Here is a 57,671-nt window from a genome sequence, read left to right as displayed (position 1 = left end):
CGCGCCGGCCTGCGCAAGGGCGATGCGATCACCGGCCAGGTGAAGGCTCCTCGCGACGGTGAGGACCAGCAGGTCGAGCAGCCGCAGCATTACGGCGGCGGTCGCAACCGTCGCGGCAAGGGCGGTGGCGGCGGCAACCAGAGCAAGTACGCAGCCCTGGTCCAGGTCGATACCGTCAATGGCCTGCCGCAGGACAAGGCGCGCTCGCGGGTCGACTTCAGCAAGCTGACCCCGCTGTACCCGGACGAGCGACTTCGCCTGGAGACGGCCCCGACCGGCCTCTCGACCCGCGTGATCGATCTGGTCTCCCCGATCGGCAAGGGCCAGCGCGGCCTCATCGTCGCGCCCCCGAAGGCCGGCAAGACGATCATCATGCAGCAGATCGCCAACGCGATCACGGTGAACAACCCCGAGGTCCACCTCATGGTGGTGCTGGTCGACGAGCGCCCCGAGGAAGTCACCGACATGCAGCGCACGGTCAAGGGCGAGGTCATCGCCTCGACCTTCGACCGCCCTGCCTCGGACCATACGATCGTCGCCGAGCTCGCGATCGAGCGTGCCAAGCGTCTGGTGGAGATGGGTCGCGACGTGGTCGTGCTGCTGGACTCGATCACGCGTCTGTCCCGTGCGTACAACCTCGCCGCTCCGGCCTCCGGCCGCATTCTCTCCGGTGGCGTGGACGCGTCCGCGCTCTACCCGCCGAAGCGCTTCTTCGGTGCGGCGCGCAACATCGAGCACGGTGGTTCGCTGACCATCCTGGCCTCCGCCCTGGTGGAGACCGGATCCAAGATGGATGAGGTCATCTTCGAGGAGTTCAAGGGCACCGGCAACATGGAGCTGCGACTCTCGCGCAACCTCGCGGACAAGCGCATCTTCCCGGCCGTCGATGTCAACCCCTCCGGCACCCGCCGCGAAGAGGCGCTCATGGGCAAGGAGGAGCTGGCCATCATGTGGAAGCTCCGCCGCGTGCTCGGGTCCCTCGAGCAGCAGCAGGCGCTCGAGCTGCTGATGGAGCGGATCAAGAAGACCCAGTCGAACACCGAGTTCCTCATGACGGTCCAGAAGAACACGCCCAGCGTGAACGGTCGCAACGCCGACTGATCGCTCGCGTCCGGAACGGCATCCCGGTTCCGGACGAAAGGCGAGGGCACCCCCACCACGGTGGAGGTGCCCTCGTCCTCTGTTCGCGACCGGGGCAGGGTCAGCCCTTGATAGCCCCGGCGGCGATGTTCGCGATGAAGTGCCGGGAACCGATGATGAACACGCCGATCAGCGGGACCACGCTGATGAGGGCTCCGGCCATCACCATGCCGTAGTCGGTCAGGTACAGCGAGTTGAGGTTCTGCAGGGCGGTCTGCAGGGTCTGGCGCTCGGGATTGACCAGCACGATCAACGGCCACACGTAGTCGTTCCACGCGGTGATGAAGGTGAAGATGCCCAGGAACGCGAGGCCGCCGCGAAGCAGCGGCACCCCGACGCGCCAGTACGTCGTGAAGAACCCTGCGCCGTCGATGCGTGCGGACTCCACGAGCTCGTCGGGAATGGACCCCGCGGCGATCTGCCGCAGCAGGAAGATGCCGAAGGCGTTCGCGGCGCCCGGGACGATCAGAGCCTGCAGCGTACCCACCCAGCCCAGTTCGGACATCAGGATGAAGCTGGGTACCAGGGACAGACTGCCGGGCACGAGCATGGTGGCGATGAGCAGGATGAACAGCGGCTTCTTCCCCGGGAAGTCGAACTTCGCGAAGGCGAAGGCCGCCAGCGAGTCGAAGAACATCACCAGCACGGCGCATGCGGTGGAGACGATGATCGTGTTCATCAGGGCCTGCAGGAGGTCGACGCTCTGGACGACGCTGCGCACATTCTCCGCGAAACTGGTGCCGAAGGTGAGCTTCGGCGGATAGCCGAAGATCTCTCCGGTGGTCGAGGTGGACATGACGATCAGCCAGTAGAACGGGAAGATCGACAGGAGCACCCCGATGATCACGCACAGGTGCGTGATCACCGCTGCGAGTCTGCCGCGGGCGACGTAGTGCTTGTTCATGGGGCGTTCGTCCGTCGAGCTCTTCGGTGGGATCGGGGTGAGGGTGCTCATCGCCGTGCCTCCTTCTTCCGTGCGGAACGGCGCACCGTGTCGTCACCGCGCCCGGAGACCAGGCGCCAGTTGATGATCGAGAACACGGCCGCGATCAGGAACAGGGCCCAGGCGATCGCCGAACCGTAGCCGAAGTCGAACTGGGTGAAGGCCTGGTTGTACTGGTAGAGGACGATGGTCATACCGGCCTCACCGGCGCCACCGCTGTCGCCGAGCAGCACCTGGGGCTCGGTGAACAGGCTCAGGCCACCGATCGTCGAAGTGATCACCGTGAACAGGATGATCGGACGCATCATCGGCACGGTGATCCGGGAGAAGACCTGCCACAGGTTCGCCCCGTCCACCTTCGCGGCGTCGTACATGTCGATCGGGATCGACTGCAGGCCGGCGAGGTAGATGATGGCGTTGTAGCCCGTGAAGCGCCAGATCACCATGATCGAGATGGTGATCTTGATGCCCCAGCTGCTGGAGAGCCACGGAACCGTGTCGATGCCCAGCGCCGTCAGCGCGGAGTTGACCAGGCCGAAGGTGTCGGAGAAGACCGAGCCGAACACGATCGCCATCGCCACCATGGAGGTCACGTTGGGCAGGAAGAACGCGACACGGTAGAACTTCGTGAAGCGGATGTTCTGATGCAGCAGGAAGGCGATGACCATCGCCAGGGACAGCATCGGGATCGTGGAGAGGAACCAGATGATGAAGGTGTTGCCGACGGCGTTCCAGAAGCGGCCGTCGGTGACGAGGTACTGGTACTGCGCCAGTCCCACGAAGGACACGTCGCCCATTCCGTCCCAGTTCGTGAAGGACAGGACGATGGAGAACAGGATCGGGAAGAGCCCGAAGATCGCGAACAGGAGATAGAAGGGGGAGATTGCCGCGTACAGCGGCAAGATCTCCCGGAGCTTCTTCTTCCGCTTCGCGCGGGGGTCGCGTGCGGCGGGCGGTCCGGTGGAGGGGGCGGTCTCACGAGCGGGGGCTGCCGTGCTCATGTGGTGATCCCTCGCTTGGTGAGCACCTTCTCCGACTGGGCGACGGCGTCCTCCCAGGCGCGCTGCGGATCTTTGCCCGAGGTCTCGACGTTGGTGATCTCGAGGGTGAAGGTGCCGCTGATCATGGTCTCCCAGGTGCTGATGAACGAGGAGGGGACGGACTCCGCAGCGGTGGAGAAGAACTCCAGCGGGTTCTGGTCCCCGTAGAAGTCCCCGGAGTAGGACAGGCTCTCGAAGGAAGCGGGAGTGGAGGGGAACAGCTGGACGTCCTGGTACGCCGCCGCCTGATTCTGCGGAGAATTGATCCAGGTGATGAAGGCGAGCGCGGCCTCGGGATCCTTGCAGGTGTGGGGGAGCGCGGCGAAGGAGCCGCCGTTGTTGCCCGGGCGGACCGGTTGGGAGGCGAGGCGCCAGGTGCCGGCGGTGTCGGGAGCGGACTCCTCGAGGACCTGTGTCCACCAGGCCGCACCGATGTTGCCCGCGGTGCGACCACTGGCCCATGCCGCATTCTGATCGGTGCCGCGATCGCGCGGGATCTTGGCGCTCACCCCGGCCTCGATGGCGGCGACGGTGGTGTCCCAGGCCTGGCGGACGGCGCTGTCGGGCTGGAGGTACAGGGGTTTGTCGTCGGTATCGAAGTAGCGTTCCGGGCTCGAGTTCAAGAAGCCCTCGAAGATGTTCTGCGCATCGTTGACCAGGTAGGCGTCGGCGGCCTCCCGGAGCTCGGTGCCCAGCGCGATCCACTCCTCCCAGGTGGTGATCGCCGCGGAGACGTCCTCGGGAGTGCTCGGCAGGCCGGCCTCTTCGAAGATGTCCTGGCGGAAGAAGTATCCGGTCGGGCCGATGTCGAGCGGGAAGAAGCAGAACCGACCCGTGGGCGTCTTCCCGAGGTCCCACTTCCATTCGTAGAAGTCGTCCTTGACCGAGTCCGCGCCGAACTCGGACAGATCCAGGAACTGATCCTCATTGGTGAAGTACAGGGCGTTGTTCGAGTTGATGTAGGTGATGTCGGGGATGTAGGCGTCACCGGCAAGGCTGGTGCGCAGCTTGGTATCGAAGCTGGTGCCGATGACGTCAGCGCGCAGAGTCCGCTGGGTCCCGGGGATCTGCGCCGTGGCCTCCTCGAGCAGTTTCGGGCTGGCGGAGCGGTCCCAGTACCACATGACCAGCTCGTCGGGATCGTCGGAGATCGTCGGGTCGGAACCGCAGCCGGCAAGGGTCAGCGGGAGCAGGCCCGCGCCGAGCAGCAGGGAACGGCGGGACGGACTGGCGATCGTTCGGTGTGGACGGCGTGCGAGCGCAGCGCTCATACGCACCCTCCTCATTGAGTGGTGGTCGTGTACCGTGAACGTTCACGGGTGACGCAGATCATGTCATCGCGACCGCTGTGCGTCAACGATCACGCGGCATGGGTTCATCTGGACGCCCCGGGCGGTCGAAGGGTGTCCGGTGGGGCGGCTCGGCGGAATGGCCTTGTGGGACGGTCTCGGGCGGGATAGCGTGGAGCAATCGTGAACGTTCACGACCCGTACCGAACTCGATCCCGAAGGACGTCGCTGTCTCCATGAGCACCACCTCCACCCCGTTCCGCTGGGCCGTGCTCGGCCCCGGCTCCATCGCGCGCCGTTTCGCCTCCCAGCTGCCGTCCTCGCAGGAGGGCGTCCTGGTCGCCGTCGGCAGCACCTCGCCCGAACGCGCACAGGCCTTGGCCGAGGAGTTCCCCCTGCAGGGGGTGGCGCTCATCGGTGACTACGAGACGGTCCTCGCCTCGCCGGACGTCGACGCCGTTTACATCTCCACCGTGCACACCGGCCACGCGGCGCTGGCCGCAGCCGCACTCGAGGCCGGCAAGCACGTGCTCTGCGAGAAGCCGATGACCCCGAACTCGGGCACCACCATGGCGCTGACCGATCTCGCGGCGCGCAGCGGGAAGGTCCTCCTCGAGGCATACATGTATCGCTTCCACCCGCAGACGGTGCGGGTCCTCGAGCTCGTCGCCGAGAGTGCGATCGGCGAGGTCACCCATATCGACGCCTCCTTCGCCTTCGACACCGGCGGTCGCAGCGGGCGCCTCTTCGACCCCGCCACGGCGGGCGGCGGGATCCTCGACGTCGGCTGCTACCCGCTGTCCTTCGCCCGCTTCGTCGCCGGCGCCGCGCAGGGCAAGGCCTTTGCGGACCCGACCGCGCTGCACGGCAGCGGCACGATCGGGGAGACCGGGGTGGATGAGTGGGCCACCGCCGAGGTCACCCTCCCCGGCGGAATCACCGCGAGCCTGCGCACCGGTGTGCGTCTGGCAGATCCGCAGTCCGCGACCATCACCGGCTCCCGTGGCGTGATCCGCATGCAGGACCCCTGGGGCCTGGGCGAGAAGCAGGTCATCGAGCTCGACGTGGTCGGACAAGAGCCTCAGCGGCTCGAGATCCCTGCAGCGTCGCCCTACGCACTGGAGGCCGACGCCCTCGCCCGGGCGGCGCGCGACGGGGGAGTCGTCCCCGAGGTCACCCCGGAGAACTCCCTCGGCCAGGCGCGCGCGCTGGATCTCTGGCGCGAGGAGATCGGCCTGCGCTTCGCCTTCGAGGCAGATGACGCCGACATCCCCACCCTCACCGGTCGCCCGCTGGCACCCGGCAGCGTCCAGGTCGGCCCCGCGATGGCCTACGGGTCCCTCCCAGGACTCGACAAGAAGGTCTCCCGCCTGGTCATGGGCTGCGACAACCAGATGAACCTGGCGCATGCCTCGGCGATGTTCGATGCCTTCTACGAGATGGGCGGCACCACGTTCGACACCGCCTACATCTATGGCGGCGGATACGTCGAGAAGCTGTTCGGGAAGTGGGTCCAGAACCGTGGCGTGCGCGAGGACGTCGTGGTGATCACCAAGGGAGCCCACACCCCGCACTGCGACCCGGAGTCGATCACGCGCCAGCTCGGCGAGTCCCTCGAGCGTCAGGGCACCGACTACGCGGACCTCTACATGATGCACCGCGACAATCCGGAGATCCCGGTCGGGGAGTTCGTCGACGTGATGGACGAGCACCTGCGCGCCGGCCGCATCCGCGCCTATGGCGGCTCGAACTGGACACCAGCTCGGGTGGACGAGGCCAACGAATACGCCCGCGCGAACGGTCGTACCGGGTTCACCATTCTGTCGAACCACTTCGGACTCGCCGAGGCGCTCGACGTACCGTGGGCCGGCTGCGTCCACGCCACGGACTCCGACTCCAAGGCGTGGCTCGAGGAGCGCGGCATCGCCCTGCTCCCGTGGTCCTCGCAGGCCCGCGGCTTCTTCACCGGACGCGCCCACCCCGAGGACCGCTCCGACGCGGAACTGGTGCGCTGCTACTACAGCGACGAGAACTTCGAGCGCCTGGCCCGAGCGGAGACTCTCGGCCAGGAGCGGGGCGTCCCGGCGACCGCGATCGCCCTGGCCTTCGTGCTGCACCAGAAGTTCCCGACGTTCCCGCTGTTCGGCCCGCGCAGCATCGCCGAGATGCGCTCCTCGACGCTGGGCCTGGGTGTGGAGCTCTCCGAGAGCGATCTCGCCTGGCTCGATCTGCGGGCGCCGTCGAGGTGACCTCCTCGGGGCGCCGGCCCACGATCATCGACGTCGCGGAGCGTGCCGGGGTCTCCCGGCAGACGGTCTCGCGCGCGATGAACGACATGACCGGCATCAGCGCCGCCACCCGGGCACGGGTGCTCGGTGCTGCCTCGGAGCTCAACTACCGGCCCTCTCGTTTCGGGAGAGGGCTGGTCGAACAGGGACCCATCACGCTCGGGCTCGTCGTCATGGACCTGTCCAATGCGTACTTCGCGGAGCTCGGTGCGGCCGTGGTGCGGGCGTGCGCCCCGCACGGCTGGAACGTGGTCCTGGCCGAGGCCGAGCACGCGCCCCGTCCCGAGGGGGTCGCCGGTGAGCTCGCTCGTCGGGTCGATGCGATCGTCGGTTACGGCGTGCTCACCGGGGGGATCCGGGGCAACGCGGGCATGCCCGTGGTGCGACTGGACGGCTCTGCGGAGCAGGTCGACGAGACGGGGGTCGTGGAGCTCGCCCCGGCGCAGGCGATCACGGAGCTCGTGGCGCACCTCCGGGAATCGGGCGCGCGTCGACCGGTGGTGCTCGACCTGGCAGGAGGGCCCATCGGTGGTCGCGCCCTCGCTCTCGCGGACGCCCTGGGGACGCTCACCGTGGACGGCGAGGTGCCGATCTACGAGGTCGACGCCCGCACCGGGCATCGCGCCTCCCTCGAGACGGTCCTCGCTGCAGGGGCCGACACCCTCCTCGCCTTCAACGACGAGCTCGCGGTGCGTCTGCTGCGCACTCTGCGGTCGATGGGTGTCGAGGTGCCCGGTGACGTCCGGCTCGTCGGCATCGACGGCCTGGAGATCGCCTCGCTCGTGACTCCGGAGCTGACCACGCTGAGCATCGACATCCCTGCCGTCGCCCGGGAGACCGTGGACCTGGTGGCACAGATGCTCACGGGGGCGGCACCACTGAGTGGGGCTGGGGCGCATCGGTTGGTGCCCTACCGCCTGGAGGTCCGCGGGTCGACCTGAGCGGGCTGACGTCGCCCGCGATGTTGCGCACGCCGCATCCGGATCCCTCGCGGGAGGGTGACGTTCCATGGCACACTGTGACGTCGGTTCTGGTTCACGATGCCCGGCCGGGCACCGACCCAGCGACCCCGAGAAGGAGAGACATGAAGGCTCAGATTCACCCCGAGTACGTCGAGACCACGGTGAAGTGCACCTGTGGCAACTCGTTCACCACCCGCAGCACCAAGTCCGACGGTGCGATCAGCACCGAGGTCTGCTCCGCGTGCCACCCCTTCTACACCGGCAAGCAGAAGATCCTCGACACCGGCGGCCGCGTGGCCCGCTTCGAGGCCCGCTACGGCAAGAAGCCTGCTTGATCTACGATCGACGTGCTGCGAGGTACGAGCAGTAGGAGATCGAGCAGTTCAGCGCACACCTGAGCTCAGTCTCCGACGCCGGTGCGCGCCCCAGGGCGTGCACCGGCGTCGTCGTGCATAGGGGTGATCTGTGCGTCGTGCGCGCACCGGGACCGGTTCGACACCGAGGGGATGACCATGGCCGAGGACAGCGCGGGCGATCGCCACGATCGTCTGGACCCGTTGCGCCTCGAACATGCCCATCTCCAGGAGTCGATGGCCGATCCCGCACTGCACGACGATCCGGCGCGTGCCCGACGCATCGGCAGGCGCTACGCCGAGCTGGAGTCGGTGCTGCGCGCCGCCGCGCAGATCGAGACGACGGCCGCAGATCTCGACACCGCCCACGAGCTCGCCGAACTGGGGGAGGGCGACGCCGAGCTCGCCCAGGAGACAGAGCAGCTCGCCGCCCGCCTGATGGCCGAGCGCGAGCGCCTCGAGGACCTCCTCGCCCCGCGCGACCCCGACGATGCGCGCGACGTCATCCTGGAGATCAAGGCCGGCGCCGGCGGTGAGGAATCAGCGCTGTTCGCCGCGGACCTGCTGCGGATGTACCGCGTCTACGCCGAGAGCAAGGGATGGCGCGTCGAGGTGCTCACCGCTGCGGACTCCGATCTCGGGGGCTTCAAGGACGTCACCGCTGCGATCACCGCGCGCTCGGGCACCGCCGCTGCCGACGGCGTCTATGCCCACCTCAAGCACGAGGCCGGGGTGCACCGGGTGCAGCGGGTGCCCGTGACCGAATCGGCAGGTCGCATCCACACCTCCGCCGTCGGCGTGCTGGTGCTGCCCGAGGCCGATGAGGCCGACGAGGGTGAGCTCCTCGCCGAGGCGATGGCGCCGGCGAACCTGCGCATCGACGTGTTCCGCTCGAGCGGCCCCGGCGGGCAGAGCGTGAACACCACGGACTCCGCCGTACGCATCACGCATCTGCCGACAGGGCTCGTGGTCTCGTGCCAGGACCAGAAGAGCCAGCTCCAGAACCGTGAGCAGGCACGGCGGATCCTGCGCACGCGACTGCTGGACGCGCGTCGGGCCGAGCAGGAGCAGCAGTCCTCTGCGGCCCGTCGCTCCCAGGTGCGCACGGTCGACCGCAGCGAACGCATCCGCACCTACAACTTCCCCGAGTCCCGGGTCGCGGATCACCGCACCGGGTACAAGGCGGGAAACCTGTCCCAGGTCCTCTCCGGGGACCTCGACGACCTCATCGCCTCTTCCCGTGACGCCGAACGCGCCGCTCGCCTCGAGGACGCCCAGCATTCCGCTGTCCGGGACAACCGCGGATGAGTGCCTCCGACACCCGCCTCCTCCTGCGCACGGCGCTGGCCGAGACCACTGAGCGTCTGGGGCGGGCAGAGGTGCCCTCGCCCAGCGTGGATGCCCGTGCCCTGATCGCTGCGGCCGCCGGGACGCGCCAGCCCCTCGTGATGCTCGACGAGCTCCCTGCCGGCTTCGCCCGCGAACTCGAAGAGCTCACGCGGCGCCGTGAACGCCGTGAGCCCCTCCAGCTGATCCTCGGCCGCGCCCCCTTCCGGCGCCTCATGCTCACCGTGCGGCCCGGGGTCTTCATCCCGCGCCCGGAGACCGAGCTCGCCCTGGATCTGCTGCGCGAGCACGCCACCGGGGCCGTGGAGACCGTGGTGGACCTGTGCACCGGCAGCGGCGCCCTGGCGGCTTCCGTCCTCGACGAGTTCCCGCAGGCTCGGGTGCTGGCGGTCGAGATCGATACCGCTGCGGCGTCCCTGGCGCGGGAGAACCTCGAGAGGGCAGGTCCCGGCCGCGGCCGCGTGCTGCAGGCCGATCTGACCGCCCGGCTGCCGGGCGGCGTGCCCGCGCAGGAGGGTCCGCTGGCCGAACTGGAGGCCGCCGCTGGGGTCGACGCGATACTCTCCAATCCGCCGTACATCCCGCCTGAGGCCGTGCCGCGCGATGCCGAGGTGCTCGAGCATGATCCGCACTGCGCACTGTTCGGCGGTGGTGCGGACGGCCTGGAGGTGCCGCGCGCGGTGATCTCCTGGGCCTCCCACCTGCTGCGACCGGGGGGTCTGCTGGTCATGGAGCATGCTGACGTCCAGGGCCGATCCGCCCGAGAGGCCGCAGCACTGATCGGCGGCTTCGACCATCTGAGCACAGCCCCGGACCTGACCGGTCGTGACCGCTTCCTGGTCGCGCGCCGTGCGGACGGGGCTCCGAACCCTGGAAGTGAGAGACTGACCCGGTGAGCGTGCATGACACCCAGAACCCAGAATCCCGCGAGGCCGCCCTGGCGGCCGCGACCGACGCCGTCCGCGACGGAAAGCTGATCGTCCTGCCGACGGACACCGTCTACGGCATCGGGGCCGACGCCTTCACCCCGGATGCGGTCAGCGCACTGCTCGAGGCCAAGGGCCGGGGTCGCGACGTCCCACCGCCGGTCCTGGTCGGGGACCACGCCGTGCTGCTCGCCCTCGCTGTCGACCTCCCCGACTACGTCGAACAACTGGCCGAGGAGTTCTGGCCCGGCCCGCTCACTCTGATCCTGAAGGCCCAGACCTCCTTGACCTGGGACCTGGGGGAGACCGGCGGGACCGTCGCCCTGCGCATGCCGGATGACGAGATCGCTCTCGAACTGCTGCGCCGCACCGGCCCGCTCGCCGTCTCCAGCGCCAACCGCCATGGCAAGCCCGCAGCGCTCACCGTGCTCGATGCGGCGACGCAGCTCGGCGATGCCGTCGAGGAGTACCTCGATGGCGGCCCGGCCCGCATCGGCACCGGATCCACCATCCTGGACACCACCGTCGAGCCCGCCGAGATCGTCCGCGAGGGTGCGCTGAGCGCGGATCAGATCATCGCGGTCGTCGGCGACATCTTCACCGCCCCCGCGCCGGAGGACCCCGAGGAGGAGCCGGCGACGGCAACCGACTCGTCGGATCCCGACGCCGATTCCACGGACCACCCGGACGCCGCTTCCTCCGGTGCATCCGCCCCGGCCGAGGGGTCGCTCGACCTCCCCTCCGAGACGGACTCACCTGCTGTCGACCCCCAAGACTCCGTGGCTGCTGAGGAGCCCACCACCTCGGCGGCGCCCGGCATCTCCCCGGCGAACCCCGCCGCGGAGACGTCCGGCGTGCTGGACCTCCCCTCCGAGCCTGACCTCGTGGAGCTCTCGACGACCTCCGCGACTGATCCCACGAGTGCCGCCGAGCCGCCCACGTCTGCTGCTCCCGAGGGGCGCGACGGCCCCGGCTCGGGGAACACTGCCGGGTGAGGATCTATCTCTTCATCCTGCTGGTCTCCGCAGCAGTGACCTACCTGGTCACACCCGCTGTGAGACTGCTGGCCCGTCGCGCCGGAGCGATGACCGCCGTGCGTGATCGGGACGTGCACGATGCGGTGACGCCGCGCCTGGGTGGCCTGGCGATGCTCGCCGGTGTGGCGGTCGCGATGCTCATCGCGAGCAACGTCCCGTTCCTCGAGGGTCTGTTCCGCGACGGGCGCCAGCCCTGGGCGATCCTCGCGGCCGGCGGGCTCGTGTGCCTGCTCGGCGCCGCTGATGACAAATGGGATCTGGACTGGATGACCAAGCTCGCCGGGCAGATACTGGCCGCCATGCTGCTGGCCTGGCAGGGCGTGAGCCTCGTGACGCTGCCGATCGGCGGGGTGACCATCCTGTCCGAACGCTCGGCCCTGATCCTCACCGTTCTGGTCGTGGTGGTCTGCATGAACGCCGTGAATTTCGTCGACGGTCTCGACGGGCTCGCGGCCGGCGTGATGGCGATCGGCGGCTCCGCGTTCTTCGTCTACGCGTACACGCTCACGCGCAATGCCTCGAGCACCGACTATTCCTCGCTCGCCGCCCTGCTGACCGCGGTGATGATCGGCGCCTGTCTGGGCTTCCTGCCGCACAACATGACTCGGGCCCGCATCTTCATGGGCGATTCCGGATCCATGCTGCTGGGACTGCTGCTGGCCGCGAGCACGATAGCCGTGACCGGCCAGGTCGACCCCGCTCGACTCTCGGGAGCGGACTTCTTCGGCCAGTTCCTGCCGATCCTGCTGCCCATCGGGGTCATGGTGATCCCGTTCCTGGACTTCGCCCTCGCGGTGGTGCGCCGGATCGGTTCGGGGAAGTCCCCGTTCCATGCCGACAAGGCGCATCTCCACCACCGCCTGCTGCGCCTGGGCCACTCCAAGCGCACCGCCGTGCTGATCATGTACATGTGGACGGTCGTGATCTCGGTGGGTCTGCTGCTCCCGCTGGTGCTCTCCACCCAGGCCGTCGTGATCTTCTGGGTATGCGGCCTGCTGTTCGCCGTCCTGCTGACCTTCGACCCGCTGAGATGGCGCCCTGGCCGCCACCGGAAGGACTCCGATGTCCCCTCACCCTGACAACTCCGCCACGCCTGCGCAGAGCCGGCCGCAGCCCCGCCGACGCGCCGTGGGTGACCGCGCCATGCGACGGGCCACGATCATCGCCCTGGTCGTCGCTCTGGTGCTCGACGGGATCGTCCTGGCGGTCGCCGTGCTCAGCGCTGACGGTCCTGCCGTCAACGGCGCGCTGATCGGCGCAGGGCTCACCTTGGTCATCGTCCTGCCGACGGTGGCGATCGCCATGACCGGGAAGCGCTTGACCCCGGTGACGATGGCGGCGACGGTGCTCGGCACGTGGGCGATCAAAATGCTCGTTGTGATCCTCGTCCTGGTCCTCGTCCGGGACATGGACGCCGTCTCCACGCGATGGATCGGACTAGCACTGCTGGTCGGCGCGGTGTCGGCCATAGCGGTCGAGGCCGTTCTGCTTGCACGGTCCCGTCAGTCACTGGATGTGGAGCCGGTCGCAGGCGCCGTCGAGGATGAGAGCTCAGCGTGACTCTCTGTTATGATTTCGGAGGTGCTCGACCGCTGATCACGGTGCATTACCGCAGCGAGTTCGACCACTGATCGACCACCCGGAACGCTCACGCGGCGTCCATCGCCGTACGCACGGTGGCCGCACCCGGGTCGGTCACGATCGTTATGACGGCCACGGCCGACGCTGCTACGTCAGGCCATACGACCACGGGAGATCGAGCTGAACACCGCAGACCTCAGCCCTACGCTGTACGCAGAGGGCGATTCGTTCTTCCACATCCCCACCTTGGGTGAGTTCTTCCCCGAGGCCCTGCTCTTCGAGGGGACCTGGTTCGAGTTCAACCGCGTCCAGCTCGTGCGGCTCATCATTCTCGCCGTCGTCCTGATCGCCATGTGCCTGATCGCGTCCCGATCGAAGCTGATTCCCGGTCGTGTGCAGAGCGTCGTCGAGCTGGTCATCGACTTCGTGAACAACAACATCATCGCGAACACGCTCGGGCTCAAGGACGGCAAGCGCTTCGCCCCGATGCTCATCACGATGTTCTTCTTCATCCTGTCGATGAACCTGGCCGGGGTGATCCCCGGTCTGAATCTCGCGGGCACCTCGGTGGTCGGTCTGCCGCTGCTGCTCGCCCTGTGGACCTTCGTCACCTACGTGACGGCAGGCGTGCGCAAGCACGGCTTCCTGGGCTACCTCAAGAGCGAGACGATGCCCCCGGGCATCCCCTGGCCGATCTACATCCTGCTGATCCCGATCGAGCTGCTGCAGGTCGTCGTGATCCGCTGGGCCTCGCTGACGATCCGACTGCTCGCCAACATGGTCGCCGGCCACATGATGATCGTGGTCTTCATCGGCATGACGCACGCGCTGCTGTTCTCCGGCGGCTGGCTCATCGCGATCAGCCCCTTCGCCGGCGCGATGGCCATCGGCATCTACGGCTTCGAGATCTTCGTGGCCGCACTGCAGGCCTTCATCTTCACGATGCTGACCGCGGTGTACATCCAGCTCGCCACGAGTGACGAGCACTGACCTCCCTGCGGGATGCCGGTCCTGACGGACCCTCCTCGCGGGCACCAGCCCACCTCGACCCCCAGAACTGATCGTCGCCCCACGCGGCACAACGAAAGGAAACACCCATGGAGCCCACGATTCTCGCTGAGGTGACCGGCAACATCGGCACCATCGGTTACGGCCTCGCCGCCATCGGCCCCGGTATCGGCCTCGGCATCCTCGTCGGCAAGACCGCCGAGGCGCAGGCCCGCCAGCCCGAGATGCGCTCGCAGCTGCAGACCACGATGCTGATCGGCGTCGCCTTCACCGAGATCCTCGCGCTGCTGGCCATCGTCACCGGCCTGATCTTCGTCTGAGGCAGAATCCATGATTCTGGCAGAAGCAGAAGGCGCCGTTCCCGGTTGGCGACTGCTGATCCCTCTCCCGCAGGAGATCGTCTGGTCGCTGATCTTCCTGGTGATCTTCGCGCTCGTCTTCATGAAGTTCGTGCTTCCCCGCATGAACGCCGTGCTCGACGAACGTGCCGAGAAGATCGAAGGCGGCATTCGCCACGCGGAGAAGATCCAAGAGCAGGCCGATCAGCTCCGCGAACAGCAGGAGCAGGAGCTCGCAGCTGCCCGGCAGGAAGCCGCCGGCATCCGCGAGAAGTCACGCCAGGACGGTCAGCAGATCGTCGACCAGGCCAAGTCCCGCGCCGAATCCGAGTCGGACCGTGTGCTCACGGCTGGGCGTCAGCAGCTGAGTGCCGAGCGTATCGCCGCCTCGACCGAGCTGCGCGGCGAGGTCGGTTCTCTCGCCAGCGACCTGGCATCGAAGATTGTCGGGGAGTCCCTCACCGATGACGAGCGCTCCCGCCGCGTGATCGACCGGTTCCTGGACGACCTCGAGTCGAACCAGTCCGCCACCCGATAAGGACCAGTGATGCGAGGAACTTCCTCCACCTCGTTCGACGAGGTCGTCCAGCAGGCCCAGCCCGTCTTCGCGACGCGCGACCCCTCGTTGGACAGCACCGCGGACGAACTGTTCGCGATCGCCGATGCGATCGATTCCAGCAATCAGCTCGTGCGTCTGCTGAGCGACTCCGGTCGCGGCGGCGAGGTGAAGGAGACGGCAGTGCGCACCTTGCTGACCGGCAAGGTCAGCGACACGGCCCTCTCCCTCACGCTCGAGGTCGTGCGTCGGCGCTGGTCCGAGCAGGAGGACATCCTCGAGGCCCTCGAACGGCTGGGTGTGATCGCTCTGCTCGAGCAGTCCGAGCACGAGGGCTGCCTCGCCCAGGTCGAGGAGGAGCTGTTCCAGTTCTCCCGCCTGATCGATGACAGCGCGGAGCTGTCCTCGAGCTTCGACGATGCGCGCGGGGATACCTCGGCGCGCGGGGCCGTGGCTCGCTCGCTGCTGGAGGGCCGAGCCCATCGGCTCACCGTGGCGCTCGCGGCCCGCGCCGTGTCGCGGCCCACCGCGCAGAAGCCCTCGCGCCGTGTGCGCGAGTTCGCGGAGTTCGCGTCTGAGCGTCGCAGCCGCCTCCTGGCCGTGGTGGAGACCTCGCGGTCTCTCGACGAGGCCCAGCAGTCCCGCCTCGGTGCTGTGCTCGCGCGCATCTACGGGCGTGAGGTGCAGATGAACCTCGAGGTCTCGCCGGACGTCGTCGGCGGTCTGCGCATCCACGTCGGAGACGACCTCTACGACGCAACCGTCCTCGCACGCCTGGCCAAGGCACGCGAACACCTGGAGTCCTGACGGCTCCGGCCGCGGCACTCACCCCAGCACCCCACATCACTTCCCGCAGCGACGGGACCACGAGAGGAAGCGAAGCACCGCGATGGCTGAGCTCACGATCCGTCCGGAGGACATCCGGCACGCCCTGGACACCTCGGTGTCCACCTACCAGGCAGGCTCCACCGACCGCGAGGAGATCGGCCGCGTCACCGAGTCGGCCGACGGCATCGCTCGCGTCGAGGGCCTGCCCAACGTCATGGCCAACGAGTTGGTCCGCTTCGAGAACGGCGAGCTGGGACTGGCGCTGAACCTCGAACTGCGTGAGATCGGCGTCGTGGTGCTCGGCGAGTTCGCCGGCATCGCGGAGGGTCAGGAAGTTCGTCGCACCGGCGAGGTCCTCTCCGTCCCGGTCGGCGACGGCTATCTCGGTCGCGTGGTCGACCCCACGGGAGCGCCCATCGATGGCCTCGGCTCGATCGAGAGCGTCGGTCGTCGCGCCCTCGAGCTGCAGGCGCCCGGCGTCATGCAGCGCAAGAGCGTCAAGGAGCCGCTGGAGACCGGGATCAAGGCCATCGACGCGATGACCCCGATCGGCCGCGGTCAGCGCCAGCTGATCATCGGCGACCGCCAGACCGGCAAGACCGCCATCGCGCTGGACACGATCCTGAACCAGAAGACGAACTGGGAGTCCGGCGACCCGGACAAGCAGGTTCGCTGCATATATGTCGCAGTCGGCCAGAAGGGCTCGACCATCGCCTCGGTGCGCTCGACCCTCGAGCAGTCCGGCGCCCTGGAGTACACCACCATCGTGGCGGCCCCGGCCTCCGACCCGGCTGGCTTCAAGTACATCGCCCCCTACGCCGGCTCGGCCATCGGCCAGCACTGGATGTACGAGGGCAAGCACGTTCTCATCGTCTTTGATGACCTCTCCAAGCAGGCGGAGGCGTACCGCGCCGTCTCGCTGCTGCTGCGCCGTCCGCCGGGCCGTGAGGCCTACCCGGGTGACGTCTTCTACCTGCACTCCCGTCTGCTGGAGCGTTGCGCGAAGCTGTCGGACGCGATGGGTGGCGGGTCGATGACCGGTCTGCCGATCATCGAGACCAAGGCGAACGACGTCTCCGCCTACATCCCGACCAACGTCATCTCGATCACCGACGGACAGTGCTTCCTGCAGTCGGACCTGTTCAACGCGAACCAGCGCCCGGCGGTCGACGTCGGCGTCTCGGTCTCGCGGGTGGGTGGCTCCGCCCAGACCAAGGCCATGAGGTCGGTCTCGGGAACGCTGAAGATCTCCCTCGCGCAGTTCCGCGACCTCGAGGCGTTCGCGATGTTCGCCTCGGATCTGGACGGCGCGTCCAAGCAGCAGCTGAACCGCGGCGCCCGCCTCATGGAGCTGCTCAAGCAGAACCAGAGCTCGCCCTTCCCGATGGAGGAGGAGGTCGTCTCGATCTGGGCCGGAACCCGGGGCAAGTTCGACGACATCGATCTGGAAGACGTGCGCGATTTCGAATCGCAGCTGCTGGAGCATCTTCGCCACAACGGCGGCGTGCTCGAGGCGATCCGCGGCTCGAAGAAGTTCGAGTCCTCGACCGAGGAGGAGCTGTCCAGCATCCTGGACGAGGTCAAGAGGGACTTCCTCGCCGGGAAGGGCAAGACCCCGGTGAACGACGTCGATTCGAGCCTCGAGGACGAAGACATCGACCAGGAGACCATCGTCCGCGGTTGATCCGATCACTGTGCCCGCCCTTCGCGGCGGGCACGACGGACGCCGATCGATCGCCACGTACGAGGAGAGACATGGGAGCACAGCAGAGGGAGTACAAGCAGCGGATCGGGTCCGCTCAGGGCATGAAGAAGATCTTCAAGGCCAAGGAGATGGTCGCGGCAACGCGCATCGCCAAGGCACATGCTCGTGTCCTTGCGACGACTCCGTACGCCGACGCGCTCACGCAGGCGATCGGTGCCGTGGCGACACACTCGCAGGAGGCGGAGCATCCGTTCCTCCAAGCCGATCGTGCGCAGAGCGGTCGCGTCGCGATCCTGCTCATCACCGCGGATCGCGGCATGACCGGGTCGTACTCGCACAATGCGATCCGCAATGCCGAGGAGCTCGCCAACACCCTGAGGGAAGAGGGCAAGACACCGGTCCTGTATGTCGTCGGTCGCAAGGGGGAGGCGTACTTCCGCTTCCGCAACCGCCCGCCGCACCGCTCCTGGGCGCCGTACAGCGAGGACACGCTCGGATCCCTCGGACAGGAGATCGCCCGGGACCTCACCGGCGACCTCCTCTCGGAGGACCCGGCGTCGCACCTGGATGAGCTGTATCTGGTCGGCACCCGTTTCCTGAGCCGCTTCAAGCAGGTCGTCCGGGCCAGCCGCCTGGTGCCGATGCAGCTCGTGGACGGCCAGAACCACGACTCCGGTTCCTTCCCGCTGTACGAGTTCGCTCCCGATGCGGAGACGACCCTGCAGGAACTCATCCCGCGATACGTCCAGTCCCGCATCGTGAATCTGCTGATGCAGTCGATGGCGTCGGAGCATGCCGCCACCCAGCGCGCCATGCAGAGCGCGACGGACAACGCACAGACCCAGATCGACAAGTTCACGCGCCTGGCGAACACCGCTCGTCAGGCGGAGATCACGCAGGAGATCACGGAGATCGTCGGCGGCGCCGACTCCCTCTCCGGATCCGGGCGCACCGAACGCTGAGACCTCTGCCCCGCGCTCCTGAGCGCCGGCCCGACCCCTTGGAGAGAACGCACATGACCACCACAGCTCCCGCCACCACCACCGCGACCGGTCGTATCGCGCGTGTCACCGGCGCCGTCGTCGACATCGAGTTCCCGCCCGGGAGCATCCCGGCGATGTACAACGCGCTCCACGCACGCATCGAGGCCAGCGGCGCCGGACTCGCTTCCACGGTCCTCACCCTCGAGACCTCGCAGCACCTCGGCGACGGCATGGTCCGCGCCATCGCGCTGAAGCCGACCGACGGCCTGGTCCGCGGCCAGGACGTGACCGACACCGGCGCCCCGATCTCGGTGCCCGTCGGCGACGTCACCCTCGGCACCGTGTTCGACACCGTCGGCAACGCGCTGAACCTTCCCGAGGGCGAGACGCTCGAGGTCACCGAGCGCTGGCCCATCCACCGCAAGGCGCCGAGCTTCGACCAGCTGGAGTCCAAGACCCAGATGTTCGAGACCGGCATCAAGTCGATCGACCTCCTCACCCCGTACGTGCAGGGCGGCAAGATCGGCCTCTTCGGCGGCGCGGGCGTCGGCAAGACGGTCCTCATCCAGGAGATGATCTACCGCGTCGCCAACAACCACGACGGCGTCTCCGTGTTCGCCGGCGTGGGCGAGCGCACCCGTGAGGGCTGGGACCTCATCGAGGAGATGACCGAATCCGGCGTCATCGAGAAGACCGCCCTGGTCTTCGGCCAGATGGATGAGCCGCCCGGCACCCGTCTGCGCGTGGCGCTGTCCGCACTGACCATGGCGGAGTACTTCCGCGATGTGCAGGGCCAGGACGTGCTGCTGTTCATCGATAACATCTTCCGCTTCACCCAGGCGGGCATGGAGGTCTCCACGCTGCTGGGCCGTATGCCCTCCGCGGTGGGCTACCAGCCCAACCTGGCAGATGAGATGGGTGTGCTCCAGGAGCGCATCACCTCGACCCGTGGTCACTCGATCACCTCGATGCAGGCGATCTACGTGCCGGCGGACGACTACACCGACCCGGCGCCGGCGACCACCTTCGCCCACCTCGACGCGACCACCGAGCTCTCCCGTGAGATCGCCTCGCGCGGTCTGTACCCGGCGATCGACCCGCTGACCTCGACCTCTCGCATCCTGGACCCGCAGTACGTCGGCCAGGAGCACTACGACACCGCAGTGCGCGTGAAGCAGATCCTCCAGCGCAACAAGGAGCTGCAGGACATCATCGCGATGCTCGGTGTGGATGAGCTCTCCGAGGAGGACAAGGTCACGGTCTCGCGTGCGCGTCGCATCCAGCAGTTCCTCTCGCAGAACACTCACCTGGCCAAGCAGTTCACGGACGTCGATGGCTCGGACGTCTCCTTGCGCGACACCATCGAGGGCTTCCAGGGCATCTGCGATGGCGAGTTCGACCACATCACGGAGCAGGCGTTCTTCAACGTCGGTGGCATCGACATGGTCATGGAGAACCACCACCGCATCCAGAAGGAGCTCGGGGCGTGAGCACCCTCGAGGTCACCTTCGTCACCAGCGACCGCACCGTGTGGTCCGGCCAGGCAGCGCAGGTCGTCGTGCCTGCGGTCGATGGCTCCATCGGCATCCTGCCTCAGATGCAGCCGACCCTGGCCGTTCTCGGCGAGGGCAAGGTGCGGATCATCGACCACGACGGATCCGTCGCCGAGCGCGCGGTCCAGGGCGGCTTCGTCTCCGTCGACTCCGACGTCGTCACGATCGGTGTCGATGACGCCGAGCGACTCGACTCGGATCACTGAGCGGCGCATAGCCCGTCCATGATCGACATGAGCATCCCGGTCCTCCTCGCGGGGATCGGGATGCTCTTCGTCGTCCTGGCACTGATGTTCGCGCTTGTGCTGGTCGGCCGGCAGGTGGCGCTCTCGCGGCAGCGCGGCGCCTTCGAGTGCTCGCTGCAGCGCCGTGGACTGGTGGGCGGCTCGAGCTGGCAGCACGGCATGATGCGGTTCGGCACTGACCGTCTGCGCTGGTTCCGTGCGTTCTCGGTCCGGGTGCGACCAGAGGTGGTCATCCGCCGTTCCGCGATCCTCGACGTCTCCCGACGGCGGCTGCCCTCACGGACCGAGGGCGATGCGGATTCCTATCTCGTGGAGTTCACCTTGCGAGGGGACCGGACGATCCTCGCGATCGTCGACCTCGCTTCCGGCGCAGCCATGAATTCCTGGATCGAGGGAGCGCCGACCGGTCTCGTCATCGGCGACGCCGACTGAGCTGAGGGTGTTGGGCTCTACCAGCTCAGCAGTGGACCACCTCAGTCGTCGACGCGAACCCCATGGCGGTACACCGTGACCGGGTTCCACTGCGCATCCACGAGCAGCACATCGGCGCGACGGCCCGCTGCGAGTGAGCCGATCCGATCCTGCAGGCCCAGCACCGAGGCCGGGACCACGGAGGCCGCGCGGACAGCGAGCACCAGATCCACGCCCGCTTCCAGCACAGCGTGACGCACCACCTCCAGGAGGTGCGCGGTACCTCCGGCGATCGAGGTCTCGCCGGTCAGGGTCGCGACCCCGGCCTGAACCGTGACCTCCAGGGCTCCGAGCCGGTACTGCCCGTCGGGCATCCCGGTCGCGGCCATCGCGTCGGTCACCAGCATCACGCAATCCTCGGCGGCGACCGAGAAGACATGGGCGACGGTCCGGGCGTCGAGGTGCACGCCGTCGGCGATCACCTCGACCACGAGCTCTCCGCGCGAGGCGGCGTCGAGCGCCGCGAGAGCGGGGCCCGGATCGCGGTGATGGATCGGACGCATCCCGTTGAACAGGTGCGTCGCCGTGGGCAGGGCCGAGCGGCCGCGCTCTCGTCGCAGCTCCGCGCGAGAGACCGCGACGGCCCGGGTCAACTGCGCGCTCGAGCCGTCGGTGTGCCCGAGCGAGGGGACGGCGCCCACTTCGGAGAGGGCCTCGATCACGGCGTCGGCGTCCTCGGCCTCGGGAGCGACGGTCATGGTCGCGAGCGCGCCCCCGGCGATCTGGGAGAGCTCCCGCACCAGATCCGGGTTGCCGCCGGTGATGTGCTCAGGGTTCTGCGCCCCGCGGCGTGCGACGGAGATGAAGGGCCCCTCGAGGTGGATGCCGGCGATCTCCCCGTCGGCCGCGAGCTGCGCGAGATCGCCGACACGCTGGCGCAGGGTGGCGGCGTCGGCGGTGACGAGGGACGCGACCAGGGAAGTGGTGCCGTGGCGGCGATGCTCTTGGACCGCCGTGAGCATCTCCTCCGCCGTGGTGGCGTCCGGGAAGGAGACCCCGCCGCCGCCGTGGCAGTGCAGGTCCACGAGCCCCGGGAGGATCAGGCCGTCGTGCGCGAGCGACTCCTGGGCCGCATACGCGGGGGCGTGGGCTGCGGGCCCCGACCAGATGATGTCGCCGCCGGCGAGGAGGATCAGGGCATCGGGGACCACGCCCTGCTCGAGCACCGCGGTGCCGTGCACGGCGAGCTCGACGGGAACAGCGGTGGGGGAGGAGGCCGACCGGCCTGGAGCGGAGGAGTGATCCGGGGACGCGGCGGTGGACAAGGGAACTCCTGGAGGGTGGGGTTGCCGGCGGGTCAGAACAGGCGTGAGTCGACGTCGTCGATGCCGCGCAGGGCGTCGTAGTCGAGTGTCACGCAGGAGATCCCGCGGTCGCCGGCGAGCACGCGGGCCTGGGGCTTGATGGCCTGAGCGGCGAAGATGCCGCGCACCGGGGAGAGCAGGGGGTCGCGATTGAGCAGTTCGAGATAGCGCGTGAGCTGCTCGACGCCGTCGATCTCGCCGCGCCGCTTGATCTCGATGGCCACGGAGCCGCCGTCGGCGTCCCGGGCGAGGATGTCGACCGGGCCGATCGCGGTGCTGTACTCGCGGCGCACCAGCGACCAGCCGGTGCCGAGGGTCTCGATATTGTCGGCGAGCAGGGCCTGGAGGTGAGCCTCGATGCCGTCCTTCTGCAGGCCGGGATCGATGCCGAGGTCGTGGGCCGAGTCCGAGAAGGTCTCGTGCAGGCGTACCCGCAGGCGATCGCCGGACTTGCCGTGGACGACGTCCCACTGCTCGAGCCACTCACCCTCGAGGTCGCCGGCGGCCTCCTCGGCACTGCGCGTGGTGGTGCGCAGGGTGCAGGGAGGGCTCATCCAGTTCAGAGGCTTGTAGCTGCCTCCGTCCGAATGGATCAGCACGCTGCCGTCGGCCTTGACGATGAGCAATCGTGGGGCCAACGGGAGGTGGGCGGTGAGTCGACCGGTGTAGTCGACGGAACAACGAGCAACGACGAGACGCACCCCGACAGGGTACGACACCTGGCCCGGTGGAACTGACGACGCGACCCCGGGGCGGAATCCGGGAGCAGGAGAGATGGGACGCGAACGCCCATGGGGCGCGGTTGAGGCCCTCTTTACCTGGGTGGACATGGTCACGCGGCCCTGTCGCGACGCTCCCCGCACACTTATCGTGGACAGGTCCACCGCTTTGGCCCGCTTCCGGGCCACCTTGAAGGAGCACCCCATCGTGCAACGACTCCTTGCCGTCCTCCTGGTCCTGATCGGATTGATCGGGCTGGTCCTGGGCCGCCTCGGCGAGACCACCTGGGCGCCGGCCACCGAGACCACCGCCACGGTCGAGCTCGGAGATCCCGGCGCGGCCGTGGTCATCGACCCGGGCGTGCTGTACGTCGGCGGCATGGAGGGTGAGGTGACCATCGAGGGTGCCTCGGACGTCTCCCTCATCACCGCGGACAACAGTGACATCGAGGCCTATCTCGCGGAGACCCGGTACACCCGGATCACTGGTGCGAGCGACTGGACCAGCCTCAGCACCCAGGAGGTCAACCCGGACGGCGCTACCGAGCTGAGCGATCCGACCGGCTCCGACCTGTGGCGCACCGTGGACACGAAGCCCACGCCGTACACGCTGGACGTCGCCGACTTCGCCGCGGGGGAGCATGACGAGAACAAGCAGGTCTACCGTGCGATCCTCATCGTCACCGACGGCACTGCGCCGGGCGCCGATTCCGTGACGATCACCTGGCCCGTCGAGGACGAGAACGAGTGGGTGCCGTTCGCCTACGCCGGTGGTGCCGCGATCGCTGTGATCGGCCTGGTCCTGCTGGTCGTCTCGCTCGGCGGTCGCCGCCGCGACGGCGAGGACGAGCCCCACGAGCTGGAGGACGGCGAGGGAAGCTCCGCCGTCGCGGTCGAGCACGCCGGTGACGACGCCGTGGCCGACGACGCCGTAGCCGACCACGCCGTGGCCGACAACTCCGTCGTGGATGGTTCCACCGGTGAGGACTCCTCTGCCGACGAGTTCGACACGGAGGACGACCCGGTCCACACCGTCCCCGGCGCCGCTGCACCGGTCGCCACCGCGGACCTGGACGACGGTGCCGCCGAGACGGAGCCCGCCGAGTCGTCTGCGCACTCGGAGGATGTCACCGAGACTCTCGACGTCGTCAGCGACGACACGGACCCGACGACGGATGAGAACGGCTTCAGCAGCGAGGACCCCCGATGACCCGCCAGACCCTGCGCCGGCCCGCGTGGAAGGACATCCAGATGACCAGCCGACCCGTCGCCCGCCGTGGCGTATTCCTCGGAGCGGGGACCCTGCTCGCCTCCGGACTGCTCGCCGCGTGCGCGTCCGAGCCGGAGACCCCGCCCGCGCCCCCCGAGGGGCCCGCGGCCGGCGAGCCGACCCCGGTGAACACCGCCGAGCAGTTCACGACCTCTGTGAGCGAAGTGAACGCCGCGGTGGTGGCGGCTGACAAGGCGCGTGACGTCAAGAAGCTCGCGCCCCGTGTCTCCGGATCCGCCACGGATTTCCGCAAGGCGGCCTACGCGATGATCGACGAGGCCGAGGAGTGGGCGACGTTCCTCAGCGTGCCCAGCGACACCTTGAAGGTGCCGATGACCACGGTCACCACCGAGTTCCCGCGCATGGCGATCGCTCTGGTCGAGGACTCCGCCGAGGACGGGGTGCCCTTCTTCATGGCCCTGCAGCAGGCCGATGCGCAGTCTCCGTACACCAGCTGGGGCTGGGCGCAGCAGGCCGTGGGCATCGAGATGCCCAGCGTGCCCAATGAGGTCGTGGGCGCCGAGAAGGTCGCGCTGGACGCCGAGGACCTGGTCATGGCTCCGGCTGCCGCGCTTGAGCTGTACGCCGCGGTGCTGACCGACGGCGATCGTGCCAATCCGGACGGCCTGCTCGCCGCCGACCCCTTCCAGACCGAGCGGCACAAGCAGATCCAGACCGAGCGCACCGAGTTGAACGGGGGCGTGGAGAAGGACGAGGCCGCGACCATCCGGGAGACGTACGCGGTCAAGGAGGAGGAGTTCGTGGGGCTGCGCACCGATGACGGCGGCGCGATCGTCATCGGGACCCTGCTGTCCACCCGCACCGTGTCCATCAAGGACGGCGCGACCATGCGGTACGGCGACGACAATCTGTACACCAAGGTGATCGGCAAGAAGGAGTTCACCAAGGAGTACATCCGCAAGTACGGCGCCCACGTGGCGCTGTTCATCCCGGCGAAGGATTCCGGCGAGCCGATCCAGCCGATCGCCGCCACCCTGACCACGCTGGGTGCCAGCGGGGAGTGATCCAGCACGCCGCGACGGCGGCTGCGAGCGCCGGTCGTACGAACTCCCTAGACTGTTCGCATCCCGACCTCGTCGAAGGAGCTTTCCTGTGACCGATCCGTACGGCATCATCGACCTCGCCGCGCTGAAGCAGCCCGCCGGCGCCTCGGCCGCTGGTGGAGGCACACCCTCCGCGCATGAGGTGGCCGTCACCGAACAGGGCCTCGAGCAGCTGGTCGCCGATTCGCAGCAGATCCCGACCCTGATGCTCGTCACCAGCTCGCGGGTCGCCGAGGGGGAGCAGTTCCTCGCCTCCCTGCGTCGCGCCGTCGACGCCCAGGGCGGAGCGATCCGCCTGGCGATCGTCGACGCCGACACCCAGCAGCGAGTCGCCTCCGCGCTGCGGGTCCAGCAGCTGCCCACCCTGCTGCTGCTGATCCTCGGCCAGATGCAGCCGGTGGTGCAGTCCGTGCTGCCCGACGCCGAGGTCGACAACCTCATCAGTCAGGTGCTCGAGCTCGCCCAGCAGCAGGGCCTGGACACCACCGGTGCCGGCGAGGCCGCGCAGGATGCGCCGGACGAGGAACCGATGCCTCCGCTGATCGCCGAAGCCTACGAGGCGATCGAACGCGGAGATCTGGACGCCGCCGTCGTCGCCTACGAGGCGCAGCTGTCCGAGACCCCGGCCGATGTCGAGGCCAAGGCGGGCCTCGCCACGGTGTCGCTGATGCGACGCACGCAGGGTATCGACGCGGCAGCGGTCCGCCAGGATGCCGCGCAGAAGCCGACCGACCTCGGGGCGCAACTGCTGGTGGCCGATCTCGACATGCTCGGTGGCCACGTCGACGATGCGCTCACCCGTCTGCTCGATCACCTGCGCGGTGCTGACCAGGAGTCGAAGGACGCCCTCCGCGCCAGACTGCTGGAGCTGTTCGAGGTGGCCGGGCCTGCCGATCCCCGTGTCCCCGCGGCCCGCAAGCGGTTGGCGAACCTTCTGTATTGACCGCGCCGGACGCCCGACCCGGGACGCCGAACGGCGGATCAGAGCACGAGCTGCTCTGATCCGCCGTTCGGCGTGCGCGGGTGTCTCGGTGCGAGACGGTTCAGCCGTCCCGCAGGCGCTCCGGGACGAGGATCACTGCCCCCAGCGGCGGCACCGTCAGGCGCACCGAGTGGGCGCGGCCGTGCAGGGGCAGAGCCTCCGCATGCACCCGGCCCAGGTTTCCGATCCCGCTGCCGCCGTAGTCCGGGGCGTCCGAGTTCAGCACTTCGAGCCAGCTCCCGGCCTCGGGCAGCGGCACCCGGTACTCGAGCCACGGCTGCGGGGAGAAGTTCAGGACCACCACGACCGGATCCCCGGCGTGGTTGCGCCGCACGAAGCAGATCGTGTTGTGGCCCGCATCGTCCCCGATCAACCACTCGAAACCGCCCGGCTCCTGGTCTCGCTCGTAGAGCGAGGTCAGCTCGGCCTGCAGGTCGTTGAGGTCCTTGACCAGCTGCTGGGTGCCGCGGTGGGTCGGGTACTCCAGCAGCCACCAGGGGAGGCCTGACTGCTCGGACCATTCGGTGCCCTGTGCGAACTCGCTGCCCATGAAGATCAGCTGCTTGCCGGGGTGGGTCCACTGCAGGGCCAGGTAGGCGCGCAGCGAGGCGGCCTGCTGCCAGTCATCGCCCGGTGCCTTGCGCAGCAGGGACCCCTTGCCGTGCACGACCTCGTCGTGGCTGATCGGGAGCACGAAGTTCTCGGAGTACTGGTAGACCATCGAGAAGGTCAGCTCACCGTGGTGGTACTGGCGGTTGATCGGATCCTGGCCGAGGTACTCGAGGGTGTCGTGCATCCAACCCATGTTCCACTTGAATCCGAACCCGAGCCCACCGGTTTCGGTGCTGCGGGTGACCCCGGGGAACGAGGTGGACTCCTCGGCGATCATCACGATGCCCGGCGCCCGCTTGTACGCGGTCGCGGTGGTCTCCTGGAGGAAGGCGATGTTCTCGAGATCCTCGCGGCCACCGTGGCGATTGGGCACCCATTGGCCCTCCTCGCGCGAATAGTCGAGGTACAGCAGGGACGCGACGGCGTCGACCCGCAGGCCGTCGACGTGGAACTCCTCGAGCCAGTAGCAGGCGTTGGCGACCAGGAAGTTGCGCACCTCGTGCCGGCCGGTGTCGAAGACGTACGTGCCCCAGTCCGGGTGCTCTCCCCGACGCGGATCGGCGTGCTCGTACAGCGCCGTGCCGTCGAAGCGGCCCAGGGCCCACTCGTCCTTGGGGAAGTGGGCGGGCACCCAGTCCATGATCACGCCGATCCCGGCCGAGTGGAGCATGTCGATCAGGTGGCGCAGCTCGTCGGGGGAGCCCAGGCGTGAGGTCGGTGCGTAGTAGCCGGTGACCTGGTAGCCCCAGGATCCGCCGAAGGGATGCTCCGCGACGGGCATGAACTCCACGTGGGTGAAGCCCAGCTCGGTGACGTAGTCGACCAGCTCGGTGGCCAGGTCCGTGTAGCGCAGGCCGGGCCTCCAGCTGGGCAGGTGCAGCTCGTAGATCGACATCCGCGAGGAGACGGCCTCCTGTGCGGCGCGCTGCGCGAGCCAATGGTCGTCGGTCCACTCGAAGGTGCTCGTGGTGACCACCGAACCGGTCGCGGGCGGCACCTCGGCCAGGCGTGCCATGGGATCGGCCTTGTCCCTCCAGGTGCCGTCTGCCCCCAGGATGCGGAACTTGTAGGTCTCGCCGTCGCCGATACCGGGGACGAAGATCTCCCACACGCCGGAGGCGCCCAGGGTGCGCAGGGCGTGGCCGCGCCCCTCCCACTCGTTGAAGGCGCCGATCACCTGCACGGCGCGCGCATTCGGCGCCCAGACGGTGAAGGCGGTGCCGTCAACCTCGTCCAGGGTGCGCACGTGCGCACCGAGGGCCCGCCACAACTCCTCGTGGCGGCCCTCGTGGATCAGGTGCAGATCCAGCTCCCCGATGGTGGGCAGGAAGCGGTACGGCTCCTCCAGCTCCACCGGGGCACCGCCGCTGGACCAGGTGACTCGCACCCGGTAGGCGGGGAGGTGGGCGACGTCGAGGGCGAGGACCCAGATCCCTTCGTACTCGTGCTCCATCGGGTGGATGGTGCCGTCGGGCAGGACCACCTCGACGGCGCGAGCGAAGGGTTTGAGCGTGCGTACGGTGACGCCGTCGGCGTACTCCTGAGCTCCGAGTACGGAGTGGGGATCGTGATAGCTGCCGGTGGCGGTCGCACCGAGCTCGTGCACCCCCAGCGGCATGACGGAACCGGGAACCTTCGCCGGGACGGGATCGGTCAGGTCAGCCATGTCAGCTCTCCTCGGGGTGGATGATCCGCAGGATGTGCGCGGGCCTGTCGGTCGCGGTGAGGATGACGTAGGGGTCCTCGCCCCAGGTGAACCGTTCACCGGTCAGCAGGTCCTCGACCTCGAACGCGGTGCTCCCCGCGAGCCCCAGGGCGTCGAGGTCGAGATGCACAGCGGTCCTGGCGTCCCGGTCGTGCGCCGTGAGCGAGACCACCAGGATCGTGTCCGGCTCGCCGGTGCCGCTGGCGCGGGCATCGAGATGCTTGGAGAAGACCAGCACCTGCTCGTCCTCGGCCTCGTGGAAACGGATCGTGGTCAGCGACTGCAGCGCCGGATGCTCCCGCCGGATGCGGTTGAGATCCGTCAGCAGCGGCTCGAGGCTCGCCCCGGAGGTGAGGGCACCGACGAAGTCGCGCGGTTTGAACTCGTACTTCTCGTTGTCGATCTGCTCCTGCGCTCCCGGTCGGGGCACGTCCTCGACCAACTCGTAGCCGGTGTAGATCCCCCAGGTGGGAACCAGCATCGCCGCCAGGATGGCGCGCAGCACGAAGGCGCGTCGGCCCCCGGAAGTCATGTACGGGGTGAGGATGTCGTGGGTGGTGGGCCAGAAGCTGGGGCGCATGTACGGCGCCGATTCGACCAGCTCCTCGAGGTACTCGCGCAGCTCCTCGGCGCTCTCGCGCCAGGTGAAGTACGTGTACGACTGGTGGTAGCCGACCTTGCCGAGGGTGTGCATCATCGTGGGCCGGGTGAACGCCTCGGCCAGGAAGATGACCTCGGGATGCTTCGCATCGAACTCGGCGAGCAGCTCTTCCCAGAATCGCACCGGCTTGGTGTGGGGGTTGTCGACGCGGAACAGCGTCACTCCATGATCGACCCAGTGCTCGAGCAGGTCACGGATCGCCGCGTACAGGCCCTCGTAGTCGGTCTCGAAGCTCAGCGGGTAGATGTCCTGGTACTTCTTCGGCGGGTTCTCCGCGTAGGCGATGGTGCCGTCGGCACGGACCGTGAACCACTCGGGATGCTCGGTGACCCAGGGATGGTCGGGGGAGCACTGCAGGGCGATGTCGAGGGCGACCTCGAGCCCCAGCTCCTGCGCGCGGCCGACGAAGGCGTCGAAGTCCTCCAGGGTGCCGAGCTCCGGGTGGATAGCGTCATGGCCGCCGTCGGCCGACCCGATCGCGTACGGCGAGCCGGGATCTCCGGGACGGGGATCCAGGGTGTTGTTGCGGCCCTTGCGGAATGTCGAGCCGATGGGGTGGATCGGAGTCAGGTAGGCGACGTCGAAGCCCATCGCCGCGATCCGGTCCAGGGATCTCGCGGCGGTGTGCAGGGTGCCGGAGACCCAGCCCTGCTCGGGATCGAAGTGCGCCCCCTCGGAGCGGGGGAAGAACTCGTACCAGGAGCCGTACAGGGCGCGACGACGGTGCACGATGAGTCGGTACGGCCCGGAGACGGTGACACCCTCACGAAGCGGGCGCTCGGCGAGCAGACCGCGCAGGTCCGCAGCCAGGGCAGGGGCGACACGGGCGGAGGCAGGCAGGCCGGGGGAGCGGAGGCTCTCCACCGCTGCCTGCACGAGGGGACCGTCGGAGGCGGGTCGCTGTCCGGCCTCGACCTCGGCGAGCACCCGCCGCAGGACGAGCACGCCCTCGGCGCAGACCAGATCGACGTCGATCCCGGCAGGGACCTTCACCTCGGCCGTGTGCGCCCAGGACTCGTACGGGGCGGAGTAGGCCTCGATGCGGAAGGACCAGTGGCCCGTGCGATCGGGCCGCACGACGGTCTCCCAGAGATCGAGACCCGGGTTGGTGGAGTCCATTCGCCGGCGTTGTTCGGCGCCCTCGGGGTCGACGAGGACGGCCTGCACTCCCATCGCGTCATGACCTTCTCGAAAGGCGTTCGCCCGGACCGTGATCGTCTCGCCCTCGACGCAGGAGGCGGGGAAGCGACCGCCGTCGATGACGGGCTGGACCTCCATGATCGGGATGCGACCCACACCTGACGCGAACGGGGTCGATGACTGCGTGGCGCGCGGCACGGCCGGAGTCGACGGAGCGGGGATCTCGCTGCGGTCAGTGGTCTCGGACATGGCCTCTCCTGCCTGACACCTCGGTGTCTGCGACGGTCGCGGTGATGGTCCTCACGATAGCCGTTCGCGCGCCTGAACCGGGCCGTCGGCCGCGATCGCGATCACGACCACGCTGCCCGCAGGCACCGGGACGACGCCGCCCACGACCGGCCCGACCGGGAGGTCGTCCTGGCGCTCGAGGGAAGTGTCCAGCGCGATGCGCGCCGCGCCCTGCGGCCAGGGTGCGGCGGGAAGGCGCACCGTGGCCGCCTCCGCCTGCGTCGACAGGGCCACCAGCAGGTGCTCGGAGCCCTCACGGCCAGGGACCGCGGGCCGCAGCATCACCAGCAGGTGCCGGGAGGGATCCATCCAATCGCCGTGGTCGAGGCCGTGCCCATCGGCGCCGAACCAGGCCACCTGCCCGGCGTCCAGGTGCTCCGGATCGGCAGGACGCAGGAAGTGGGGCGAGCGCAGCTGCGGGTGCTCGCCGCGCAGTCTCAGGATCCGCGCGACCGTCTCCCGCAGGTCCCGGCGGCGACGGTCCGTGGTCCAGTCCATCCAGGAGATCTCGTTGTCCTGGCAGTAGGCGTTGTTGTTGCCCTGCTGCGTGCGGCCCCGCTCGTCGCCCGCGGCGAGCATCGGGGTTCCCGAGGCGAGCAGCAAGGTGGCCAGCATGCTGCGGGCGGTGAGCCGGCGCGCGGCCTCGATCTCCTCTGCCCGCTCCGTGTCTCCCGTGCCTCCTGTGTCGCCTGCTCCGTGCGTGCCCAGCACGACCTCGCCCTCGTGCCCATGGTTGAAGGAGCGGTTGTCCGAGGTGCCGTCCCGGTTGTCCTCACCGTTGGCGTGGTTGCGCTTGTGGTCGTAGACGGTCAGGTCGCGCAGCGTGAACCCGTCGTGCGCGGTGACGTAGTTGATCGACGCCCAGGGGGAGCGCAGGCTCCGGCCCTCGGGAAGCTCGGCCGGGTCCTGCCCGGTCAGCAGGTCGCTGGATCCGGCCAGGCGGGTGGCGAGGTCACGGACGCCGCCGACGGCCTCGAGGCCGGTGCGCGCGCGGTGGGCGCGATCGGAGAGCCAGAACGCGCGCACGTCGTTGCGGAAGGCGTCGTTCCATTCCGCGAAGGGGACCGGGAAGTTCCCCGTCTGCCATCCGCCGGTGCCGACGTCCCAGGGCTCGGCGATGAGCTTGACTCCGCGCAGCACCGGATCGGTGGCGATCGCACGCAGCAGCGGATGATCGGCGCGGAAACCACGATCGTCGCGGCCCAGGGTGGCGGCGAGATCGAACCGGAAGCCGTCGATGTGGACCTCGCTGACCCAGTAGCGCAGCGAGGCCAGGATCAGATCCATCACGTGCACGGAGCGGGGATCCAGGGTTCCGCCGGTCCCGGTCACGTCCAGGAAGGTGCCGTGATCGGTCCAGTAGTACTCGAGGTTGTCGAGGCCGCGCAGCGACAGGGAAGGGCCGTCGGCCCCGCCCTCGGCGGTGTGGTTGTAGACCACGTCGAGGATGACCTCGAGACCGGCGGCGTGCAGGTTGCGCACCATGGTCTTGACCTCCTCGAGCACGGCCTGGGCGCCGGCGCGCTGAGCTGCGGGCGTTGCAAGGGCCGGGTCCGGGGAGAAGAAGGACAGCGTCGAGTAGCCCCAGTAGTTCGTCAGCCCCAGTCGGGTCAGGTGCGGCTCATCCATCGCGGCGTGGATCGGCAGCAGCTCGACGCTGGTCACGCCGAGTTCCCGGAGATATCTCGTCACGGCGGGATGGCCGAGGCCCGCGAAGGTGCCCCGCTGCTCGGCGGGAAGGTCCGGATGCGTCTGGGTGAAGCCCTTGACGTGCGCCTCGTACAGGACCGTCGAATCCCAATCGACCAGCGGCCGCAGGTCGTCCTGCCAGTCGAAGGTGTCCGAGACGGCGACGGACCACACCGCGTCCTCGCCGTTGTCGACCTCGCTCGGGATCGCCTCGTCGCCGGAGCGGTCGAGCATCGCGCCGACCTCGAAGGGGAAGGCCGAGCTCAGCAGCGGTGAGGAGTGCGACACGCCGCGGGCCCACGGGTCCAGCAGCAGCTTGCGAGGGTTCCAGAGCTTCCCGGCGGCCGGATCCCAGGGGCCGTGGACCCGCAGCCCGTAGTGCGTGCCCGGAACCATTCCGGTGACGTGGTCCCAGTGCAGACCGCCGTCGACATAGCGCAGCTGCTGCCGTCGCTCCGTGGTGCCCTGCCGGACGCACAGGTCCACGGCGCGGGCACGAGGGGCGGCCACCGCGAAGGTCCCGCGGCCCAGCTCGTCCACGCACAGCCCGGGGGAGGTGGGAGCGATCGGTGGCGTGGCACGGTCGAATTGGTCTGCTGGCACCCGCGTATCCTCCCACCGCGCCGGGGCGGAGTCGCACCCGAGGACCCGAGTGACGTTAGGATCGACGCGGTGCCACCGCAGCCCGTATCCCGGGAGCGCAATCGGCATCGCACGGTCACGCGGCCGGCCTCGGCCTCCGGCCATCACAGGGGAACAGGTCGGAGCGGGGCGAAGGTCCAGCTCGCACGAGCAGAACGAGTCGAACGCACGACGGGGGAGCCGCAGCGCATGAGCAATCCACCCAGCCAGCAGCCCGTAGCGCAGGGCCAGCCTGCAGGGCAGGGTCGTCCGGGCGCGCCCGCGGCGCCGGGTCCCGGGGGAGCCCACGGCGGCCAGCAGCGCCGTCCTGGGGAGTACGCCCCCTCGTCCTCGGCGATCCCGCCGGCGAGTCTGGAGCGCACGGCCTCGATCATCTCGACGATCACCCAGGTGTTCCAGTCCCGCGTGGTCGGGCAGGAGAATCTGCGCACCACCCTGGTTGCGGCACTCGCCGCGGGAGGGCACGTGCTGCTCGAGTCCGTGCCGGGACTGGCCAAGACCACCGCCGCGAGCGCGCTGGCGTCGTCGATCACCGGCTCCTTCGCGCGCATCCAGTGCACGCCGGACCTGATGCCGAACGACATCATCGGCACCCAGATCTTCAACTACGGCTCGGGAACCTTCACCACCCAGCTGGGACCGGTGCACGCCAACGTCGTGCTGCTGGACGAGGTCAACCGCTCCAGCGCGAAGACCCAGTCCGCGATGCTCGAGGCGATGCAGGAGCGTCAGACCTCCATCGGCGGTGAGGTGTACCGCCTGCCCGAGCCGTTCATGGTGCTCGCGACCCAGAACCCGATCGAGGAGGAGGGCACCTACGTCCTCCCCGAGGCGCAGATGGACCGCTTCCTGATGAAGGAGATCCTCACGTACCCGCGCCCCGGCGAGGAGCACGAGATCCTCGACCGTTCGACGGCGGGCAGCCTCACGGGCCCCCGCCAGGCCGTCGGCAACGTGTCCCTGGAGGATGTGCGGTTCCTGCAGGAGATGGTGGATGCGGTCTACGTGGACCCGGCCGTCAAGCGCTACATCATCGACCTCGTCTTCACCACGCGCGGCTCCGGCCCGCGCCCGGTGCCGAACCTGACCCAGTCCGTCCGGGTCGGCGCGAGCCCCCGCGGCTCCCTCGCCCTGATGCGCGTGGGCCAGGCCCACGCCCTCCTCCAGGGACGCGACTACGTCACGCCCGACGACGTGCGCGCCATGCGCTACGGCGTGCTGCGCCACCGCCTGGTGCTCACGTTCGACGCCCTGGCCAGCGGCATCAAGCCCGAGCAGATCATCGACGCGGTGTTCCACGCCGTGCCGATGCCCTGACCCGCACCCGTTCGACCCCCACTCACCACACCCATCACACCCATCCCACGAACGACACGGACGGAGCGCGGGAGAACGCCATGGCCACCTCGTTGCTGACCCGGGTCAAAGCCCGGGTGGACCTGCACACGTCGAACCGAGCACGCGGGCTCATCCAGGGCCGCGGCCGTTCGCTGTTCAAGGGCAGCGGTGAGGACTTCGACGACCTGAAGTACTACCAGCCCGGGGACAAGATCTCCGAGATCGACTGGAAGGCGACCGCGCGCTCCGGAGAGCCGCTGATCCGGCAGTTCAACGAGGAGCGCGTGCGCCACCTCTCGATCGTCGCCGACACCTCCTCGGCGATGGCTGCGACGGCCGCCGACGGCACCTCCAAGCGCGATGCGATGATCCTGGCAGCGGGGATGGTCTGCTTCCTCGCCCAGAAGAACGGCGACATGGTGGGGCTGGTCGCGGGTGGCGAGAACCATCCGATCCAGCTCCCTTCGCGCTCGAGCGATGGCCACCTCGAGCTGCTGCTGCGCAGTGTCCAGCAGGCCACGACCACGGCGGCGCCCGTCGCGGACAGCTCCTGGCTGCTCGAACGCGCGTTCCGGGTCACCTCCCGCTCCACGCTGATGACGATCATCACGGACGAGGCGGGCCCCGGAGTCGACGACTTCACTCTGCTGCGGCGTCTGACCACACGACACGACGTGATGGTGATCCGCATCGCCGACGCCGATCCGCTGCAGCGCACCGATCTGGACCACGACGTGGTCGATGTGAACCGCCCCCGCGAGATCGCGTCGTTGGCACGGTCCTCCAAACGTGTGGCCCATGACGTCGAGGCGTACCGGATGGCGCGCCGCGAGGGCATCACCGAGATGCTCGACCGCCTGCACGTGACCCACATGATCACCAGCGGCGAATCCACCGTGGTCGAGGACATGATCGCCATGCTGCGGTCGAGGGAGTACCGCCATGCCCGTGCCTGAGCTGCTCGCGGCGGGGGCTCCCTTCCTGACCGAGCCCGCACCGCCGGAGATCATCGACCCGCCCCAGTACTCCGTCGCGTGGGTGATCCTGGCCGTGCTGTGCGCCCTGCTGATCACGGGGCTGATCCTCGGCACCTTGAAGATCACCCGTGCGATCGAGAAGCGCATCGCCTACCGGGACCGCCCCAGCGACGTCGAGAACATCAAGGCCGAATTCCTGCGCGCCGTGAACGACATCGCCGACCGCCACGAGGCGGGAGAGATCGAAGCACGCGAGGGACACCATGAGCTCACCGGGGTCATGCGCCGCTTCGTGCGGCGCACCACTGGTCACGACGTGACCAGTCAGGACATGGCCACGCTGACGGCCGACCCGCGTACACGAGCCGTCGGCGAGCTCATCTCCGCCCTCTACGAACCGGACTTCGCCATGGCGTCGGATGCCGAGCTGCGGGACTCCGTGCGCCGTGCACGGGAGGTGATCCGCCGATGGTCATGACGTTCTGGTGGGTCACCGCGCTGCTCCTGCTGGCGGCCCTCGCCGTCTGGGCGATCACGTTCTGGAACCGCCGTGCGATGCGCAAGGCACCGGTGCTGGTCGCGAACTCCCAGTACCTGGACCGCATCCCGAGCTTCGTCCGCGCCCAGCGCGCCGCCAAAGTGGTCCGGGTGCTGCAGGTCGGCATCGCCGTCTTCGGTGTGATCGCTGGCTCCGTGCTGTCGGGGCGGATCGCGACCGAGCGCATCGAGACCCCGGACTTCGCCTCCCGTGACATCGTGCTGTGCCTGGACGTCTCCGGGTCGATGTACGAGTACGACACCGAGATCCTGTCGACCTTCGCGGAGATGGTCGACTCCTTCGAGGGGGAGCGCGTGGCACTGACCATCTTCAACTCGACCAGCCGCACCGTGTTCCCGCTGACCAACGACTACGACCTCATCAAGCGCGAGCTCGAGGCCGGCGCCGAGGCGATCGACTTCGACGAGTTCGGTTACCGCCTGGGGACGCGCAACTACCCCGACGAGAAGGTGCGCAAGTACGTCGACTTCGTCGAGGGCACCCGCGGCATCCCCGATGAGGCCTCCGTGGTGCCGGACGGCCTCGCCTCGTGCGGACAGGTCTTCGACCAGGCGGAGACGGACCGTTCACGCTCGATCATCTTCGCGACCGACAACGAGGTCAACGGCGAGCCAATCTTCACCCTGCAGGAGGCCACCGACGCGGTGGCGGCGCGCGAGATCGATCTGTACACCTTCTATCCCGGGGCGTACGAATGCGGCCCGGGGTGCTTCGAGGAGCTGAAGACCGCCACCGAGGACCAGGACGGAGAGCTCTACGAGTCCTCGGACCCTGAGGCGATCCCGTCGATCATCAACGAGATCCAGAAGACCCAGGCACAGTCGATGGGGGCGGAGCCGACCGTCGTGCGCACGGACCACCCGGGGGTCGGGTTCGTCCTGACGTTCCTCTCCCTGATCGGCATCCTGGTGCTGGGCTGGAGGGCCCGATGATCCGCCTCGAATACCTCATGCCCCTGTGGGCGATCATCCCGCTGTTCGGCGCGATGCTGATCATCTGCGGGGTGTTCCTGATCCGGCGGTCGAGGCAGCGCGCGGCGTGGCTGCGGCGACTGCTCATGGTCATCCTGCTGCTGGTGGTGGCGCTGCGCCCGGTGACGCCGCTGGACGGCGAACAGACCGAGCGGATGAACGCCAACGTCTTCTTCGTCGTCGACCGCACAGGATCGATGAACGCCGAGGACTACGACGGCGACTCGCCCCGCCTGGAGGGGGTCAAGGCCGACATGACCCGCATCATGGGCATGACCGAGGGATCGAGGTACTCGATCATCGCCTTCGACTCCTCGGCGACCCAGCAGCTGCCGCTGACCACTGACGCCGGGGCGGCCAGCGCCTGGATCGACACGTTGACGACCGAGCCCACGGCGTATTCGCAGGGCTCGAACGTGGACCGACCGCTGCAGTCACTCCTGGTCGAGCTCACGGAGACCCAGCGCGAGGATCCTGACTCCCAGATCCTGGTGTACTTCCTGTCCGACGGGGAGAACACCGATGACCAGGACTCGGAGTCCTTCGACCAGGCCGCCGGGTTCATCGATGGCGGCGGAGTGCTCGGCTACGGCACCGCCGAGGGCGGTCCGATGAAGGCCGTGGGAGGCGCCACGGACGGGGAGTACATCACGGGGCCGGACGGCCAGCAGGGCATCTCCACGATCGACGAGGAGCAGCTGCAGACCATCGCCGACCAGATGGCTGTGCCCTACCTCCACCGGGAGGATCCGGAGGCGGAGATCGAGGGCACCATGGAGGGGATCACGCTGAGGTCGATCCCGATCGAGTCGAGCCGCGAGGTGGCAAGCTTCGAGGACTGGTATTGGATCGCCTCGATACCGCTCGCGCTGCTCCTGATCTGGGAGCTGGGCGAGATGACCTATCGGCTCCCGCGGAAGCTGGATCGCCACGACATCTCAGGAGCGCAGAGATGAGCACACCACTGGCCGAGAAACCGCGCGCCGACGCGCCTGCGGCGGGCGATGGGACGACGTCGGCGCTTGCGCAGGACACCAGCGGCAGCCCGAAGAACTTCGGGTTGAACGTGCGGCGTCTGCGCCGCACCAGGATCATCGTGTTCGTCATCCTCGCCGTGCCGATCCTGGCGCTCGCCCTGCTCGCCGGCAAGTTCCTGTCCATGCCGATCACGCAGCTGACGCATCAATCGGCGTATGAGAACGCGGACTACCCGGCGGCGATCGAACGTCTCGCCCCGGTGGAGTTCGCGAACTGGTTCGAGCCGTACCTGCCGCACCTGTCCAAGGGGACCGATCTCCTCCAGCAGGGTCAGGACGCGGCCGCCGAGGAGGAGCTTCGCACCGCGATGAGCGAGTGGGACAGCCACAGCGACTTGAATTCGCCGCTGCATGCGCAGTGCAAGATCGCGAACAACCTGGCCATCGCCATCGAGCGCCAGGCCGACGCGATCGAGGACCCGCAGCAGCGGGCGGACCGGCTCTACGAGGCCGAGGAGATGCTCGCGGCGTGCGCTGCGAGTGGCGGCGGCGAGGGTGAGGACGGCCAGGGCGGCGGCACCGGCAACGAGGATTCCGAGACCACCGAGGACAACGGCGAGCGCGTCGAGGAGAAGCGTCGAGAGGCCGACGAAGAAGCCGGTAACGATCCGGATGAGCGCGGTGAGCAGGGCGGTACTCCGCCGGAGGCGGGTGAGCCGACCCGTGAGGATCCCGAAGGTGAGGGTCCCGATGAAGAGGCCCCGACCGAAGGGGACGGGGACCAGCAGGAGAAGGACGACGAGCTGGAGGAGCGCAACAAGGAGTCCCAGGGCGGCGAGGGGGAGACCGAGCCCGGTGGCTCGAACCAGGACCCGGAGAAGCCATGGTGATCCGTGATATGCAGGGCGAGGAACGTGCCTACCTCGACCACGCCGCGACCACTGTGCTGCGGCCGGTCGCTCGAGAGGCCTTCCTCGAGGCCTCTGCGGTGCGCGGCAACCCCTCCTCCGTGCACGCGTCAGGTCGCCGAGCTCGTGCGGTCCTCGACGACGCCATGGAGTCCATCGCCGAACTGCTCGGGGTCCCGCGCAGCTGGCTGATCATGACCTCGGGTGGCACCGAGGCGGACAACCTCGCGATCCGTGCGGTCGCCCTGGGAGCCGCGGCGGAGGATCCCGCACGCACTGCGGTCGCGGTGGCGGCCACCGACCATCCGGCCGTCCTGGCGACCGCGCGCTCGCTGGCCACTCTGACCCCGTCGATCCAGGCGCGCGTGCTCCCGGTGGACGCGCAGGGGGTGCTGCGACCGGATGCGGTGGCGCAGGCTCTTGCCGACGGCGCGGTCAGCGTCGTCAGTGCGGCGCTGGTGAACAACGAGACCGGGGCACGGCAGGATCTGGCCAGGCTCGCTGCCGCTGCCCGGCCCCATGGCACCCTCGTCCACACCGACGCGGTGCAGGGCGTGGGCCATGCGGACCGTCCGTCGTGGGAGGACATCGATCTGATGTCGTTGTCCGGGCACAAGATCGGCGCACCGGTGGGTGTCGGCGCCCTGGTGGCGAAGCCCGACGTGCCGTTCGGTGTGGCCAGCACCGGTGGGGGTCAGCAGCGAGGAGTGCGCTCCGGGACCCTGGATCTGGCCCATGCGGCCGCCTTCGCCGCGGCGCTGCGGGAGACCCTCACCGAGCGGGAGCAGGAGAGTCAGAAGGTTCGGGCGCTCGCGCGCCGCCTGCGCGCCGGTATCGAGGAGATCGACCCGACGGCCCGTTTCACCCTGCCGGCGGAAGCACCGCAATCCGGACACATCGTGCACGTCGTGTTCCCGGGAGCGAACTCCGACTCCCTGCTGTTCCTGCTGGATGAGAGCGGTGTCGATTCCTCGGCAGGCTCGGCCTGCTCGGCCGGCGTCACCCAGGCCAGCCCGGTGCTCGCGGCGATGGGCATGACGGACGAGCTCGCACGCGGGGCGCTGCGGCTGTCGATGGGCTGGACCAGCACCGACCACGACGTCGAGGTGTTCCTGCGGGCTCTGCCGGAGGCGCTGAGGAAGGCGCGAGCTGTCGGGGCGCTGTTCGGCTGAGAGCGCGCCGGCTCGCTGACCCCGCCTGAGCGTCGCCCGCCATCGTCGAGCGCCTCGGACTGGCGCGTGGACAGGCCCGGTAGTTCGCGCAGGTAGCTGACGACATCGAGGCATTCCTCATCCGTCGGAGGGATCTGCGCCAGGGTCGTGCCCATGACTGGGGAGGCGGACCTGGCGCCAGGTCGCACGTCGGCGGTGATCACGCACCCGCCGGCGATGAAGGATCGTGGTGCGGGGAGAGAACTCGATGATGTCGATCCGGCCCGGTCGTAGAGGCTGCCCCGGTCTCGGGCATGGCCGCTGCCTCTGAGGGACGGTCCCGTGGGCCGCGGGTTCGTACGCCAGAGAGCGAGGAAGCATCGCGGACAGCTCGCTCGGAGTGGGGACGACATCGACCACTGACCCGTACCGGGTCTCCCAGTGCACCCGGTGACGATTCTCCGCCCCGCCCGGGGGCCGGTTCGGGGCGCGAGCAATGACGCCCTGCGTCTCCTTGCCGTTGCACAGGGCGCACAGGCCGTTGCCGTTGTCGAGGCAGGTGTGGCCTCCACTGCTGTACGGGCGGATGTGATCGTCATGGCGGATATCTGCATTGCAGAAGGGCCCCGCACAGGTCATCGACCGCCACCGCAGGAAACGGGACAGAGCAGGCGGGAAGGCTCTGGCTCGGGACTCGACGGCCACCAGCTCGCCACTGGTCGGATGCGTGTACAGCCGTCGCAGGGTCGCCCGCAGCGCGGGCCGGTCGGGGCGATCAGGCTCGAAATCTCCGGTCGCGGCAGCGTCAGAGTTGGCACCTCCGGGGTCGGGCTCGCGGGTGGCGTTGCGCAGCGACTCGCTGATCTGATCGACAGGTACGGCCCCGTAGCCTTCGATGAGCGCCGGCTCGGCACTGTCGGGACAGAACAGGGCGCGGTCGGTGATGATCACCCCGATATCGAGAGAGACCGGGTCGATCGCCCCGTCCCGGCCGATCAGGGCATCGGCGGCGGTGTCCGCCATGATCGCGCTGTGACCCCTGCGATCGCCTCCGGCGCGACGCTTCTCCCCCTCGAGGCTGAGGCGTTTGCGGGCCAAGGAGGCATCCAGCGCGGGGAGGTTGATCGAGAGGGTTGCCATGCCGTGATCACGACGTCGCAGGGTCACGCTTCGGCCCCGACGGGCCACCTCGTGGCGACGCCGCTCCCCGTGAGGGTCCACCAGTTGCACCAGAGCATTGACCTCGCCCACCCACTGACGCTGCCCGGCGCCGGCTATATCGCCCAGTCGTGCCCCGAGAGCATGATCGACCGAGCCACGCTGGGCGCTGTCGAGCACCGACGTGGTCGATGCCGCAGCAAATGCCTTCTCCGGCCCGATCATCCCGGTCGCGAGCGCGCCGAGCAGGACGGGCATGTCGCGCACCAGGCGCCGGCATGCCTTCGTCCGGCGGGATGCCGTGGACGGAGATGTCCTGGTGACCACGGAGACCTCGCGCATCGAAACCCTGTCCGCCGTCGCGGTGGATTCTTCGCGATCCGTGCTGTCGCGGCGCACGGCAGCGTCGAGCGCGGCGGTCGCTCGGATCTCCACCGCTGCGATGGAGTCCGTGAGTTCGTGCAGGCGCTCCAGGAGATCGAGCAGGGAATCGGCATCGAGCGCCGAGGCGGTGCCGGGGGAGAAGGAGTCCGACCCCAGGGATCCCGTGCGGCGAAGCAGTTCGATAGCTTCTTCGAGGACGAGAGGACCGACCGAAGAGACTCCGGATCCGGCACGCACCAGCGGACGACCGGCATGGTCTGCCGTCGAGTCCTGGTCGTCCACGTGCTGGCCCATGGGTCAAGTATCGAACATGGATGCGAAAAAGCGCAAGTGGTTTCACTCGATCCGCGATGAATGTGGATAAGTGGGTCCGGTGGAGGAATGGTGCTGCGGCGAGGTTGTGGTTCGTGCGGGGTTGCCGAGAAGTTCGCCCGTGTCGAGACGTAGCCAATGCGCCTGGAAGGAGTGCTGGAGGAGGAACTCTCGACCCGTCCTCTCGGGTAGTGGTCAGGCGCGCAGAGAGTGGTTGTCGAGGGCGACGAGACGCACTATCCGGCGTCGCCCACAATGTGACGAGTGGAAAAATGTCAAGAGGTTCGTGGGAATGTGGAAAGAAGCCTGTGGGGAGGAAGCGCGGCCCTCCTGCAGGGGTCGGCGAACGGTGGGCTGATCGGCAGGATCGCCGGCTCCCGACGGTGTTCTCGGCTCTCGTCGAAGCCGGTTCGCAGCTCGGGCCGGGTCCAGCGAGCAGGGCGCATCTCACGTCGCAGGCACCTGACCAGAACCTCACCCGTCCGTACACTCGACGGGTGCAGATCAAGGAGGTGGCAGAAGGATGAAGGTGCTGGCAGCGATGAGCGGCGGCGTCGACTCGGCGGTAGCCGCTGCCCGGGCGGCAGAGGACGGCCACGAGGTCGTCGGCGTCCACATGGCCCTGTCCAAGAACCGCGATCAGCGCCGCACCGGATCACGCGGCTGCTGCACGGTCGAGGACGCCTCCGACGCGCGCCGCGCCGCGGACCGGATCGGTATCCCGTACTACGTCTGGGACCTCTCCGACGATTTCCACGACCTGGTGGTCGAGGACTTCCTGTCGGAGTATGCCGCCGGTCGCACCCCGAACCCCTGCGTGCGCTGCAACGAGCGCATCAAGTTCGCCTCGCTCCTGGAGCGCGCCACGCTGCTCGGCTTCGACGCCGTGTGCACGGGCCACTACGCCTCGATCCGCACCGATGGCCCGGGCGGCACACCCTCCCTGCACCGCTCGCGCAACATGGCCAAGGACCAGTCCTACGTCCTGGCGGTGATGGGGCCGGACGCCGTGGCCCGTTCCCTGTTCCCACTGGGTGAGTACGAGACCAAGGACGAGGTGCGGGCAGAGGCCCACGCCCGCGGACTCGGTGTCTCGACCAAGCCGGACAGCTATGACATCTGCTTCGTCGCCGACGGCGACACCCGTGGCTTCCTCGAGCGGAATCTCGGCGAGGCTCCGGGGGAGGTCCTCGACGACACCGGCGCCGTGATCGGCGCCCATCGCGGCACGCACGGCTTCACCATCGGCCAGCGCAAGGGCCTGGGCATCGAGCACCCCGCCGCCGACGGCGCCCCGCGCTATGTCGTCGACATCGACCCGACCTCCCGCCAGGTCGTCGTCGGCGCCGCCGAGCTGCTCTCCACGCGCGAGCTGATCGCGACCGATGTCGTCCTCTTCGAGCCGCTGCTCGTCGGCCGCGAGGTGCGGGCCCAGATCCGCGCCCACGGCGACGCCATCCCCGCGCAGGTCCTCGAGGTCCCCGCCGCGGCAGCGCCCGCCCCGGGTGATGCGGCCAGCGCGACGTCGACCGCTGCGCACTCCTCCACGGAGGCCACGGCCACCGTGACGACCCCGGCACCCGCATCCCCTCCAGGCTCACGCCTTCGCGTGCGCCTGGAGACCCCTCTCCGCGGAGTTGCTCCCGGTCAGACCGTCGTGCTCTATGACGATGACCGGGTGCTCGCCGCCGCCACCTTGGAGCATCGCGCATGACACCTCTGGTCACCCTCACGGGAGATGGCACGTTCCGCGCACCCACCTCCGCCGACGCCGCGCGCCACGACCTGCCGGACGAGCCGCACCTCGCCGCACTCCTGCGGCTGCGCGCACTGCTCGGCGACGACCTCGACGAGGACATCGCGACCAGGCTCTATCTGCCCTCCGCGCTCGGCATCGACGAGACCGACCACATGCTGCCGGCCACGCTCGCTCTGCTCGCCGAGACCACCGGCGACCTGGTCAGCTACGGCTGGCGGCTCGGACCCGGGATCGGCCGGGCCTGGCAGCACGCTCGGGAGCTGCGCGATCGCACGCTCGACGCCGCCCGCATCGCCCTGCTCGGCTACGAGGGCCCGGTGATGACGACGGCACTCGGGCCCGCGACCCTGGCCGGAGCCACCTTCCTCACGACGGGGGAGCGCACGCTCGCCGACCGCGGAGCCGTGCGCGACCTCCCGCTGCTGCTCGCCGAGGGCCTCATCGACCATCTCGCCGCGCTGCGCGAACGGACCCCGGGCACTCGGCCCCATCTCCTGCTGCGCGAGGACGCCGTCGCCGGCGTGCACGAGGGACGCATCCCCACGCCCTCGGGCCGACGCCGCTACCCGGCACTCCCGGCTCCCGAGATCGGGATGCTCTGGCGCAGCATGTTCGCCGCCCTCGAGGACAGCGGCCTGGGCGCGGACTCGATCACGCTCGGCGTCGGCGCCGACCTGCAGCTGCTGCGCGCCGCCCGTGACGCCGGCGCTCGCCGGATGGCCATCGGACCGCGTCGACTGCCGACCCTGGAGACCGCCGAGGGGCGTGCGCTCTGGGAAGGACTCGCCGAGGCGCACGACGCCGGCTGCATCTTCGAGCTGGTCGTCGATCCTCGCCCCGGGGGGCGTCTGGCACCCGAGCTCGAGAAGATGCTCACCATCTGGAATCGTCTCGGCCACAGCGACTCCGCCATGTCGGGCTTCACGTTGATCGCGCACACCGGCGCCTCGCACGACGTCCATGCCGGCCGCGTCGACCCCTCGGCGCAGCCTGATCGCGACACCCTGATCGACGAGTCCGCGATCGAGGCCCTGCTGCGCGTGGCGCCCACCTGGGCCGAACGCCTCGCCGGCTGACCCTCCAGGGACGCTGACAGGCGCTCGACGGGTCGATGCACTGGGAGATGTCCTGCCCGTGCGTCACAATGTCCTGGTGAGCGAGGACGAGCAGGATACCCAGGACACCCAGCACTCGACAGCCGGCGAGCAGCCTGAGAGTGATGCCGTCGCGGCGCAGCAGCGCATCGCCGAGCTGACCGCGCAGATCGAGAAGGCGATCGAGGACTACTACGTCCACGACGCTCCGACCCTCGCGGATGCCGAGTACGACGCGCTCGAGCGCCAGCTGCGGGGGCTCGAGGAAGATAACCCGCAGCTGGTCAGTCCCGACTCCCCGACGCAGACCGTCCACGGGGCGGTCGCCGCCGAGCTCGCGGAGATCGACCACGCGGAGCGGATGCTCAGCCTGGACAATGTGTTCTCCGTCCAGGAGCTGCGTGACTGGTGCGCGCACGCCGCCGCCGAGCTCGGCCAGGACGTGCGCTGGCTCACCGAGCTGAAGATCGACGGTCTGGCGATCAACCTCCGCTACGAGAACGGCGAACTGGCCACGGCTGCGACCCGCGGCGATGGACGCACCGGTGAGGACGTGACGGTGAACGCGCTGCAGATCGAGGGCATCCCGCAGAGCCTGGCCGGGAGCGGTCACCCCGCCCTCGTCGAGGTGCGCGGCGAGGTGTTCATGCCCACCGAGGACTTCGCACGGCTCAACGAGCTCCAGGTGGAGCTGCGTGATCGCGCGGTCGCCGAGAACCGCTCCCGCTGGGAGTCCCGGCAGGCGTCGGGCCGACGGGCCTTCGACGAGGAGAAGGAACAGCTTGCCGCGATCCGCCGCTTCCCGACGTTCGCGAATCCCCGCAACACTGCGGCGGGTGGCCTGCGGCAGCAGCTCGAGAAGAAGACGGGCCTCGAACGGGAGGCCGGCGAGGCGCGCCTGGGTTCCCTCCGCCTGACCGTGCACGGTCTCGGCGCGTGGCCGGACCCGCCTGTCAGCTCCCAGAGCGAGGTGTACGAGCTGCTGGCGTCGTGGGGCCTGCCCACGAGCAGATACATGAAGGTCATGACCTCGGCCGACGAGGTGGTCGACTTCGTCGAGCACTACGGTGATCACCGTCATGACGTCGAGCACGAGATCGACGGCATCGTCGTCAAGGTGGATTCCTTCGCGCAGCAGCGGGCCCTGGGCTCGACCTCGCGGGCCCCGCGCTGGGCGACGGCCTTCAAATACCCGCCGGAGGAGGTCACCACGAAGCTCCTGGACATCCAGGTGCAGGTGGGACGCACCGGGCGGGTGACCCCCTTCGGCGTCATGGAGCCGGTGAAGGTCGCCGGCTCCACGGTCGAGAAGGCGACGCTGCACAACCAGTTCGACGTGGAGCGCAAGGGAGTGCTGATCGGCGACACCATCGTGCTGCGCAAAGCCGGCGACGTGATCCCGGAGATCCTCGGCCCCGTCGATTCCCTGCGCGACGGCAGCGAACGTCCTTTCGTCATGCCCACGCAGTGCCCGGCCTGCGGCACCACCATCCGCCCCGAGAAGGAAGGGGACAAGGACTGGCGCTGCCCGAACCAGAAGAACTGCCCCGCCCAGGTCACGGGCCGCGTCGAGCATGCGGCCTCCCGCGGCGGCTTCGACATCGAGGCGCTCGGCGAGGAGTCCGCGATCGCCCTCACCGATCCCGACAAGCGTCGCAGCGAGGCGCTCGCCGCGCTGGGGTCCGGGCACAGCATCCACCTGCCGATCCGTGAGGCCTCCGATGCCGAGCTCGAGAACTTCGTGGTGCTGAAGAACGGCGAGGTCACCCAGGGCACAGACGGGGTACCGCTGCTGCGCATCACGACCGCGGAGGATCCGCTGCTGCCCGGTCTGCAGGAGCCCGTGGTCACCACGGGGAACGACCTGTTCGACCTCACCGCCGAGGCGCTGCGCGATGTGGTGATCTGGCAGCCCGAGCGTCGTGACGGCGAGCCGACGGGGGACTGGCGCGTCCAGCCGGCGTTCTGGTCCCGCCCGCAGTTCAAGCACTACAAGCGCGACGGGGCCTGGAAGCAGCAGAAGTCCCCGTCCGTGCTGAAGACCACCGAGACTCTCATCTCCGAGCTGGAGAAGGCGAAGGGGCGACCGCTGTGGCGCGTGCTCGTGGCCCTGTCGATCCGGCACGTCGGGCCGACGGCCGCGCGGTCGCTCGCCACCGCTTATGGGTCCATGGACGCGATCCGCGCGGCGAGCATCGAGCAGCTCGCCGAGACCGACGGGCTGGGGCCGATCATCGCCGAGGCCGTCATCGAATGGTTCGAGGTGCAGTGGCACCGCGAGCTCGTCGACGGCTGGGCGGCGTCCGGAGTCCGGATGGTCGACGACGTCGAAGACGGCTTCGTGAAGACCCTCGAGGGTCTGACCCTCGTGGTCACCGGCGGTCTGGAGGGCTTCAGCCGCGACGGTGCCAAGGAGGCGATCATCTCCCGCGGGGGCAAGGCCTCCGGGTCGGTCTCGAAGAAGACGGACTTCGTGGTGATCGGCGAGAACGCCGGGACCAAGGAGACCAAGGCCCGTGACCTCGGGCTGCGGATCCTCGACGAGGCAGGGTTCGTCGCGCTGCTCGAGGGCGGGGCCGAGGCCGTGGCGCAGGGTGAGGACTCGAAGGCCACCGAAGATTCTGCCGAAGAGACCGCCGCTGAGGCCGCTGGCGCAGGTGAATAGTCCGCCGCCTGCTCGGCCCGTGCTTCCGCTGACCGGAGGAGGGGATCCTTCCTCCGTTCGACGGATTCTGGGCTCGTGATCTGGACTCTTCCCGTCCGGGATGTCAGCGTGTGTGATGCACATCGCACCCGACAGGAAGGCTGCTCAACCATGAGCACCCGGCATCCCGCATCGTCCATGATCCCCAGCGAGTCCGTCGAGGGGTTGTCCCGCCGCGGCATCGACCGACGTGCCGTGCTGCGTGGGGCGGGTCTCCTCGGGGCCCTCACCGCGGCCGGCGGAACCCTGGCTGCTCCCGCCCAGGCTGCGTCCCCGGACACGCTCGACCCGAAGGACTTCACCCTCACGGCCGACTACGACGCCTATACGGCGAGAGTCGAGGCGCTGCTGGAGCAGGCCGGTTCGGCGAGCGTCAGCGAGGTCATGGACAACGCCAACCACGACCGCACCGAGGCAAGAGTCCTGGACGACCAGGTGCACGGCTTCCGCTTCGCCTCGAGCGATGAGAACGATCCCGATGCCTTCCCCCAGGGGATCACCACGAGCCGCGATGCGGTCGGCACTGCCGACAACGGCCGGTACGACGGTCGCCAGGTGATCGCCGTCAGCTTCTACAACAACTCGCCCAAGAGCAGCCGTATCAACCTCATCGACTGGGACGCGAAGCATCCGAACTCGTATCGGCGGATCCTGCTGGTGGAGCCCACTGGCACCGAGGCGGAGCCGAGCTTCCAGGACATCGGGATCCACGTCGGCGGGATCTCCTGGTACGGGGATCTGCTGTACGTCGCGGACACCGGCGCCGGGATGCGGGTGTTCGACATGAGCAGGATCGTCACCACCGACACCGGTGGCTCGAAGGACCAGATCGGCAGGGTGGGCGATAGCTTCTACGCCCACAACTACGCCTACGTGCTGCCCCAGGTCGGGACGATCAGTTCGACGGTCGCCGACGGGACGGAGAAGCTGGTGTGGTCCACGATCTCCCTGGATCGCGTGAGCCGATCGATCGTCATGACCGAGTACCGCTGCGTGGGCTGCGACACCTACCCCGAGGGATCCACGCGCGCGGTCCGCTTCCCCTTCGCCGACGGCGGGTCCCGGTTCGCCGCGACGACCACGGCCACCGAGGCTCTTGAGGTCCCTGTGCATTACCTCAACGGTGTGGCCTCCCACAACGGACGCTGGTGGTTCAACGACTCCCACCACAAGACGCTGCACCACTGGTCGGGTTCGGGCGCGATGACCTCGTACCCCTGGGTCTCGTGGGGTCAGTCCCTGAGCTACTGGGAGGACGCCGACGGACCGGATCTGCTGTGGTGCCTCAAGGAGAAGGAGGGCGACCGTCCGGTGTTCGCGGTGAAGCAGGGAGACTACAGCTGATGTCAGGCGACGTCAGCTGACCAGCGCGAGCGCCAGTGGCAGGACGGGGCCCGAGCCGGACCGTCGCAGCAGACGACCGGCGATGGTCACCGTCCAGCGGGTGTCGATCTCGTCATCGACCAGCAGGATCGGGGCGCCGTCCAATGCCGCGATCGACTCGGCGAGATCGGGCGTGATCACGAAGCGATCCCAGAGCGCGGCGACCCGGAACGCACTGTTGCGGGCCCCGTTCATCGGGGCCGCGTCCGGGGCGAGTCCGAGTGCGCCGAGATCCTGCATCTGCCCGATCCGCGCGATCCCTGCGCCGAGATCCCGTACCAGGGTGGGCCGGGTGGTGGAGGGGACGGCGAGCACCGCGGCGGGCCGCTGCCGCCAGTCCCAGTCCGTGAGGATCTCGATGACCCGATGCGCGATCGCCGGGGTGAGGGCGGCATCGACGCGACGTCCCTGCTCGTCGACCCTCAGCAGTTCTCGCAGGGGTACCGCCCAGCCCAGGTCGGACATGCGGGCGAGTGCGCGGCCTTCCTCGAGGCGCTCCCCGGCCGCGATGTTCCCGCGCAGCGGCGAGCCGGATTCCGCGGTGATACCGAGACGGTCCAGCCCCTGCGGCCACTGCTTGCGCGGGTCCACCGGAACTCCGACGCGGTCCAGGAGACGGGCGACGGCGTCCCGAGAGGAGGCGGCAGCGTCCGTCGCTCCAGAGCCGGCAGACGCCGCAGAAGCGTCAGCGATCGACGCGTCGGAGGTGGCGCCCGGGGCCGGGTACCAGGGATCCGTGCACACGTCGCAGCGACCGCAGGGGGCGGCGGTGTCGTCGTCGAGCTGGCGAGCGAGAAACATCATCCGGCACTGCTGCGGATCCCCGCTGCGCAGGCGCTCGTACTCGAGCATGGCCTGCTGCTCCTGGCGGCGCGCACGCGCGACGTTCTCGTAGCGCTGGGCATCGTACGTCCAGGAGGTTCCGGTGGCGACCCAGCCGCCGCGCACCGAGTCCACCGCTCCTTCGACGGCCAGCACCTTGAGCAGCAGTTCGAGGGCGCTGCGCTTGACGTCCACGCGTGCTTCGAGCGCGGGGGTGGACAGCGGGGAGCCTGCGGCGCCGAGTTCTGCGAGGACCGAATCGGCGGAGGCCTGCGCGGGCATGGAGGCGGTGGCGAAGTACTCCCAGATGGCGCGGTCCTCGCGTCCGGGCAGGAGCAGCACATCCGCGGTGTCCGTGGCGCGGCCAGCACGACCCACCTGCTGGTAGTAGGCCACCGGAGAGCTCGGCGCCCCCAGATGCACCACGAACCCCAGGTCTGGTTTGTCGAAGCCCATGCCGAGCGCGCTGGTCGCTGCCAGCGCCTTGACCTCGTTGTCCTTGAGGGCCTGCTCGAGGTCGGCGCGCTCGTCGGAATCGGTGCGACCGGTGTAGGCCCGCACCCGACGGCCGGGGCGATCGAGCAGATCCGCCAGGTCCTCCGCGGCGGAGACGGTGAGGGTATAGATGATTCCGGAGCCGGGCAGATCCTCGAGATGCTCGACCAGATACTCCAGGCGAGAACGGTCGTCCGGCAGGGTCAGGCAGCCCAGGCGCAGCGAGTCACGGGTCAGTGCCCCCCGCAGGGTCAGCACCGGCGCCGCCCCCTCGCCGTGCACGCCCAGCTGCTCGGCGACGTCGGCCACCACCCGGGAATTGGCGGTCGCGGTCGTCGCGAGCACCGGGACCTGGTCCCCGAGCTCCGCGACCAGGTCCCGCAGCCGGCGGTAATCGGGGCGGAAGTCGTGGCCCCAATCGGAGATGCAGTGCGCTTCGTCGATGACCAGCAGCCCGCAGCGCTCGATCAGGCGCGGCAGCTGCTCGGCCCGGAACCGGGGGTTGACCAGCCGCTCAGGAGAGACCAGCAGAACGTCGATCTCGTCGGCGTCCAGCGCCCTGTCGATGTCGGACCACTGGGTGGGGTTCGCGGAGCTGATCGCCTCGGCCTTGACCCCGGCACGACGGGCGGCCGCCACCTGGTCGCGCATCAGGGCGATGAGCGGGGAGATGATCAGCGCGGGACCGGCGCCCCGGCGCCGTTGCAGCAGGGCGGCCAGGAAATAGACCGCGGACTTCCCCCAGCCGGTGCGCTGGACCACCAGCACGCGACGCCGTTCCTCGACCAGGGCCTCGATCGCCTCGAACTGGCCGTCGTGGAAGTCCGCATCGGCGCGTCCGGTCAGCGCGCGCAGCGCGTCCTGCGCCTCGGCGCGCAGCGCGGAGCGGTCCGAGGTGGGGGAGGGATGCGAGGAGTCCATGCCCCCAGTGTGGCAACTGCGACCGACCGTCGAGGACACGGCGCGGCGGTGTGGACACGAGCGGGATGGGGAGGAAGCATCCCGTGACGAGGGGGCTCTGGATCCAGGGTGTTCTGAGAGGACTCTCATCGTCCTCTCATCCCGGGACGAATCGGTCTCATCGGGCCCCTCTACGGTGGTCGTCATGAGCAACGAAGCCGGTCCTCCGACCTCCTGCGACCGCGGTCCTCTCGGGGCCACGCTCCCCGACACCTCGGGGACCCGCCTGGTCGCCGCGGTGGTGACGGCGCTGCTGCTGACCGCCGTGTCTCTCCCGGCCCGGCGGCTCGGGCGCGACGACGCCCGGGATTCCTTCCCCTTCAGCCACTACCCCATGTTCTCCGCGAAGCGGAAGGAGCACTACTGGGTGACGCACCTCCTGGGTGTGCGGGCCGACGGATCGGTGGCCCCGCTGCACTACTCCTACCTCGGAACCGGCGGGCTCAATGCCGTGCGCCGACAGGTGCGGCGGCGTGTGCTGAGCGGAGACGGACAGCAGATCGCCGAGCGCGCGGCCGAGCTGCTCTCGGTGCGGGACCGGGGCGCTGATCGCGACGTGGTGCGGGTGCACATCGTGCGCGGGCGCTATCTCGTCGAACCGTTCATGACCGGCAGGGCGCGCGAGGTGTTCACCTCGAAGCTGGACGTGCGCGGCTCGGCCGACGTTCCAGGTCGAGCGATCCAGCGGGTGGGGCACGCCGGCGCCTCCTTCGGGACGGAGGCCGGACGATGAGCGGGGCCGGACTCACCGGCGCGCTGATCGCGGCCGCCTCCACCGCACGTCGGCACCTGGCACCGCGCACCGGGGCTGCCACCCCGGCCCTGCTGCGGGTGGCCGTCGGCGGGTACCACCTCTGGCATATCGCCCGCAGGCGGAAGCTCTACAAGGGCGTGCATCGCACCGATGCCGCGAGCTTCGACCCGGTCGGCCCGGCGCGCATCCTGCGCTCACCCCTGCCCCCGGTCGTGGCAGACCGGCTCCTGGATGCCTCCCTCGTCACCGGAGCCCTGTTCACCGCGGGAGTGGCGCATCGCATCGTCGGCCCGTTGCATTCGGCGCTGCAGACCTGGAACTTCTCCTACCGCAACTCCTGGTCGATGGTCTTCCACCACGAGAACAACCTGGTGCTGCACACGATGGTGCTCGGCGCCGCGCCGTCGGCCGACGCGCTGAGCCTGGACGCGCTCGTGCGCGACCGCTCCCTGCTGCCCGGGCGCCGCTCGTGGATGTACGGGGCGACGCCGACGGTGATGAACGCCGCGGTCGCGCTGACCTACCTGCTCGCGGGGCTCGCCAAATTCACCGGCGGGAACGGGATCAGATGGGTCGACGGCGGGAACATGCGCGGCCAGGTGGCCTTCGATGCCCTGCGCAAGGAGATGCTCGGGGAAGAGGCCTCACCCCTGGGGAAGCTGCTCTACCCGCATCGGGAGCTGTTCACCGCGATGGCGGTGATCTCCCTGATCGTCGAGATGGGTGCCCCGCTCGCCGTGCTCGATCACCGGGCAGGGCGACTGTTCGCGCTGGGGGCGTTCGCGATGCACTGGGGGATCAAGGCGATCATGCGGATCACCTTCCCCTACAACCTCTCAGGCGTGCTCTACCTGCCGTTCCTGCTGATGCCGCCGCCCGAGCCGAGGAACTGAGCGACGGCGGTCGGAGAACTACTGCGAGGATCCGTTCTCGCCGGCGAGCCGGCGCAGACGTTCCGAGGTGGACTCGTCGTCACGCAGCGGATCCTCCTTGGTGGCCAGGGCGCGGCGCATCGTCGCCTCGAGCTCCTGAGCCTCCTGGATCGCCGGATCCTGCGACGCCTGTGCGCCGTCCTCGGGGTCGTGGGAGGTGTAGTCGATGTTCGGGTCGACGGACATGGCGGGGTCCCTTCGTGCTGCGCTGGAGTGGGGAAGTCTACCGGGGTGTCCGCCCGACGGCGCCAGCCCGGCGGGCGGAATCGCTACGATCGGTCGGGTGACCCCACGCTCCCGCCGCGCCCCCGCGAAGAACTCTGCGAAGACCACCGCGAAGACGACCCCCCGCCCGCTGACCGGCTTTCGACTCGCCGAGGCTCTGATCGCTGGCTGGCGGCCTCTGCAGCGCCTCGATGTCGACGGTTTCGCGCTGCTGCGCTCACGAGGCGTCACCCGGCGCGCCAACAGTGCCCTCGCCCTCGAGGCCCCGACCGCCGACGACGCCCTGAACGGGGCGATCGAGCGGGTCGAGGCGCTGTACGCGATGGCCGGGGAACCGTCGACGTTCCGGGTCCTGGACATGCACGGCCCCGCCCAGCTCGACACCGTCCTCGCCGAGCGCGGCTACGAGAGCACGGGGCACAGCGCACTGCTCGCGACGACCCTCCGCGGCGCCCGATTGCCTGATCCCCATCCGTCGGCCGAGATCCGCACCGGCGCACTGGATGAGGACTGGTTCGAGGCGGCCTGGCTCCTCGCACCGCGCGACGGCGATCAGGCCCGCGAGACGATGCACGACATCCTCGCCGGCACGCCGGCGGTGCAGGTGCTGCTTCGGGCGGAAGGGGATCTCGAGGGAGGGACCGGAGCGGAGCCGGTCGCCGTCGGCCGCGCGGCGCTGGTCGAAGCGGGCCGGGAGACGGTCGCCGTCCTGAACATGATCGCGGTCGATCCTGCTCATCGCCGGCGAGGGCTGGGCCGCGCCCTCTCGCAGACCCTGCTGGCGATCGCCGCCGTCCAGGGCGCCGACCGCGTCCTGCTCGAGGTCGAGCAGGACAACGCTCCCGCACTGGCCCTCTACCGGGGCCTGGGATTCGAGCATCTGGGCGAGTATCACTACCGGGTGCGCACCGCGCCCAGCGACCCGACCTAGAATGACCCTCATGCCTTCGATCGGACGAGATGACGTCGCACGCCTCGCCGACCTCGCACGGATCCAGCTCAGTGATGAGGAGATCGACCGCTTCGCCGGCGAGTTCGACTCCATCATGGACGCTGTCGCCTCCGTCTCCGAGGTCGCCACCGAGGATGTTCCCGCGACGTCCCACCCCATTGCCATGACGAACGTCTTCCGTGAGGACGTCGTCGAGAACACCCTGACCCAGGAGCAGGCGCTCGCCGGCGCTCCTGAGGCACAGGACGGCCGTTTCGCCGTCCCACAGATCCTGGGAGAGGAGTGACTCCATGACCGACATCATCCGCCGCAGCGCCGCCGCCCAGGCCACCGCGCTGAGCACCGGTGAGGTCTCCTCGCAGGAGCTCACGCGTGCCCATCTCGACCGCATCGCCGACGTCGACGGCGACCTCAACGCCTTCCTCCACGTGAACCAGGACGAAGCACTGGCCACCGCCGCCGACATCGACTCCCGCCGCGCCGCCGGCGAGGAGCTGCACGCGCTCGCCGGGGTCCCGATCGCCGTCAAGGACATCGTGGTCACGCAGGGCCAGCCGACCACCGCGGGCTCCAAGATCCTCGAGGGCTGGATCCCGCCCTACGACGCGACCCTGGTCACGGCCCTGCGCAAGGCCGGCCTGCCGATCCTCGGCAAGACCAACATGGACGAATTCGCCATGGGTTCCTCCACCGAGACCAGCGCGTTCGGCCTCACCCGCAACCCCTGGGACCGGGACCGGATCCCCGGCGGCTCCGGCGGCGGCAGCGCGGCAGCGGTGGGCGCCTACGAGGCGCCGCTGGCGATCGGCACCGACACCGGCGGCTCCATCCGTCAGCCCGGCGCCGTCACCGGCACCGTCGGCGTGAAGCCGACCTACGGCTCCGTCTCCCGCTACGGCCTGATCGCCATGGCCAGCTCGCTGGACCAGGCAGGACCCGTCACCCGCACCGTCGAGGACGCCGCGCTGCTGCACGAGCTCATCGCCGGGCACGACCCGCACGACTCGACCTCCCTCACCGACCCCATCGGCGCCTACACCGCGGCGGCGCGCAGCAAGGACGTCAGGGGCCTGCGCGTGGGTGTCATCGAGGAGCTCGAGGGGGACGGCTTCGCCCCCGAGGTCCGGGCCCGGTTCACGGAGTCCCTCGCACAGCTGGAGCAGGCGGGCGCAGAGATCGTGCGCATCTCCTGCCCGAACTTCCGGTACGCCCTGGGCGCCTACTACCTGATCATGCCGTCGGAGGCCTCGAGCAACCTCGCGAAGTTCGACGGCATGCGCTTCGGCCTGCGCGTGATCCCCGAGGATCACCCCACCGCCGAGTCCGTCATGAAGGCCACCCGAGGCGCCGGCTTCGGCGACGAGGTCAAGCGCCGCATCCTGCTGGGCACCTACGCCCTGTCGGCCGGGTACTACGACGCCTACTACGGCAGCGCGCAGAAGGTCCGCACCCTCGTGCAGCGCGACTTCACCGCCGCCTTCGAGCAGGTCGACGTGCTCGCCTCGCCGACCTCGCCGACCGTCGCCTTCCGCCTCGGCGAGAAGGTCGACGACCCGATGGCGATGTACATGAACGACATCGCCACCATCCCCGCCAACCTCGCCGGCACCCCGGGCATCTCGGTGCCCAGCGGCCTGGCCGAGGACGGCCTTCCCGCCGGCATCCAGTTCCTCGCCCCCGCCCGGGCCGACGAGCGCCTCTACCGCGTCGGCGGTGCCCTGGAGGCGCTGCTCGAGGACGCCTGGGGAGGTCCCCTGCTGGCCAAGGCCCCCGAGCTCGCCGGGCTCACAGGAGGAGTGAAGTGATGACTGCGACCACCATCGAACCCGTCGACTACGACGAGGCCATCGAACGCTACGACCCGGTCCTGGGGATCGAGGTCCACGTCGAGCTCGGTACCGCCACCAAGATGTTCGACGGCGCGCCCAACGTGTTCGCCGCCGAGCCCAACACGGCGATCACCCCGACTTCGCTCGGGCTTCCCGGCGCGCTGCCGGTCGTGAACCGCACGGCCGTCGAGTACGCGATCAAGATCGGGCTCGCGCTGAACTGCTCCATCGCCGAGACCTGCCGGTTCGCGCGCAAGCAGTACTTCTACCCGGACCTGACCAAGAACTTCCAGACCTCGCAGTACGACGAGCCCATCGCCTACGAGGGATGGGTCGACATCGAGCTCGAGGACGGCGAGGTCATCCGCGTCGAGATCGAGCGTGCCCACATGGAGGAGGACGCCGGCAAGAACACCCACGTCGGCGGCGCAACTGGACGCATCCACGGCGCGACCCACTCCCAGGTCGACTACAACCGCGCCGGTGTGCCCCTGGTCGAGATCGTCACCAAGCCGATCCCGAACACCAAGGGGCGGGCCCCCGAGGTCGCCGCCGCCTACGTGCGCACCCTGCGCGACATCTTCCGGGCGCTGGACATCTCCGAGGCGAAGATGGAGCGGGGCAACGTGCGCGCCGACATCAACGTCTCCCTGCGAGCGGATGCCGAGGCTCCTCTGGGCACCCGCACCGAGACGAAGAACGTCAACTCCTTCCGCGCCATGGAGCGCACGGTGCGTTCGGAGATCTCCCGCCAGGCGGGCATGCTCGACGCCGGGCAGAAGATCGTCCAGGAGACCCGTCACTTCCACGAGGACACCGGCGATACCTCCTCGGGCCGCCCGAAGTCCGACGCCGAGGACTACCGGTACTTCCCGGAGCCGGACCTGGTCCCGGTCGCCCCGAGCCGCGAGTGGGTCGAGGAGATCCGCAGCGGGCTTCCCGAGCTGCCGGCGGCGCGTCGTCGCCGCCTGCTGGGCGAGTGGGGTTTCAGCGATCTCGAGATGCGCGACGCGATCAACGCCGGCGCCCTCGACCTGATCGAGTCCACGGTCAGCGCCGGCGCGAGCGCCCAGTCCGCCCGCAAGTGGTGGATGGGGGAACTGGCCCGCGTGGCCAAGGACCGCGACGTCGAGCTCGAGGACCTGTCGGTCACCCCGGTCCAGATCGCCGAGCTGCAGGGCCTGGTCGACGGGAAGAAGATCAACGACAAGATCGCCAAGCAGGTCCTTCTCAAGATCCTCGAGGGTCAGGGAGGCCCGGCCGAGATCGTCGAGCAGGAGGGGCTCGCGGTCGTCTCCGACGAGTCGGTGCTCACCGGCGCCGTCGATCAGGCCATCGCCGACAACCCCGACGTGGTCGCCAAGATCCAGGGCGGCAAGGTCCAGGCCATCGGCGCCCTCATCGGACCGATCATGAAGGCCACCCGCGGCCAGGCAGACGCCGGCCGCGTGCGCGAGATCATCATGGAGAAGCTGGGCGTCACCGGCTGACCGTCAGCGGCCGCCGGCGCGCGTGATCGGCAGATAGCTGATCACGCGCAGTTCCGGTGCGTCCTGCGGGAGGAGATTGACCTGCTCGTAGGCGACGTCTCCGTGCCGCGGGTGGGTGAACTCCCGTCGGCTCGAGGCGAATCGCTGGACCGCGTTCTCGTCCCACGCGCGGGCGAAGTCCTCGCTGGCCGAGCGCAGATGGGTCAGCAGGCGCACGTGCGCCGTCCCGCCGCGGCGCGCCCCCGTCTCCGTGCGGTACTCCGCGAGGAACCGGCGGCTGGTGCGCTCCCAGTCCGGCAGCAGATCCCGCACCCGCGGGTCCGTGAAGATGAACACCAGCAGGTTCCGCTGGGTGGGGTCGGCGTCGGCGACACCGGGGAAGAGATCCTGGTAGGCGGGGTTCCAGGCGGCGATGTCCCAGTGCGGAGTCAGCGCGAAGGACGGCGCCGGGTCCAGGGTGTCCAGCAGGTGCTGCACGTGAGCGGGCACCGCCGCCGGCTCCGACAGGGCAGGGCGCGGGTTCGGGGCGAAGCCCGCCAGCCCCAGCACGTAGTCGTGCTCCGCCTCCGTCAGACGCAGCTGCAGGGCGATCGCGTCGACCACCTGGCGGGAGGGGTTGATGTCGCGCCCCTGCTCCAACCAGGTGTACCAGGTCACCGAGACCCCGGAGAGGACGGCGATCTCCTCCCGGCGCAGTCCCGTCGTGCGGCCCCGCCCCGCTGGTGGCAGGTCGTGGTCCGCGCGCAGCGCGCGGGTGCGCTTGCCCCGCAGGAAGGCCCCCAGCTCGGTGCGCGTGGTCAGGTCCTTCGTCATCGCTGCTCCTTCCGTACGACGTCCACCCGGGCTCCCCTTGACGAAAACTATCAGT

50 protein-coding genes (1 of these 50 running past the window's edge) are annotated in these 57,671 nt (G+C 69.1%); 38 read left to right on the top strand and 12 right to left on the bottom strand.

Annotated features, from left to right (window positions below; genetic code table 11):
* Window positions 1–1,101, top strand: partial view of a transcription termination factor Rho gene (gene rho / locus INT51_RS05000; RefSeq protein ID WP_193104101.1) — the 3' portion only. It extends 1,101 nt beyond the left edge of the window; 1,101 of the gene's 2,202 nt are visible here — the last part of the coding sequence; its start codon lies off the left edge, out of view; it ends in the stop codon at window positions 1,099–1,101.
* Window positions 1,102–1,201: 100 nt separating this feature from the next.
* Here rho and INT51_RS04995 read toward each other — a convergent pair whose 3' ends face one another.
* The 3 genes from INT51_RS04995 to INT51_RS04985 are packed head-to-tail and all read right to left on the bottom strand — an operon-like array spanning window position 1,202 to window position 4,394.
* Complete coding sequence (locus tag INT51_RS04995; protein ID WP_193104100.1) at window positions 1,202–2,095, bottom strand: carbohydrate ABC transporter permease; 894 nt, start codon at window positions 2,093–2,095, stop codon at window positions 1,202–1,204.
* Window positions 2,092–3,084: a carbohydrate ABC transporter permease gene (locus INT51_RS04990; protein WP_193104099.1), complete on the bottom strand. Its 993-nt coding sequence runs from the start codon at window positions 3,082–3,084 to the stop codon at window positions 2,092–2,094. The genes INT51_RS04995 and INT51_RS04990 overlap by 4 nt, the downstream gene beginning before the upstream one ends.
* Complete coding sequence (locus INT51_RS04985; RefSeq protein ID WP_226831951.1) at window positions 3,081–4,394, bottom strand: ABC transporter substrate-binding protein; 1,314 nt, start codon at window positions 4,392–4,394, stop codon at window positions 3,081–3,083. The genes INT51_RS04990 and INT51_RS04985 overlap by 4 nt, the downstream gene beginning before the upstream one ends.
* Window positions 4,395–4,648: 254 nt before the next feature.
* On the opposite strand from INT51_RS04985, the gene INT51_RS04980 reads away from it, so the two are divergent.
* The 17 genes from INT51_RS04980 to INT51_RS04900 all read left to right on the top strand — a co-directional run bounded on the left by INT51_RS04980 (window position 4,649) and on the right by INT51_RS04900 (window position 20,554).
* Entirely contained in the window at window positions 4,649–6,661 is a 2,013-nt protein-coding gene (locus INT51_RS04980; protein WP_193104098.1) for an aldo/keto reductase, read from the top strand.
* Window positions 6,658–7,641, top strand: coding sequence for a LacI family DNA-binding transcriptional regulator (locus tag INT51_RS04975; protein ID WP_193104097.1), 984 nt, complete (start codon window positions 6,658–6,660; stop codon window positions 7,639–7,641). Before INT51_RS04980 ends, INT51_RS04975 begins: the two co-directional genes overlap by 4 nt.
* A gap of 143 nt (window positions 7,642–7,784) precedes the next feature.
* A complete protein-coding gene (gene rpmE / locus INT51_RS04970) occupies window positions 7,785–7,997 on the top strand; it encodes a 50S ribosomal protein L31 (protein ID WP_193104096.1) in 213 nt (70 codons plus the stop codon).
* Between the two features lie 177 nt (window positions 7,998–8,174).
* Complete coding sequence (gene prfA, locus INT51_RS04965) at window positions 8,175–9,323, top strand: peptide chain release factor 1 (protein WP_193104095.1); 1,149 nt, start codon at window positions 8,175–8,177, stop codon at window positions 9,321–9,323.
* A complete protein-coding gene (prmC, locus tag INT51_RS04960) occupies window positions 9,320–10,258 on the top strand; it encodes a peptide chain release factor N(5)-glutamine methyltransferase (RefSeq protein WP_193104094.1) in 939 nt (312 codons plus the stop codon). The genes prfA and prmC overlap by 4 nt, the downstream gene beginning before the upstream one ends.
* Complete coding sequence (locus INT51_RS04955) at window positions 10,255–11,283, top strand: L-threonylcarbamoyladenylate synthase (protein ID WP_193104093.1); 1,029 nt, start codon at window positions 10,255–10,257, stop codon at window positions 11,281–11,283. Before prmC ends, INT51_RS04955 begins: the two co-directional genes overlap by 4 nt.
* Window positions 11,280–12,404, top strand: coding sequence for a glycosyltransferase family 4 protein (locus INT51_RS04950; protein WP_193104092.1), 1,125 nt, complete (start codon window positions 11,280–11,282; stop codon window positions 12,402–12,404). The genes INT51_RS04955 and INT51_RS04950 overlap by 4 nt, the downstream gene beginning before the upstream one ends.
* On the top strand, window positions 12,388–12,885 hold the full coding sequence (locus INT51_RS04945; RefSeq protein ID WP_193104091.1) for a hypothetical protein: 498 nt from the start codon (window positions 12,388–12,390) through the stop codon (window positions 12,883–12,885). The genes INT51_RS04950 and INT51_RS04945 overlap by 17 nt, the downstream gene beginning before the upstream one ends.
* 267 nt (window positions 12,886–13,152) lie before the next feature.
* Window positions 13,153–13,896: a F0F1 ATP synthase subunit A gene (gene atpB, locus INT51_RS04940; RefSeq protein WP_193104090.1), complete on the top strand. Its 744-nt coding sequence runs from the start codon at window positions 13,153–13,155 to the stop codon at window positions 13,894–13,896.
* Window positions 13,897–14,003: 107 nt separating this feature from the next.
* On the top strand, window positions 14,004–14,234 hold the full coding sequence (gene atpE, locus INT51_RS04935) for an ATP synthase F0 subunit C (protein ID WP_193104089.1): 231 nt from the start codon (window positions 14,004–14,006) through the stop codon (window positions 14,232–14,234).
* 10 nt (window positions 14,235–14,244) lie between these two features.
* Window positions 14,245–14,790 (top strand): F0F1 ATP synthase subunit B, encoded by a 546-nt coding sequence (locus INT51_RS04930; RefSeq protein WP_193104088.1) that lies wholly within the window; start codon window positions 14,245–14,247, stop codon window positions 14,788–14,790.
* A 9-nt stretch (window positions 14,791–14,799) separates the two neighbouring features.
* Complete coding sequence (locus INT51_RS04925; protein ID WP_193104087.1) at window positions 14,800–15,615, top strand: F0F1 ATP synthase subunit delta; 816 nt, start codon at window positions 14,800–14,802, stop codon at window positions 15,613–15,615.
* Between the two features lie 82 nt (window positions 15,616–15,697).
* Window positions 15,698–17,320: a F0F1 ATP synthase subunit alpha gene (atpA, locus tag INT51_RS04920; protein WP_193104086.1), complete on the top strand. Its 1,623-nt coding sequence runs from the start codon at window positions 15,698–15,700 to the stop codon at window positions 17,318–17,320.
* Between the two features lie 71 nt (window positions 17,321–17,391).
* Window positions 17,392–18,303, top strand: a complete 912-nt coding sequence (locus INT51_RS04915; protein WP_193104085.1) for a F0F1 ATP synthase subunit gamma — start codon at window positions 17,392–17,394, stop codon at window positions 18,301–18,303.
* A 53-nt stretch (window positions 18,304–18,356) separates the two neighbouring features.
* Complete coding sequence (gene atpD, locus INT51_RS04910; protein WP_193104084.1) at window positions 18,357–19,814, top strand: F0F1 ATP synthase subunit beta; 1,458 nt, start codon at window positions 18,357–18,359, stop codon at window positions 19,812–19,814.
* A complete protein-coding gene (locus INT51_RS04905) occupies window positions 19,811–20,083 on the top strand; it encodes a F0F1 ATP synthase subunit epsilon (RefSeq protein ID WP_193104083.1) in 273 nt (90 codons plus the stop codon). The genes atpD and INT51_RS04905 overlap by 4 nt, the downstream gene beginning before the upstream one ends.
* 18 nt (window positions 20,084–20,101) lie before the next feature.
* Entirely contained in the window at window positions 20,102–20,554 is a 453-nt protein-coding gene (locus INT51_RS04900; RefSeq protein ID WP_193104082.1) for a DUF2550 domain-containing protein, read from the top strand.
* 41 nt (window positions 20,555–20,595) lie between these two features.
* On the opposite strand, the gene INT51_RS04895 is transcribed toward INT51_RS04900, so the two are convergent.
* Window positions 20,596–21,858 (bottom strand): amidohydrolase family protein, encoded by a 1,263-nt coding sequence (locus INT51_RS04895; RefSeq protein WP_193104081.1) that lies wholly within the window; start codon window positions 21,856–21,858, stop codon window positions 20,596–20,598.
* Window positions 21,859–21,890: 32 nt separating this feature from the next.
* Entirely contained in the window at window positions 21,891–22,598 is a 708-nt protein-coding gene (nucS, locus tag INT51_RS04890; protein ID WP_193104080.1) for an endonuclease NucS, read from the bottom strand.
* A 169-nt stretch (window positions 22,599–22,767) separates the two neighbouring features.
* On the opposite strand from nucS, the gene INT51_RS22110 reads away from it, so the two are divergent.
* From INT51_RS22110 to INT51_RS04875, 3 genes are all read left to right on the top strand, one after another.
* Window positions 22,768–23,826: a hypothetical protein gene (locus INT51_RS22110; RefSeq protein ID WP_304502075.1), complete on the top strand. Its 1,059-nt coding sequence runs from the start codon at window positions 22,768–22,770 to the stop codon at window positions 23,824–23,826.
* Window positions 23,823–24,911: a hypothetical protein gene (locus tag INT51_RS04880; protein WP_193104079.1), complete on the top strand. Its 1,089-nt coding sequence runs from the start codon at window positions 23,823–23,825 to the stop codon at window positions 24,909–24,911. Before INT51_RS22110 ends, INT51_RS04880 begins: the two co-directional genes overlap by 4 nt.
* A gap of 88 nt (window positions 24,912–24,999) precedes the next feature.
* Entirely contained in the window at window positions 25,000–25,893 is an 894-nt protein-coding gene (locus INT51_RS04875; RefSeq protein WP_193104078.1) for a co-chaperone YbbN, read from the top strand.
* A gap of 100 nt (window positions 25,894–25,993) precedes the next feature.
* Here the strand turns inward: INT51_RS04875 and glgB are convergent, their stop codons facing one another.
* The 3 genes from glgB to glgX are packed head-to-tail and all read right to left on the bottom strand — an operon-like array spanning window position 25,994 to window position 32,630.
* On the bottom strand, window positions 25,994–28,210 hold the full coding sequence (glgB, locus tag INT51_RS04870; RefSeq protein ID WP_193104077.1) for a 1,4-alpha-glucan branching protein GlgB: 2,217 nt from the start codon (window positions 28,208–28,210) through the stop codon (window positions 25,994–25,996).
* 1 nt (window position 28,211) lies between these two features.
* A complete protein-coding gene (locus INT51_RS04865) occupies window positions 28,212–30,299 on the bottom strand; it encodes a maltotransferase domain-containing protein (RefSeq protein ID WP_193104076.1) in 2,088 nt (695 codons plus the stop codon).
* Between the two features lie 51 nt (window positions 30,300–30,350).
* Window positions 30,351–32,630 (bottom strand): glycogen debranching protein GlgX, encoded by a 2,280-nt coding sequence (gene glgX / locus INT51_RS04860; protein WP_193104075.1) that lies wholly within the window; start codon window positions 32,628–32,630, stop codon window positions 30,351–30,353.
* A 228-nt stretch (window positions 32,631–32,858) separates the two neighbouring features.
* Here glgX and INT51_RS04855 point away from each other — a divergent pair, with 228 nt between their 5' ends.
* The 7 genes from INT51_RS04855 to INT51_RS04825 all read left to right on the top strand — a co-directional run bounded on the left by INT51_RS04855 (window position 32,859) and on the right by INT51_RS04825 (window position 39,571).
* Window positions 32,859–33,986, top strand: a complete 1,128-nt coding sequence (locus INT51_RS04855; protein WP_193104074.1) for a MoxR family ATPase — start codon at window positions 32,859–32,861, stop codon at window positions 33,984–33,986.
* An 80-nt stretch (window positions 33,987–34,066) separates the two neighbouring features.
* Entirely contained in the window at window positions 34,067–34,963 is an 897-nt protein-coding gene (locus INT51_RS04850; protein ID WP_193104073.1) for a DUF58 domain-containing protein, read from the top strand.
* Window positions 34,950–35,462, top strand: coding sequence for a hypothetical protein (locus tag INT51_RS04845; protein ID WP_193104072.1), 513 nt, complete (start codon window positions 34,950–34,952; stop codon window positions 35,460–35,462). The genes INT51_RS04850 and INT51_RS04845 overlap by 14 nt, the downstream gene beginning before the upstream one ends.
* Window positions 35,453–36,475, top strand: a complete 1,023-nt coding sequence (locus tag INT51_RS04840; protein WP_193104071.1) for a VWA domain-containing protein — start codon at window positions 35,453–35,455, stop codon at window positions 36,473–36,475. Before INT51_RS04845 ends, INT51_RS04840 begins: the two co-directional genes overlap by 10 nt.
* On the top strand, window positions 36,472–37,470 hold the full coding sequence (locus tag INT51_RS04835) for a VWA domain-containing protein (RefSeq protein WP_193104070.1): 999 nt from the start codon (window positions 36,472–36,474) through the stop codon (window positions 37,468–37,470). Before INT51_RS04840 ends, INT51_RS04835 begins: the two co-directional genes overlap by 4 nt.
* A complete protein-coding gene (locus tag INT51_RS04830; protein WP_193104069.1) occupies window positions 37,467–38,381 on the top strand; it encodes a hypothetical protein in 915 nt (304 codons plus the stop codon). Before INT51_RS04835 ends, INT51_RS04830 begins: the two co-directional genes overlap by 4 nt.
* A complete protein-coding gene (locus tag INT51_RS04825; RefSeq protein ID WP_193104068.1) occupies window positions 38,375–39,571 on the top strand; it encodes a cysteine desulfurase family protein in 1,197 nt (398 codons plus the stop codon). Before INT51_RS04830 ends, INT51_RS04825 begins: the two co-directional genes overlap by 7 nt.
* Before the next feature lie 117 nt (window positions 39,572–39,688).
* On the opposite strand, the gene INT51_RS04820 is transcribed toward INT51_RS04825, so the two are convergent.
* Complete coding sequence (locus INT51_RS04820) at window positions 39,689–41,386, bottom strand: DUF222 domain-containing protein (protein ID WP_193104067.1); 1,698 nt, start codon at window positions 41,384–41,386, stop codon at window positions 39,689–39,691.
* Between the two features lie 541 nt (window positions 41,387–41,927).
* On the opposite strand from INT51_RS04820, the gene mnmA reads away from it, so the two are divergent.
* The 4 genes from mnmA to INT51_RS04800 all read left to right on the top strand — a co-directional run bounded on the left by mnmA (window position 41,928) and on the right by INT51_RS04800 (window position 48,305).
* On the top strand, window positions 41,928–43,118 hold the full coding sequence (gene mnmA / locus INT51_RS04815; protein WP_193104066.1) for a tRNA 2-thiouridine(34) synthase MnmA: 1,191 nt from the start codon (window positions 41,928–41,930) through the stop codon (window positions 43,116–43,118).
* Complete coding sequence (locus INT51_RS04810; protein ID WP_193104065.1) at window positions 43,115–44,239, top strand: hypothetical protein; 1,125 nt, start codon at window positions 43,115–43,117, stop codon at window positions 44,237–44,239. Before mnmA ends, INT51_RS04810 begins: the two co-directional genes overlap by 4 nt.
* A gap of 76 nt (window positions 44,240–44,315) precedes the next feature.
* A complete protein-coding gene (locus INT51_RS04805; protein WP_193104064.1) occupies window positions 44,316–46,922 on the top strand; it encodes a helix-hairpin-helix domain-containing protein in 2,607 nt (868 codons plus the stop codon).
* A 150-nt stretch (window positions 46,923–47,072) separates the two neighbouring features.
* Entirely contained in the window at window positions 47,073–48,305 is a 1,233-nt protein-coding gene (locus INT51_RS04800) for a hypothetical protein (RefSeq protein ID WP_226831950.1), read from the top strand.
* 12 nt (window positions 48,306–48,317) lie between these two features.
* Here INT51_RS04800 and INT51_RS04795 read toward each other — a convergent pair whose 3' ends face one another.
* Complete coding sequence (locus tag INT51_RS04795) at window positions 48,318–50,582, bottom strand: ATP-dependent DNA helicase RecQ (protein WP_193104063.1); 2,265 nt, start codon at window positions 50,580–50,582, stop codon at window positions 48,318–48,320.
* 184 nt (window positions 50,583–50,766) lie between these two features.
* Here INT51_RS04795 and INT51_RS04790 point away from each other — a divergent pair, with 184 nt between their 5' ends.
* Window positions 50,767–51,354 (top strand): hypothetical protein, encoded by a 588-nt coding sequence (locus INT51_RS04790; protein ID WP_193104062.1) that lies wholly within the window; start codon window positions 50,767–50,769, stop codon window positions 51,352–51,354.
* Window positions 51,351–52,268, top strand: a complete 918-nt coding sequence (locus INT51_RS04785; RefSeq protein ID WP_193104061.1) for a hypothetical protein — start codon at window positions 51,351–51,353, stop codon at window positions 52,266–52,268. The genes INT51_RS04790 and INT51_RS04785 overlap by 4 nt, the downstream gene beginning before the upstream one ends.
* Before the next feature lie 18 nt (window positions 52,269–52,286).
* Here the strand turns inward: INT51_RS04785 and INT51_RS04780 are convergent, their stop codons facing one another.
* The gene (locus tag INT51_RS04780) at window positions 52,287–52,493 is read right to left on the bottom strand and encodes a hypothetical protein (protein WP_193104060.1); all 207 of its coding nucleotides are present in this window, start codon (window positions 52,491–52,493) and stop codon (window positions 52,287–52,289) included.
* Window positions 52,494–52,590: 97 nt separating this feature from the next.
* Here INT51_RS04780 and INT51_RS22635 point away from each other — a divergent pair, with 97 nt between their 5' ends.
* From INT51_RS22635 to gatB, 4 genes are read left to right on the top strand one after another with little or no spacing between them, the layout of a single operon-like run.
* Window positions 52,591–53,463, top strand: coding sequence for an N-acetyltransferase (locus INT51_RS22635; protein WP_193104059.1), 873 nt, complete (start codon window positions 52,591–52,593; stop codon window positions 53,461–53,463).
* A gap of 10 nt (window positions 53,464–53,473) precedes the next feature.
* Entirely contained in the window at window positions 53,474–53,770 is a 297-nt protein-coding gene (gene gatC / locus INT51_RS04770) for an Asp-tRNA(Asn)/Glu-tRNA(Gln) amidotransferase subunit GatC (protein WP_193104058.1), read from the top strand.
* Between the two features lie 4 nt (window positions 53,771–53,774).
* On the top strand, window positions 53,775–55,289 hold the full coding sequence (gene gatA / locus INT51_RS04765; protein ID WP_193104057.1) for an Asp-tRNA(Asn)/Glu-tRNA(Gln) amidotransferase subunit GatA: 1,515 nt from the start codon (window positions 53,775–53,777) through the stop codon (window positions 55,287–55,289).
* Window positions 55,289–56,803, top strand: coding sequence for an Asp-tRNA(Asn)/Glu-tRNA(Gln) amidotransferase subunit GatB (gene gatB / locus INT51_RS04760; protein WP_193104056.1), 1,515 nt, complete (start codon window positions 55,289–55,291; stop codon window positions 56,801–56,803). The genes gatA and gatB overlap by 1 nt, the downstream gene beginning before the upstream one ends.
* A gap of 3 nt (window positions 56,804–56,806) precedes the next feature.
* Here gatB and INT51_RS04755 read toward each other — a convergent pair whose 3' ends face one another.
* On the bottom strand, window positions 56,807–57,616 hold the full coding sequence (locus INT51_RS04755; RefSeq protein ID WP_193104055.1) for a helix-turn-helix transcriptional regulator: 810 nt from the start codon (window positions 57,614–57,616) through the stop codon (window positions 56,807–56,809).
* Window positions 57,617–57,671 lie beyond the last annotated feature (55 nt).

Origin of the sequence: Brachybacterium sp. FME24 (assembly GCF_014897705.1) — a bacterium.
GTDB lineage: Bacteria > Actinomycetota > Actinomycetes > Actinomycetales > Dermabacteraceae > Brachybacterium.
The sequence above is the reverse complement of the archived record's forward strand: the minus strand, read 5'-3'. Positions and strand labels throughout refer to the sequence as shown.

Coding starts and splice junctions, on each gene's coding strand:
- INT51_RS04820 (WP_193104067.1), bottom strand. CDS start 41,386: ATGGGCCAGCACGTGGACGACCAGGACTCGACGGCAGACCATGCCGGT.
- INT51_RS04810 (WP_193104065.1), top strand. CDS start 43,115: ATGACACCTCTGGTCACCCTCACGGGAGATGGCACGTTCCGCGCACCC.
- glgB (WP_193104077.1), bottom strand. CDS start 28,210: ATGGCTGACCTGACCGATCCCGTCCCGGCGAAGGTTCCCGGTTCCGTC.
- INT51_RS04830 (WP_193104069.1), top strand. CDS start 37,467: ATGAGCACACCACTGGCCGAGAAACCGCGCGCCGACGCGCCTGCGGCG.
- INT51_RS04995 (WP_193104100.1), bottom strand. CDS start 2,095: ATGAGCACCCTCACCCCGATCCCACCGAAGAGCTCGACGGACGAACGC.
- INT51_RS04990 (WP_193104099.1), bottom strand. CDS start 3,084: ATGAGCACGGCAGCCCCCGCTCGTGAGACCGCCCCCTCCACCGGACCG.
- INT51_RS04800 (WP_226831950.1), top strand. CDS start 47,073: ATGAGCACCCGGCATCCCGCATCGTCCATGATCCCCAGCGAGTCCGTC.
- prmC (WP_193104094.1), top strand. CDS start 9,320: ATGAGTGCCTCCGACACCCGCCTCCTCCTGCGCACGGCGCTGGCCGAG.
- INT51_RS04795 (WP_193104063.1), bottom strand. CDS start 50,582: ATGGACTCCTCGCATCCCTCCCCCACCTCGGACCGCTCCGCGCTGCGC.
- INT51_RS04915 (WP_193104085.1), top strand. CDS start 17,392: ATGGGAGCACAGCAGAGGGAGTACAAGCAGCGGATCGGGTCCGCTCAG.
- atpA (WP_193104086.1), top strand. CDS start 15,698: ATGGCTGAGCTCACGATCCGTCCGGAGGACATCCGGCACGCCCTGGAC.
- gatB (WP_193104056.1), top strand. CDS start 55,289: ATGACTGCGACCACCATCGAACCCGTCGACTACGACGAGGCCATCGAA.
- INT51_RS04980 (WP_193104098.1), top strand. CDS start 4,649: ATGAGCACCACCTCCACCCCGTTCCGCTGGGCCGTGCTCGGCCCCGGC.
- INT51_RS04785 (WP_193104061.1), top strand. CDS start 51,351: ATGAGCGGGGCCGGACTCACCGGCGCGCTGATCGCGGCCGCCTCCACC.
- INT51_RS04850 (WP_193104073.1), top strand. CDS start 34,067: ATGGCCACCTCGTTGCTGACCCGGGTCAAAGCCCGGGTGGACCTGCAC.
- gatC (WP_193104058.1), top strand. CDS start 53,474: ATGCCTTCGATCGGACGAGATGACGTCGCACGCCTCGCCGACCTCGCA.
- INT51_RS04840 (WP_193104071.1), top strand. CDS start 35,453: ATGGTCATGACGTTCTGGTGGGTCACCGCGCTGCTCCTGCTGGCGGCC.
- INT51_RS04825 (WP_193104068.1), top strand. CDS start 38,375: ATGGTGATCCGTGATATGCAGGGCGAGGAACGTGCCTACCTCGACCAC.
- INT51_RS04780 (WP_193104060.1), bottom strand. CDS start 52,493: ATGTCCGTCGACCCGAACATCGACTACACCTCCCACGACCCCGAGGAC.
- INT51_RS04835 (WP_193104070.1), top strand. CDS start 36,472: ATGATCCGCCTCGAATACCTCATGCCCCTGTGGGCGATCATCCCGCTG.
- INT51_RS04925 (WP_193104087.1), top strand. CDS start 14,800: ATGCGAGGAACTTCCTCCACCTCGTTCGACGAGGTCGTCCAGCAGGCC.
- prfA (WP_193104095.1), top strand. CDS start 8,175: ATGGCCGAGGACAGCGCGGGCGATCGCCACGATCGTCTGGACCCGTTG.
- INT51_RS04845 (WP_193104072.1), top strand. CDS start 34,950: ATGCCCGTGCCTGAGCTGCTCGCGGCGGGGGCTCCCTTCCTGACCGAG.
- atpE (WP_193104089.1), top strand. CDS start 14,004: ATGGAGCCCACGATTCTCGCTGAGGTGACCGGCAACATCGGCACCATC.
- INT51_RS04755 (WP_193104055.1), bottom strand. CDS start 57,616: ATGACGAAGGACCTGACCACGCGCACCGAGCTGGGGGCCTTCCTGCGG.
- rpmE (WP_193104096.1), top strand. CDS start 7,785: ATGAAGGCTCAGATTCACCCCGAGTACGTCGAGACCACGGTGAAGTGC.
- INT51_RS04900 (WP_193104082.1), top strand. CDS start 20,102: ATGATCGACATGAGCATCCCGGTCCTCCTCGCGGGGATCGGGATGCTC.
- gatA (WP_193104057.1), top strand. CDS start 53,775: ATGACCGACATCATCCGCCGCAGCGCCGCCGCCCAGGCCACCGCGCTG.
- mnmA (WP_193104066.1), top strand. CDS start 41,928: ATGAAGGTGCTGGCAGCGATGAGCGGCGGCGTCGACTCGGCGGTAGCC.
- INT51_RS04985 (WP_226831951.1), bottom strand. CDS start 4,394: ATGAGCGCTGCGCTCGCACGCCGTCCACACCGAACGATCGCCAGTCCG.
- INT51_RS04790 (WP_193104062.1), top strand. CDS start 50,767: ATGAGCAACGAAGCCGGTCCTCCGACCTCCTGCGACCGCGGTCCTCTC.
- INT51_RS04930 (WP_193104088.1), top strand. CDS start 14,245: ATGATTCTGGCAGAAGCAGAAGGCGCCGTTCCCGGTTGGCGACTGCTG.
- INT51_RS04865 (WP_193104076.1), bottom strand. CDS start 30,299: ATGTCCGAGACCACTGACCGCAGCGAGATCCCCGCTCCGTCGACTCCG.
- atpD (WP_193104084.1), top strand. CDS start 18,357: ATGACCACCACAGCTCCCGCCACCACCACCGCGACCGGTCGTATCGCG.
- INT51_RS04880 (WP_193104079.1), top strand. CDS start 23,823: ATGACCCGCCAGACCCTGCGCCGGCCCGCGTGGAAGGACATCCAGATG.
- INT51_RS04855 (WP_193104074.1), top strand. CDS start 32,859: ATGAGCAATCCACCCAGCCAGCAGCCCGTAGCGCAGGGCCAGCCTGCA.
- INT51_RS04945 (WP_193104091.1), top strand. CDS start 12,388: ATGTCCCCTCACCCTGACAACTCCGCCACGCCTGCGCAGAGCCGGCCG.